The organism is Paenibacillus sp. sgz302190 (assembly GCF_059820445.1).
On the sequence record NZ_JBZYAO010000057.1, the window covers coordinates 1 to 41,872 of the forward strand.

At 52.9% G+C, this 41,872-nt stretch carries 38 protein-coding genes and 1 other RNA gene; 37 read left to right on the forward strand and 2 right to left on the reverse strand.

Annotated features, from left to right (window positions below; genetic code table 11):
- From AC6RNO_RS34335 to AC6RNO_RS34350, 4 genes are all read left to right on the forward strand, one after another.
- Positions 1-644 (forward strand): SbcC/MukB-like Walker B domain-containing protein (locus AC6RNO_RS34335; RefSeq protein ID WP_497108182.1); only part of this gene is annotated, 644 nt, incomplete at its 5' end.
- A 223-nt stretch (positions 645-867) separates the two neighbouring features.
- Complete coding sequence (locus AC6RNO_RS34340) at positions 868-2,823, forward strand: stalk domain-containing protein (protein WP_497108183.1); 1,956 nt, start codon at positions 868-870, stop codon at positions 2,821-2,823.
- 41 nt (positions 2,824-2,864) lie between these two features.
- Positions 2,865-3,041, forward strand: a complete 177-nt coding sequence (locus AC6RNO_RS34345) for an aspartyl-phosphate phosphatase Spo0E family protein (protein WP_474684510.1) — start codon at positions 2,865-2,867, stop codon at positions 3,039-3,041.
- A 98-nt stretch (positions 3,042-3,139) separates the two neighbouring features.
- Positions 3,140-3,664 (forward strand): stalk domain-containing protein, encoded by a 525-nt coding sequence (locus tag AC6RNO_RS34350; protein ID WP_497108184.1) that lies wholly within the window; start codon positions 3,140-3,142, stop codon positions 3,662-3,664.
- A 567-nt stretch (positions 3,665-4,231) separates the two neighbouring features.
- Here AC6RNO_RS34350 and AC6RNO_RS34355 read toward each other — a convergent pair.
- Positions 4,232-6,142 (reverse strand): FAD-dependent oxidoreductase, encoded by a 1,911-nt coding sequence (locus tag AC6RNO_RS34355; protein WP_474684508.1) that lies wholly within the window; start codon positions 6,140-6,142, stop codon positions 4,232-4,234.
- A gap of 289 nt (positions 6,143-6,431) precedes the next feature.
- Between AC6RNO_RS34355 and AC6RNO_RS34360 the strand changes: the two genes are divergently transcribed.
- The 29 genes from AC6RNO_RS34360 (at position 6,432) to AC6RNO_RS34500 (ending at position 36,810) form a co-directional block, all read left to right on the forward strand.
- The gene (locus tag AC6RNO_RS34360; protein ID WP_488435505.1) at positions 6,432-7,895 is read left to right on the forward strand and encodes a methyl-accepting chemotaxis protein; all 1,464 of its coding nucleotides are present in this window, start codon (positions 6,432-6,434) and stop codon (positions 7,893-7,895) included.
- Positions 7,896-7,992: 97 nt separating this feature from the next.
- A complete protein-coding gene (locus AC6RNO_RS34365; protein ID WP_474684506.1) occupies positions 7,993-8,343 on the forward strand; it encodes a histidine triad nucleotide-binding protein in 351 nt (116 codons plus the stop codon).
- Positions 8,344-8,455: 112 nt separating this feature from the next.
- Positions 8,456-8,629, forward strand: a complete 174-nt coding sequence (gene rpsU, locus AC6RNO_RS34370) for a 30S ribosomal protein S21 (protein ID WP_010491812.1) — start codon at positions 8,456-8,458, stop codon at positions 8,627-8,629.
- A gap of 15 nt (positions 8,630-8,644) precedes the next feature.
- A complete protein-coding gene (locus tag AC6RNO_RS34375; RefSeq protein ID WP_497108185.1) occupies positions 8,645-9,088 on the forward strand; it encodes a GatB/YqeY domain-containing protein in 444 nt (147 codons plus the stop codon).
- Between the two features lie 135 nt (positions 9,089-9,223).
- Positions 9,224-9,877: an NfeD family protein gene (locus tag AC6RNO_RS34380; RefSeq protein ID WP_497108186.1), complete on the forward strand. Its 654-nt coding sequence runs from the start codon at positions 9,224-9,226 to the stop codon at positions 9,875-9,877.
- 19 nt (positions 9,878-9,896) lie between these two features.
- Complete coding sequence (gene floA / locus AC6RNO_RS34385) at positions 9,897-10,889, forward strand: flotillin-like protein FloA (protein ID WP_497108187.1); 993 nt, start codon at positions 9,897-9,899, stop codon at positions 10,887-10,889.
- Between the two features lie 394 nt (positions 10,890-11,283).
- The gene (locus AC6RNO_RS34390; RefSeq protein ID WP_497108188.1) at positions 11,284-11,454 is read left to right on the forward strand and encodes a YqfB family membrane protein; all 171 of its coding nucleotides are present in this window, start codon (positions 11,284-11,286) and stop codon (positions 11,452-11,454) included.
- A 1,236-nt stretch (positions 11,455-12,690) separates the two neighbouring features.
- The gene (gene yqfC, locus AC6RNO_RS34395) at positions 12,691-12,969 is read left to right on the forward strand and encodes a sporulation protein YqfC (RefSeq protein ID WP_474684500.1); all 279 of its coding nucleotides are present in this window, start codon (positions 12,691-12,693) and stop codon (positions 12,967-12,969) included.
- A gap of 36 nt (positions 12,970-13,005) precedes the next feature.
- Positions 13,006-14,199, forward strand: a complete 1,194-nt coding sequence (gene yqfD, locus AC6RNO_RS34400) for a sporulation protein YqfD (RefSeq protein WP_474684499.1) — start codon at positions 13,006-13,008, stop codon at positions 14,197-14,199.
- Between the two features lie 6 nt (positions 14,200-14,205).
- A complete protein-coding gene (locus AC6RNO_RS34405; RefSeq protein ID WP_474684498.1) occupies positions 14,206-15,168 on the forward strand; it encodes a PhoH family protein in 963 nt (320 codons plus the stop codon).
- A gap of 41 nt (positions 15,169-15,209) precedes the next feature.
- Positions 15,210-17,438: an HDIG domain-containing metalloprotein gene (locus AC6RNO_RS34410; protein ID WP_497108198.1), complete on the forward strand. Its 2,229-nt coding sequence runs from the start codon at positions 15,210-15,212 to the stop codon at positions 17,436-17,438.
- Positions 17,439-17,485: 47 nt separating this feature from the next.
- Positions 17,486-18,010, forward strand: coding sequence for an rRNA maturation RNase YbeY (gene ybeY / locus AC6RNO_RS34415; protein ID WP_497108199.1), 525 nt, complete (start codon positions 17,486-17,488; stop codon positions 18,008-18,010).
- Entirely contained in the window at positions 18,010-18,714 is a 705-nt protein-coding gene (locus AC6RNO_RS34420; RefSeq protein ID WP_474684497.1) for a diacylglycerol kinase, read from the forward strand. The genes ybeY and AC6RNO_RS34420 overlap by 1 nt, the downstream gene beginning before the upstream one ends.
- 40 nt (positions 18,715-18,754) lie before the next feature.
- Positions 18,755-19,174, forward strand: a complete 420-nt coding sequence (gene cdd / locus AC6RNO_RS34425) for a cytidine deaminase (protein WP_474684496.1) — start codon at positions 18,755-18,757, stop codon at positions 19,172-19,174.
- Positions 19,171-20,070 (forward strand): GTPase Era, encoded by a 900-nt coding sequence (era, locus tag AC6RNO_RS34430; protein ID WP_474684495.1) that lies wholly within the window; start codon positions 19,171-19,173, stop codon positions 20,068-20,070. The genes cdd and era overlap by 4 nt, the downstream gene beginning before the upstream one ends.
- A gap of 82 nt (positions 20,071-20,152) precedes the next feature.
- Entirely contained in the window at positions 20,153-20,311 is a 159-nt protein-coding gene (locus tag AC6RNO_RS34435; RefSeq protein WP_474684494.1) for a YqzL family protein, read from the forward strand.
- A 29-nt stretch (positions 20,312-20,340) separates the two neighbouring features.
- Positions 20,341-21,090, forward strand: a complete 750-nt coding sequence (gene recO / locus AC6RNO_RS34440; RefSeq protein ID WP_474684493.1) for a DNA repair protein RecO — start codon at positions 20,341-20,343, stop codon at positions 21,088-21,090.
- A gap of 174 nt (positions 21,091-21,264) precedes the next feature.
- Positions 21,265-22,080 (forward strand): pyruvate, phosphate dikinase/phosphoenolpyruvate synthase regulator, encoded by an 816-nt coding sequence (locus AC6RNO_RS34445; RefSeq protein ID WP_497108189.1) that lies wholly within the window; start codon positions 21,265-21,267, stop codon positions 22,078-22,080.
- Between the two features lie 74 nt (positions 22,081-22,154).
- A complete protein-coding gene (locus AC6RNO_RS34450) occupies positions 22,155-22,628 on the forward strand; it encodes a YaiI/YqxD family protein (RefSeq protein ID WP_497108190.1) in 474 nt (157 codons plus the stop codon).
- A 59-nt stretch (positions 22,629-22,687) separates the two neighbouring features.
- Entirely contained in the window at positions 22,688-24,532 is a 1,845-nt protein-coding gene (dnaG, locus tag AC6RNO_RS34455; protein WP_497108200.1) for a DNA primase, read from the forward strand.
- A 34-nt stretch (positions 24,533-24,566) separates the two neighbouring features.
- On the forward strand, positions 24,567-25,685 hold the full coding sequence (gene rpoD, locus AC6RNO_RS34460) for an RNA polymerase sigma factor RpoD (protein ID WP_474684490.1): 1,119 nt from the start codon (positions 24,567-24,569) through the stop codon (positions 25,683-25,685).
- Between the two features lie 138 nt (positions 25,686-25,823).
- A complete protein-coding gene (locus tag AC6RNO_RS34465; RefSeq protein WP_497108191.1) occupies positions 25,824-26,654 on the forward strand; it encodes a hypothetical protein in 831 nt (276 codons plus the stop codon).
- 3 nt (positions 26,655-26,657) lie between these two features.
- Positions 26,658-27,419: a tRNA (adenine(22)-N(1))-methyltransferase TrmK gene (locus AC6RNO_RS34470; protein ID WP_497108192.1), complete on the forward strand. Its 762-nt coding sequence runs from the start codon at positions 26,658-26,660 to the stop codon at positions 27,417-27,419.
- Positions 27,395-28,504: a Nif3-like dinuclear metal center hexameric protein gene (locus AC6RNO_RS34475; protein ID WP_497108193.1), complete on the forward strand. Its 1,110-nt coding sequence runs from the start codon at positions 27,395-27,397 to the stop codon at positions 28,502-28,504. The genes AC6RNO_RS34470 and AC6RNO_RS34475 overlap by 25 nt, the downstream gene beginning before the upstream one ends.
- A gap of 103 nt (positions 28,505-28,607) precedes the next feature.
- Positions 28,608-29,036: RNase P RNA component class A (gene rnpB, locus AC6RNO_RS34480), an RNA gene on the forward strand.
- An 867-nt stretch (positions 29,037-29,903) separates the two neighbouring features.
- Positions 29,904-31,247 carry an efflux RND transporter periplasmic adaptor subunit gene (locus tag AC6RNO_RS34485; RefSeq protein WP_497108194.1) on the forward strand — a complete coding sequence of 448 codons (1,344 nt, stop codon included), beginning with the start codon at positions 29,904-29,906 and terminating at the stop codon, positions 31,245-31,247.
- Positions 31,248-31,299: 52 nt separating this feature from the next.
- Positions 31,300-31,896, forward strand: coding sequence for a TetR/AcrR family transcriptional regulator (locus AC6RNO_RS34490; protein ID WP_474684486.1), 597 nt, complete (start codon positions 31,300-31,302; stop codon positions 31,894-31,896).
- 33 nt (positions 31,897-31,929) lie between these two features.
- Positions 31,930-35,043 (forward strand): efflux RND transporter permease subunit, encoded by a 3,114-nt coding sequence (locus tag AC6RNO_RS34495; RefSeq protein WP_497108195.1) that lies wholly within the window; start codon positions 31,930-31,932, stop codon positions 35,041-35,043.
- Between the two features lie 15 nt (positions 35,044-35,058).
- Positions 35,059-36,810, forward strand: coding sequence for a hypothetical protein (locus AC6RNO_RS34500; RefSeq protein WP_497108196.1), 1,752 nt, complete (start codon positions 35,059-35,061; stop codon positions 36,808-36,810).
- A gap of 80 nt (positions 36,811-36,890) precedes the next feature.
- On the opposite strand, the gene AC6RNO_RS34505 is transcribed toward AC6RNO_RS34500, so the two are convergent.
- A complete protein-coding gene (locus tag AC6RNO_RS34505) occupies positions 36,891-38,786 on the reverse strand; it encodes a S8 family peptidase (RefSeq protein ID WP_474684483.1) in 1,896 nt (631 codons plus the stop codon).
- Positions 38,787-38,951: 165 nt separating this feature from the next.
- Here AC6RNO_RS34505 and AC6RNO_RS34510 point away from each other — a divergent pair, with 165 nt between their 5' ends.
- The 4 genes from AC6RNO_RS34510 to AC6RNO_RS34525 all read left to right on the forward strand — a co-directional run bounded on the left by AC6RNO_RS34510 (position 38,952) and on the right by AC6RNO_RS34525 (position 41,367).
- Complete coding sequence (locus AC6RNO_RS34510) at positions 38,952-39,452, forward strand: YpuI family protein (protein ID WP_474684482.1); 501 nt, start codon at positions 38,952-38,954, stop codon at positions 39,450-39,452.
- A gap of 81 nt (positions 39,453-39,533) precedes the next feature.
- Complete coding sequence (locus AC6RNO_RS34515; protein ID WP_497108197.1) at positions 39,534-40,628, forward strand: glycoside hydrolase family 15 protein; 1,095 nt, start codon at positions 39,534-39,536, stop codon at positions 40,626-40,628.
- 48 nt (positions 40,629-40,676) lie between these two features.
- Complete coding sequence (locus tag AC6RNO_RS34520) at positions 40,677-40,892, forward strand: DUF1540 domain-containing protein (protein WP_474684480.1); 216 nt, start codon at positions 40,677-40,679, stop codon at positions 40,890-40,892.
- A 25-nt stretch (positions 40,893-40,917) separates the two neighbouring features.
- Positions 40,918-41,367, forward strand: a complete 450-nt coding sequence (locus tag AC6RNO_RS34525) for a hypothetical protein (RefSeq protein WP_474684479.1) — start codon at positions 40,918-40,920, stop codon at positions 41,365-41,367.
- Positions 41,368-41,872: the final 505 nt, after the last annotated feature.

Consider the following 41,872-nt stretch of genomic DNA (forward strand, 5'->3'; position numbering starts at 1 on the left):
TGAGCGCCGCGAAAGCCGGGGTCGAGGCTGCGCTGACGGCGCTCGCCAAGGCGGCGCAGGGCGCCGAGGAGCTCGCCGCGCGGCATGCGCGGTGGCGCGAGCTCGAAGCGCGCCGCGTGGAGCTGGCCGCGCTGCTGGAGCGGCTTGGCAAGCTGCAAGCCGTGCTGAAGGCGAACGCCTTCGTCGAGTATTTGGCCGAAGAGCAGCTGATGCAGGTCAGCCGCGCGGCTTCGGAGCGGCTGGGGCAGTTGACCCGCAGGCGCTATGCGATCGAGGTCGACTCCGGGGGCGGCTTCGTCATCCGCGACGACGCCAACGGCGGCGTCAAGCGGCCGGTCAGCACTTTGTCCGGCGGAGAAACGTTTTTGACTTCGCTGGCGCTGGCGCTCGCGCTGTCGGCGCAAATCCAGCTCAAGGGGGAATACCCGCTGGAATTTTTCTTCCTCGACGAGGGTTTCGGAACGCTCGACCAGGAGCTGCTCGACATGGTGATCGGAGCGCTCGAGAAGCTGCATATGGACAGCCTGTCTGTCGGGGTCATCAGCCATGTGCCGGAACTGAGAGCCCGGCTGCCGCGGAAGCTGATCGTTCATCCGGCCGAGCCGTCCGGACGCGGCAGCCGCGTCGTAATGGAGGAACTCTAGGCTTAGATGTTCCCAGGTTTTGAAGTGAATCGAAGCCCTCTCCATCTGTGAGGGTCTATATCCGGCAGCCGGACAGCGCAGTGCGCCCCGGCTGCTTTTTGTTGCCTCGCAGTCTGATTGGCTTAGGTGGAATACAAATTGTATCGGCGCAAACATTCATTTTGGTATATAATAGCGACATGGAAATCTTCCATTCTATGGAAGGGAAAGGCGGACATCGACGATGCGAATTCGAAAACGCCGAAAGCATTTGCGGTTGAATGCCTTTATCTGTGCGCTGCTTTTCTTCGGCACTGTCGAAGAAAAGCAGCGGGCGCATGCCGATATCGTCTGGGACCATTGGCAAATGGCGGAAGCTCTCGCCTCGCAAGGAAATAAAGCCGATGCGGTTCCGCATTGGAAATTTTTGGTCGATCACTACGCGGGTAGAGGCGAGTGGGAAAATGCCGCTCTTTTTTGCGGCAAGCTGGACGCTTATTACGATGCGGCCGGAGATTACGAGCAGGCGATTTATTACTACGAATTGGAAAACGATAATTGGGTCAAAGCCGGCAAGGACTGGGGTGCGGTGAAGCTCCAGAGGGCCGAACAGCTGCGAACGACCGTGGAGCTTTACATGAAGGACAACGATCCGCAGGCGCAGCAGCAAGCTGCAGCTCCCCTCAGCGGAAAGCTCGCCAAATTCGAGCCTGCATACGGCGCTTACATCGGCCTGTATTCGGAACAGGATCCGGAGGTCGGGAATTATTTTGCGAAGGCGGAGGACGTGTGCGGCAGGAAGCATGCTATTTTTCTTGCCTATGCCCATTGGGGGCAAAGCTTCCCCGGAATGTACGCCCGAAGGGCCAAAGAAGCCGGAGCGGCTTTGCAAATCGCCTGGGAACCGGACGACGGTCTGGACCCGGTTGCAGATGGGGAATATTTGCGGCAGTGGGCCAGAGCGGCGAAGTCGGCGGGCATACCGATTTTTTTGCGTTTTGCCGGCGAAATGAACGGCGCATGGGTAAAGTGGCACGGCGATCCAGGGCTGTATATCGAGAAATTCCGCATGCTGCACGACGTCTTTGCCGAGGAGGCGCCGAATGTTGCGATGGTCTGGAGCCCCGGAGACGTCCCTGCGAACGATATCGATTCTTATTATCCGGGCGACGATTACGTCGATTGGGTGGGCGTCAGTCTATACATCGAGCCTTATGAAAACGGGAACCCGGCGCTGCCGCCGATGACGGCAACCAGCCAAGTGGAGCGGTTGACGCGGCTGTACGATACCTACTCGGCACGCAAGCCGCTTATGCTGAGCGAGACGGGCGTCCCGCATTACTCGCATTCGGCGCAGGAAGATTTCACCGAGTGGGCGAAGCTGAATTTGCAGCGGCTTTACGAGATTATGCCGTACAAATATCCAAGGCTCAAAGCGATCACTTATTTTAATGTCGACCAGCAAATGAAAAATGCCGCCAACGATTATCTCCTAAGCGATTCGGCGGACATTCGGAGTTATTACAGCAAGCTGATCGAAAATCCTTATCTTTTGTCGAAAGTAGAGGATGGCGCGAAACCGGCTGACGGCGCGGGTTACCGGCAAGCCGGCTCCGAACGTACCGCTTTTGCCAAGCAAACGAGAATCGTTCCTTTTATTAAAATACCCGCGGTCTACATCGGCAAAGTCGAATACGTATTAAACGGCAAAACCGTTGCGGTGCAAACCGGCCTGCCTTTCGAGCTTGAACTGAAAGCAGGGGAAGTGCCGGAGGGGTCCGTTTTGGAACTGAGGGTGTACGATCGGGGAGGAAATTTGGCTGCAGATCGGTCCTTCGCTTTGTCCTCGCGGGTTTCGGTGGACATAGACGGCCGGGAACAGCGGTTTGAGCAGCCTCCTGTCATTTTGAACGGTTCGACCATGGCTCCGCTGCGGGCGATTTTTGAAGCGATGGGGGCGGTTGTCGATTATGACGCCTCCGCACGCACGGTGAAGGCGCGCAAAGGGAATATGGACTTGCGGCTCACTTTGGGCCAAAAGACGGCGTTTGTGGGCGGACAAGCCTATGAGCTCGATGAGCCGGCCCGGTTGGTGAATGGCTATACTCTGGCGCCGGTGAGATTTGTCGGAGAAGTTTTTGGCGGACAAGTTACTTGGGACGGTATCCGAAGAACGGTGACGATAGCAGCAACTCCTTGAAAAAAGCGCTTGTAAAGAAAACATCTAAGGAGGGCTAAGACATGAATACGGCGCCAAACCTGATTGTTTTGGAACAAATAATCGAAGATTTGCGAAGTCGGCTTCATGCTGCTGCTGCGGGCAGCGGTTTTTTAGACTCTGAAGTGTATCAATTGAGCGTCAAACTTGATTTGGCTATCATGCAGTATTACTATATGCAATCGGGGATCTCGAAGTAGCGGGTATTCGATTTTTGGAGTGGATGGAAGGTTTTTCCTTTTGGCGTGTAGAAAACATAAGCAGAACGATTCTATATGCCGAAGGGATGCTGTGAGATATGAAAAAAGTGCTATTGCTGTCGTCGGTTTTGCTTCTCGCTTTTTCGGCCGGCGTATATGCCGCAACCGATATTAAGCTTTATGTGAACGGCAAACTGGCGAATGCGGACCTCCAAATTGTTGACGGATCGAGCTATCTTCCCCTGCGCGCTGTCGCCGAACTGCTGGGCAAGGATGTAACATGGGACGATAAAACGCGTTCTATTTACGTTTCCGACAAGTCTCTCAGCGCGGTTAACGACGGCGAGTACGCGGCCGACCAGCTAAGCTTCTACGAAGTGAGCGTAAAAAAGTCAGCCGACGAATGGGAAGTCCATGCGGAGCTGCGGAACGACCGAGCGGTGCAGGTGAAAAAAGCCGAGTTTACCGCATCTTTCTTCGACGCCAACGGAAAGCGGGTCGGAGTCGCCCGGGGAAAAGCGGAGAACCTCGCGCCGCGTGAAGTCAAAACAGTCACTTTAACCTCGCTGGATACGCTGTCGGGATACTCGACCGTGAAGTTCCAGATCGATACATCCGAATAAAAGCAAAAACCGTCCCGGAAGCAGATGGATCTGCTTAAGAGACGGTTTTCTTCTTGTTTGTCTGCGAAAATATGCCGGAAAAAGCCGGACATGAGACAGTAGGCTGATGTCCTCGCATCAAACGGACGGCATACTCCGCAATAAAGCATTGCTCTGCACTAGTGTAGTGTCAAGTCTTAAATTGTATTGTTCGTTCGATAGCTTGTATGGCTTACTGCTAATCTACCGTTTTGGATCTGGCTGCATACTTAGCTGCACGGAGAAAACCTGCAAAAGTACAGTTTTTGCTCGCCGGATACGCTGGGGACGAAAAATTCCTGCAATTGTGCAGGCTTTTCGCCGCAAACAGGGGCTAAGATTCATTTTCACGGAAAATTCCTGTTCAATCGCAGGCTTTTCGCCAAAATGAGCTACTTTCAGTGAAAAAGCCTGCACTTTTGCAGGCTTTCCCTGCCCAAACTGCCTTGTGCCCTCCATCAAAAAAAGCCTGCACAATTGCAGGCTTTGTGAAAGGCAGGGCCACCGGGAGGTGACCCGCCGGTTTTGCGGGCTGACAAGCGCCCGCCCTTATGCGTTCACAAGCGATTGGTTCACTTCTTCTACAATGGACAAAGAGACGGTGCGTGCGCTGGAAAAAGCGCGTTCGGCAAGCTCGCCTTTGCCCGTGCAGCCGTCTCCGCAAAAATAAAACGGCACATTTTCCACGCGTGTCGGCAAAAGACTGTTCGAGGCGATGTTCTTCACGCTGGATACCATCGCTTTTTTGGAAACGCGCTTGACCGCGGTCGCATCGCGCCATCCGGGATAATGCTTGTCGAACAGGGCTTCCATCTGTTTTGTTTTTTGATCCAGATACGCTTTGCGCTCTTCTTCGGTATCGAATTGATCGCTCAGATAGGCGATGCCTTGCAGCAGTTGGCCGCCTTCCGGAACAAGGGTGTGGTCCGTAGCCGAAACGTCGCTGATGAACAGCTTGTTGTCCATATCGCTGATGTAGCTGAACGGTCTGGCGACGACGTGGGTAAGCCCGATATCGTATACCATAACTTCCGTTGCCGTGTTCGCTTCATAAGGTGCGAGGAACGGTTCCCAGGCGGTGCCTTTAAGCAGCTTGACGACTTGCTGGACAGGCATGGCAAAAATTACTTTGTCGAAAGCTTGCTCGCGGTTTTTCGTCTGCAGCACGAACTTTTTGTCGGCGTACCGGATGCTGTCCACGCCCTCCTGAATCGCGATCTCATAGCGGCCGGAGCTTTGCAGCTTTTGCTTAAGCTGATTGGTGATGACGGCCCAGCTTCCGAGCACGTAGTTCACAGGCTTGCTGGATAAAAACAGATTGTGATAATACTCGCTGATCACCGAGCCGGATACTTTGCGTGCATCTTCCGGGGCGATGAAAAAGTTGGAGCAGACGAGATGCTCCCAAAGCTCTTTCACATCTTCGTCGGCATTGGATTCGGCCAAATAATCGCCTAATGTCTCGTAGTTTTTCAGGTTGTGGATGTTGGCGATGATCGCCGCGATCTCGCCGACGAAGCTCACTTTTTGCATCGTGCTGAGCAGGTCGGTTTTGAGAATGTTCACAAAATCCAGTGGAGCGGGGGTTAGCCGGTCATGCTTGGCGTAGACGACTTTGCGCTTGTCAACCTGCTTGGAGCTGAAGGAAAGCCCCAACTCTCTTTCCATAACGGTCAGCTTGTGACGGTCGATGCCGTAGATGGCATGTGCGCCGTAGTTCAGGGTGAACCCTGCTTTTTCATAAGTAAACGCCCGGCCTCCGAGCTGCGGACTGCGCTCGAACAGGACTCCTTCGATATGCGGGTTTTCGGACAAATAAGCGGCCGCGGTCAAACCCGCCAAGCCTCCGCCGATGATGGCTACTTTCATTTTCGTATCCTCCTTAGAGACTGGTTCCAACCGCAGCGGGGCAAAAGGCGCTTCAGTACGAAGGCCCGCCCACAGCAGGGCCAGGTTGTTTTTCATCATGGATAAAAGGTCCGCGTCATCTTGACTGCACCAGTTCAGCATCGTTCCCGTAAAAGCGCAAATGAGCAATTCCGCTTTTCGCGTTTCGGGCAGCCAATGCTGCAAGCTTTCGGATAGTATGCGCAAGTATTGCTGCTCTTCCGTCTTCATTGCCTCGTTTTGCAGCGATAAAGCTTGCAAGCTGCGGATTAGCCTGGGACTGTGGTTAATATTGGACGCCAAGTCTAAAAATAGCCGGTTGATATGTCCTTCAAGCGATTGCACTTTGGACGGCGGCTGTTTGACCCATTCCCGGATCAGTTCGGTCTGCTTGTTGTAAATCGCGGAAATAATGGCGTCCTTGCTTTTGAAGTAATGGTAAAAAGTACCTTTGGAGGTGCCGGTTGCTTCGATAATATCGTCGACCGACACGTGTTCATAGCCTTTTTCCATAAACATGGACAAGGCGACTTCCATCATCGTATCCCGTTTTTTGCGAGTCGTGGCTCTCATGAACTGACTCAACTGATCACTTCCGTTTCAATGACCTATATGCAGTATTATATGCTTAATTAGACTGTTAGTCTACTACGGATAAAAAAATGGGTTCCCGCCTGCATAAATGTGATGTCCGAGCATACTTTCATTTCTAACGTTACATACATGTTAGATTCAACGGAAACCCTCCCCAAAACAGGACTCTATCTCAAATTTCCATGTCAAATATGTCATATAATATTACATATTTCGAGCTTTTTGTTTATAATGAACATAAATCTAACATAAAAAGGGGCGGGTTCTTATGAAAATTCTTTCTTTTCATTCCTCGAAGCAGCAAACGAAAGATCTGTTGGGCCGTTTGGCCGCCGGTGATTTAACGATTTTGCATACCGAGCCTGCTCCGCGGAAGACGGTTTTTACCGATATGGTGCAGCAAACGGCCCAAGGCTTGAAATCGCTTATCCGCATTGTCGACAGATCTTCGCTGCAGCTTCACGGGCAAGTGGAAGAGATCCGCGTTGCCTCCGATTCCATTGCCGGCCAGGTAGACGGCGTGACGCATACGATTCGCGAAATTACGATGGGCATCCAGGATTCGTCGGAGCATATCCAGGACGCGGCGGCCCGAATGACGGATGTCCAGTCCATGCTGGAGCGGATTCGCAGCGAAAATAACGAAGTGGTCTCATCTTCGGCGCAAATTGCCCAAGAGCTTGTGCTTGGAAAAAGCGAAATTGCCGCGGCGGCGGATCAAATGAGGCGCATGACGGCGGACAGCAAGCAGCTTCACCGGGAAATGGACCGGTTGAGCGCGGCCCTGGCCCAAATTGCCGAAATAACGAAGATGGTCGAGGACATCTCGGGTCAAACCCAGCTTCTGGCGCTTAACGCGAACATCGAAGCGGCCCGGGCGGGCGAGAATGGGCGGGGGTTCGCGGTCGTCGCACAGGAGATATCCAGGCTGGCGGTTCAATCGAAGCAGGCAACGGCCCACATCGGGGAGCATATACAAACCGTATCCGCCTCCGCGCAGGCATTGGCTTCATCCGTGAGCGGGATGGCGGATACGGCCGATTCCGGCGCTGCCGTGATGGAAAGCGGGCTGCAAAGGTACGGCAGCGTGCTGACGTTTTTGGACGGTCTGTGCGGCGGCATTCGATCCGTCGACAGCTCGCTGCTGACCGCGACGAGCAGCACGATTGCGATTTCCGACGCGGTTCATCGCACATCCGCGATGTTCGAGCAAGTTGCGGCGGGCAGCGAGGAGGTGATGGCTTCCGCCGAAGTTCAACAGCGCAGCATCGCGGCGATGAACGAAAATCTCCGCACGGTGAGGCGCAGCAGCTTGTCGCTCCGCTCGGCCGTGTCGCAATTCAAGCTTCCTCACTCGGACTTGGAGATGCCTTTGAGTCGTTCTATCGATGCGTGGATGGACAAAGCGGTCGGCATCCGGGCGATCATGGTTTCCATGATTGAATCGCAGGACCGGGAGCGGATCCGGGAATGGCACGATGAAAAGCAGGTGTTGGAAGCGGAGCTTCGCGCTTGCTGGGCACAGCTGGCCGGTCTGGCAGGCGAACCGGGCGAACGGGATATGCTCCGGCAGTTGGAGGAGGCCTGGGACGCTTTTCACCAAATCAAGGAACAAAACGCCGCCTGGATGCTCGAAGGGGAATATGAGAAAGCGCGGCAGGGCCTGATCAACCACGGCAGAGCCAGGTTTAAAACAGCCGTCGACCTTGCCCAGGCTTGGATCGACCGGTAAATTCGCCGAATCGTCTCCGGGAATTGGATTTTTTTGTTTTTTTTCGTTAAGATTAGAGTAACCGTTATTCAATTGAAAGCAGAGGAGAAGCCGAAGAATGAGCGATTGTATTTTTTGTAAAATTGTCGAAGGCTCCATACCTTCCAAAAAAGTTTACGAAGACGACCGGGTCGTCGCGTTTCATGACATTCAGCCTGCGGCTCCGGTCCATGTGCTGATCATCCCGAAAAAGCATTTTGCTTCGCTGAACGATGCGGGCGAGGAGGATTGGGAAGTGATCGGGCTCGTTCACAAGGCGGCCCAGCACATCGCCAAGCAGCTTGGCGTCGCCGAATCCGGCTATCGCCTCGTGAACAATTGCGGGCCTAACGCAGGACAAGTCGTGTTCCATCTTCATTATCATCTTCTTGCAGGGGCGAAATTGGCTCCGCTGGGCGTGGCGAATTAAGGTCTTGATACCAATGGAAGGATTCCGATTGACACCTAATTCCCGATAACATATAATGTAGTTTGATGAACCGCTTTATCTTGGACGGTCTGTTCGGAGGGAGGGAAAACTGGTGTCAGAAACTCGAGTTCGCAAGAACGAAACTATAGATGCTGCACTTCGTCGCTTTAAGCGTTCCATCGCTAAAGATGGCGTTCTAGCAGAGGTTAAAAAACGCAAACATTATGAAAAGCCTAGCGTCAAGCGCAAGAAGAAGTCAGAGGCTGCTCGTAAGAGAAAGTTCTAGGAGGCAATTCAGTCAATGAGCTTAAGCGAACGATTGAACGAAGATATGAAGTCAGCGATGAAGAGTCAGGACAAGTTCAAACTCTCCGTAATCCGTATGGTTCGTTCTACTATCAAGAATTCCGAGATAGACTTGAAGAGAACCTTAGATGATAATGAAGTGCTTGACGTTCTAGCTCGTGAGATCAAGCAGCGCAGGGATTCCCTCCAAGAATTTGAAAAAGCGGGCAGAGACGATCTGGCCGAAAGCCTGCAAGCAGAACTGGCCATCCTTACCGAGTACATGCCGCAACAGCTTACCGAGGAAGAAGTAAAAGCCATTGTACAGCAGACCATCCAACAAGTTGGTGCTTCTTCCAAAGCGGATATGGGCAAAGTAATGGGGGCATTGATGCCGCAGGTAAAAGGACGCGCTGACGGTAAACTTATCAATCAGCTGGTCCAACAGTTATTAATGTAATTAAAGATGAACAACAAGACCGGAAAGAGGTAAATCTTTCCGGTCTTTTCATTTTTGTGTGAAACAGTTTGTGCGTTCAAACGTACATATGAATGGTGCCATGCAGATAGCTTTCAGGAAAGGGAGTGATTGACGATGCTTGCGGACCATTTGTCTGCCTTTCTGACCCATCCGGTTACGGCTACCGTACTGCTGCTGGTCGGAATAGTAGGTATTGCGCTTGAGCTGCTTTTTTTCAGCAGCGGGCTGTTGGCTGCCGCCGGCGCGGCCGGGTTCGGCTTGTATTTCCTCGGTTATTATTTGGCGGGGGTTGCGGGCTTCGGCGATTTGGCCGTCTTTGGGATCGGGATTTTACTGCTCATCCTTGAGTTGGTAGTCCCCAGTTTTGGAATACTCGGCGTGCTGGGCGCGATATGTTTGTTTGGCGGGGTCATGATGGCTTCATCGGATCCCAAGGAAGCCGCGCTGACGCTCTGCATCGCATTTTTGCTATCTATCGTCGTGATCGCTTTTGCCGTCAAATATTTTAAGTACCGCGGCGTATGGAACCGTTTTATTTTGCGGGAGCAGTTGACCACTGACAAAGGCTTTTCCGCAAGTCCCGACAAGGCGCATCTATTGGGCGCAGTCGGCGAAGCGATAACGCCTCTCAGGCCCGCAGGGACCGCGCTGATCGGGGGCGAACGGATCGATGTTGTGACCGGCGGCAGCTTTATTCAAAGCGGAAAGCAGATTGTCGTCATTCAGGTCGAAGGAACGCGCGTTGTAGTAAAGGAACAATCCACTTAACTTTTGAGGGAGGTACTTCATGACTTTGGAACCGGGTTTGTATTTGCTGCTGGTGGCAGCCATTATCATTATTGCGCTGTCCGTACTGCTGAGCGTTGTGCCGGTGATGCTGTGGATATCCGCGCTGGCCTCGGGCGTCAGAATCAGCATCATCACGTTGATAGCGATGCGCTTGCGGCGCGTCATTCCGAGCCGGATCGTAAATCCGATGATCAAGGCGACTAAAGCCGGGATGAATTTGAGCATTAACCAGTTGGAAAGCCACTTTTTGGCCGGGGGCAACGTCGACCGCGTCGTTAATGCGCTCATTGCCGCGCACCGCGCCAATATTCATCTGGAATTCGAACGCGCGGCGGCGATCGATCTTGCCGGGCGCGACGTTTTGATGGCCGTGCAAATGAGCGTTAACCCGCGCGTTATTGAAACGCCTACCGTTTCGGCCGTCGCTAAAAACGGGATCGAAGTGAAAGTTATCGCACGCGTAACGGTTCGCGCGAATATCGACCGGCTGGTCGGAGGCGCGGGCGAAGAAACGATTATTGCGCGCGTCGGCGAAGGGATCGTTACGACTGTAGGCAGCAGCGATTCCCATAAGGACGTTTTGGAAAACCCCGACATGATTTCCCGGACCGTGCTGGGAAAAGGGCTCGATGCCGGAACGGCGTTCGAAATTCTTTCGATCGACATCGCGGACGTGGATGTGGGCAAAAATATCGGCGCGCATCTGCAAACGGAGCAAGCGGAGGCCGACAAACGCATCGCCCAGGCGAAAGCGGAAGAGCGGCGCGCTATGGCTGTTGCCGCAGAGCAGGAGATGAAAGCGCGGGTGATCGAGATGCGCGCGAAAGTTGTCGAATCGGAGTCCCAGGTGCCGCTTGCCATGGCCGAAGCGCTGCGCAGCGGTCAATTGGGCGTCATGGACTACATGAATTTGAAGAACATCGATGCTGACACGCAGATGCGCTCCTCGCTCGGCAAACTGAACGACGGCGGCAAAAACGAGAGGGAATAGGAGGAACCTTTCCCATGCAGAAGTTGATTACGTTCCTGATTCAAAACTGGTACTTGATCGTCATTGCGCTGACCGTGCTGTATCAGCTTGGCAAAAAACAGCGGCAGGCCGCGAAAGGAAGTGACCGCACACCAAGGATGCCCTCGTTCGGCGGTGCGCAGCCTCCCGCCGCCGCGCGCCCTTCTTCGGCGCCGGCCGAAGAAGGACGGCGCACGGACAGCGGCTCCGCCAGGGCCGCCGCTGCCTCCTCCGTGCCTTCCGCGGAGCGCGGGAAGGCATCTCCCTTCGGTGCCTCTGAGGGCGGCTCAGAGGCTGTACAGGAGCCGGCAGCGGCAGAGCCTGCCGGCCTTCTCACGGAGCAGCCGAACCGGCAGCAGCTGCTCCAAGGCGTGGTGTGGGCCGAAATACTCGGCCNGAGGGCGGCTCAGAGGCTGTACAGGAGCCGGCAGCGGCAGAGCCTGCCGGCCTTCTCACGGAGCAGCCGAACCGGCAGCAGCTGCTCCAAGGCGTGGTGTGGGCCGAAATACTCGGCCCGCCCAGGGCCAAAAAGCCGTATCGCAGATAACGGCTTTGTGCGACCGCCCTTCCCCCGATCCAGGGGAAGGGCGGTTTTTCTGTGCCGCTTTGCCATGTGCAAGCGGCCCGCCAGCCCGTAAAACCTACAAAAATGGTTATTACTTTAGCCCTGTTTAGAAGTGGAGACGTCACTGAGGGTAAAAGGGGGGGCTCAGGGATGGGGTGTTTTTTGTCTGAGAAAGGCGAATGCAGGCAAAATCAGGTTTTGTTGACGGAAGCGGCCGGTTTGAAGGAAAAGCCTGCGATTGTGCAGGAAATCCCGGCCCAACGATTTTGAGCCCCATTTACGCAGTAAATCCCGACTCAAACGATTCTAAGCCCGGTGTGTGGCCGAAAATTGCTTTACACTTCAGACTGATGAGAAAAACGTACATTGGAGGGACGCATTCCTGTTAGCGTGAGGAAACCTGCACAAGTCAGGGTGTTGATAAAGTAGCGGGTTAGAGGTCGAAGGGGCGGCAGCCGTTATTTCCCCAATCTACACCTTTCCTGCATGAGTTTCGGTGTTGGAGTGGGCCGCGCCTTTCCTATACGAGTTGTGGTGTTGAAGTGGAGGCACAAGTCGGCTTGGCTGGGAGAAAGCCTGCAAAAGTGCAGGTTTTTTTCGGAAAAAAGGTTCATTTTGGCGAAAAACCTGCGAAAGTGCAGGAATTTTCCGTGAAAGTGAACCTGAACCCATGTTCGCAGCGAAAAGCCTGCACAATTGCAGGGATTTTTCGTTGTCAACGTACTGACGAACAAAAAACTGTACTTTCGCAGGTTTTTTGCTCAATCAGGCAAATTGTGCGACCAGCTCTGACGTGGGAGTTACTGGGCAGCCATACTTTACAATTGTTGTGCTGCATGCCTCCGCCCGCGCCCATGCGCCTTGCGTCTGCGTTGTCGCCTCTCCCGCCCGTGCCCTTGCGACTGCGCCGTCGCCTCCATCACCCCCGTCCTTGCGCCTTGCGTCTGCGTTGTCGCCTCTCCCGCCCATGCGCCTTGCGTCTGCGCTGTCGCCACCCCCGCCCGCGCCTTGCGTCTGCGCTGCCGCCTCTCCCGCCCGCGCCTTGCAGCGCCTAGCGGCCTGTACCGAACACGCCCGCCATTTTCGAGGCGGGATGTCCTTCTTCCGGTTCCGCGTACGGTTTTTCTCATAAAACGGATGCATTCCGCATACTTTGGTAGAAGTTTACACGCTCCTGACCCGTCATCATCATCCGTACAGAGGGGGTACTGCCAAGCTATGCGTCGCTTGACTCACAAATGGAACCAGTTAACGGCCAAAATCCTCGATCTTCCCCAGGACGTGGTACAGGATTTGCCTCGCATCACGATGATCGGCAACGTACAGCTTTATGTGGAGAATCACCGGGGCGTGCTTCATTTTTCCAGCGAAATATTGAAACTGGAGCTTACCAAAGGAAAGCTTGAAGTATACGGCAAGCAGCTTGTCATCCGCGCGATTTTATCCGAAGAGATGTTTATCGAAGGTCTCATCGACGATGTGAAATATATTCCTTAGTTGTGTTGCAGGCGATTAAATGGGGGGCTGTTCGTTATGAAGCAATCGATGTTCATTGCCCGGGTCCGGGGTTATGTCCGCATAGAGCTGCGAGGCAAGGATTGTGAAAAGCTGATCAATCCCATGATGGAGAAAGGGTTCTCCATATGGGATATTAAGCCCGCAAGCGGGGACAAGCTGGAGATGTGCATCACGATCAAAGATTTTTTCGGCTTGCGGCCGCTTTTAAAGCAGACAGGCTGCCGGGTTCATGTGCTGCAAAGGTTCGGACTTCCTTTTTTTATGGACAAACTGGGGGCGCGGAAGCTGTTTATCGGCGGCATGATCGGCTTTTTCATCGGTTTGTACGCGCTGACCTCTCTCGTCTGGCAGGTGAGCGTGGAGGGCAACGAGCGCATTCCCAAGGCGGATATTTTGCAAGCGGCTTCCAAACAAGGCATTTACCAATTCCAATGGAAGTTCAGATTGAAGGAGTCGGAAGAGCTGGCCCGCGAAATTCAGGGAATGCTGCCGAAAGCCGCCTGGGTCGGTGTCGAAATCCGCGGTATTCACGTTGTGATCAAAGTCGTTGAAGCGACAGTCCCGGATAAGGGGCCGCTTATGAATCCGCGCCATCTGGTAGCGTCCAAGAGCGCTCTGATTACCGAAATTTATACGGAAAAAGGCCGGCCGATGGTGAAGCCGAATACGTACGTGCGCAAAGGGGACGTGCTTATTTCCGGCATCATCGGCGACGATACGAACAGTAAAGTTGTTGTCGCAAGCGGCAAAGTCAAGGGGCTCGTGTGGTACACTTCGCAAATCGAAGCTCCTTTGACGAAAAGCTATAAAGCGTACACGGGCGAGTCGGTCGTCCGCCGTTATCTCGTTTTCGGCACGAGGGCGCTGCAGCTTACGGGCTACGGAAAGCCGCCGTACGGCAGCTTTGAAACGATACCGGAACGCAAGTCGATCCAGCTTGGCAAGTACACGCTGCCCGTCGGCTGGCTTCGCGAGAAGGTGATGGAAGTGCAGAACGTGCAGGAGCCGATTGAAGCGGCGGACGCCAAAAAGAGCGGTTTGGAGCAGGCGAGAGCCAAGCTGCTGGCCTCAGCCGGCAGCGATTCGCGCATTGCGGGCGAAAAAATTTTGCATGAGAAAACAGAGAGTGGTAAAGTTTATATGGAAGTGCATTTTGAAGTAGAAGAAAACATAACCGAAGAGAGTCCAATTGTCACACAAGGAGAATGAGGCCTGTTGGTAGAAAACGCGCAAACGGTGAAAGTATCTTTGAAAAATCCTGCTGAAGGATTAGCTTTATTCGGACCCCAGGACAAGTTCCTGCATCTGATCGAAAGGGAAATCGAAGCGCAAATTTATACGCGCGAAGCGGAAATAACGATTCAAGGGGCTGCTGCCGAAGTGAACTCGCTTCAGCAGCTTTTTGAGGTTTTGATCGAGCTTATCCGCAACAACTACGTTTTGACGGAACGCGATGTGCTGTATGCGGTGGAACTCGCGAAGCAATTGAAAGCGGATCAACTGCTCGATCTGTTCAAAAGAGAAATTACGACGACGCACCGCGGCAAACCGATTCGGGTCAAAACGATCGGACAACGGCAGTATGTCTCGACGATTAAAAAGAAAGACATCGTATTCGGAATCGGACCGGCGGGCACGGGCAAAACGTATTTGGCGGTCGTCCTGGCCGTTAGCGCGCTGAAGGAAGGGCAGGTCAAACGCATCGTGCTGACCCGTCCCGCCGTCGAAGCCGGTGAAAGTCTGGGATTTCTTCCCGGCGACCTTCAGGAAAAAGTTGACCCTTATTTGCGCCCATTGTATGATGCTCTTAACGACGTTTTGGGCGCCGAACAGGTTGCCAAGTCGTTGGAGCGGGGCTTGATTGAAATCGCCCCTCTGGCTTATATGCGCGGCCGTACGCTGGACGATTCGTTCATCATCCTCGACGAAGCGCAAAATACGACTCCGGAGCAAATGAAAATGTTTCTCACGCGTCTCGGTTTCGGCTCGAAGATGGTCATAACCGGCGACGTGACGCAGATTGACCTGCCGCGCGGCAAATCGTCGGGTCTGGTCGAGGCGGAGCGCATTTTGCACGGTATCGAAGAAATCGGCTTTATTCATTTTGATGAACAAGATGTTGTCCGCCATTCTCTCGTGCAAAAAATTATTGTTGCCTATAACGAGGTTAAAGACTAAGCACCAGAACGGTTGTAATGTAGAGAGGAATGACCTCCGTGATGAAGAATGAAGTGCATATCAAGGGCAAATTTCATTACCGGCTGATCGGATGGAAGTACAGCAATTGTGTACGCGTTCTGTTGTTTCTCCTGCTCGCGCTGATCTTTTATATTTCTCTTTATTCAAAGCTTGTTCCGCAAGTGTACGATATACAGCTCGGCGCGGTCAGCGAGAAAACGATCTATGCCCCGCGGCAAATTGAGGACGCCGTAGCTACCGAGCAGGCCAAGGAAGACGCGGCCAAGCGGGTGCAGCCGGTATACCGCATTGTAAGTCTCAAGAATGATGCGCTGATCGATGCGATATTTGACAAGCTGCTCCAGATCAACGGCGACGAGGAAGTCAAATTCGACGACAAAGTCAGCATTTATCGCAGACTCATTCCCGGCATGATCGGCGACCTGGAGAACCAGTCGATCAAGGCGCTGCGGGTAAGCGGCCAGTACAACGAAACTTTGCTTGAGCAGATGCAGAAGGATCTTACCGAGCAGCAATATCAGTTTCCGGAAGAAGCTTACTTCAAGCTTCCCCGGTTAACGAAAGAAGATTTGACGGCGATGCTTCCCGTCGCGAAGGACATCGTGTTCAAACTGATGAACGATCAAATCATGGATGCCCAGACGGTGCGCGCGAAGGTGGCGGAGCAGGTCAACACATCCACTCTGACGAAGAATACGTCCAGAGAAATGGTTACGGAAATCGCCAGGGCCGTCATTACGCCGAATAAATTTTTCGATCAAAAAGGGACGGACGACGCCAGGGCGCAGGCCAGAGAAAGCGTCAAGCCGGTTTTCATCAACAAGAACGACGTTCTCGTCCATGTCGGCGACGTCATTACACCGGAAATTTACGCGAAGCTGGACAAGCTGGAACTGCTGAAGGACAAAGCGAACCATCTTCCGCAGTTGGGCCTCGGCGTGTTGTCCTTATTGCTTTCATTCGTCATGTATATGTTCGTCAAGCAAAGCGCTTTGCCGATTCATTACAACAATTCCCAGCTTGTCATGCTGCTGATGATTTTCACGATCAATACGATCGGCATGAAAATCATTTCGCTGGCGCAAAATCTTGAATACCCGCAAATCGGGTATTTGGCGCCGATGGCGCTCGGCAGCGTGCTGATCGCGATTTTGCTGGACGCCCAGATCGCCTTTATTTCCTCCGTTCTGTTCTCGATCATGGCCAGCATCATTTTCAATATCGAGCACCTGCAGCTTTTCGATTTCCGCTACGGACTTGTCAGCCTGGTGATATGCTTCGCGGCCGTATTTACGATCCAGCGGGCCAGCCAGCGCGCGACGATTTTGAAAGCGGGTCTTATGGTCTCGTTCTTCTCGATGCTGACCATTACGGCCATGCTGCTGATGGAAGACCAGCTTTCGCGCAAGGAAGCCTTGTTCTCGCTTTCTTTTGCGGCTGCCGGCGGCTTGCTGACGGCTGTCTTCGTTATCGGGCTGCTGCCTTTCTTCGAGGCCGCCTTCGGCATTTTGTCGCCGCTCAAGCTGGTGGAGCTGTCGAATCCGAATCATCCGCTGCTTCGCAAGCTGCTTACGGAGACGCCGGGAACGTATCACCACAGCGTCATGGTGGGCAACTTGTCCGAAGCGGCCGCCGAATCGATCGGCGCGGACGGCCTGCTTTGCCGGGTCGGCTCTTATTATCACGACATCGGCAAGACGAAGCGCCCGAGCTATTTTATCGAGAACCAGACGAATATCGAGAACCCGCACGACCGGATCGATCCGAATTTGAGCAAATCGATCATTATCGCGCATCCGCGCGACGGCGTCGAAATGCTCAAAGATTACAAAATTCCGAAGCCGCTCCGCGATATCGCCGAGCAGCATCACGGCACGACGCTGCTGCATTACTTTTTCCATAAAGCGGTAAAGCTGGCGGAGGAAGAGGGCAGCGACAAGGAATACCGCGAGGAAGATTTCCGCTATCCCGGCCCGAAAGCGCAGTCCAAGGAAGCGGCTATCGTCGGCATTGCCGACAGCGTGGAAGCGGCCGTCCGCTCGCTGAGGAATCCGACGCTGGAACAGATCGATTCCCTCGTGCGCAAAATTATTAAATCCCGGCTCGATGACGGGCAGTTCAACGAATGCGACATTACGATCAAAGAGCTGGATACGGTGGCGAAGACGCTGAATGAAACGCTGCTCGGCATCTTTCATTCGAGAATCGAATATCCGAGCGAATTGGCACAGAAGAAACCGGCCCAATAAGGGCCGGCGATACATAGATCTAAGGGAGGCTGCTGCAAATGGCAAGTATGGACCTAACGCTGGAATGGAGCAGCGAACAGGAATTCAAAGAAATATCGACTGAATTTATCGCCAAGCTGGAGGAACTGCTGCAGCTTGCAGGCGAGCAGGAAGGGATCGCCGCAGGCGAGGTGGCGCTGACTTTTGTCGACGATGAAGCGATTCATGAGCTGAACAAGCAGTATCGCGGCATCGATAAGCCGACCGACGTCCTGTCCTTTGCGATGAGCGAATTCGGCGAGGACGAAATCGAAATCAATTACGAGGACGGCAGCGAGCCTGAGGAGGCGGGGGAAGACGAAGGCGCCGTTTCGGAAGCTTTCATCGAGCCGCTCGGCGATATTATTATTTCCGTTCCGAGGGCGATCGAACAGGCTGAAGAATACGGGCACTCCGTAGAACGGGAGCTCGGCTTTTTGTTCGTGCACGGATTTCTTCACCTGATCGGCTACGACCATCAAAGCGAAGAAGAAGAAAAAGCGATGTTTGCCAGGCAGGAGGACATTTTGCAAAAGGCAGGTCTGACCCGCTGATGGGCGAAGGCTTCCGCAAATGGCGCAGGAGCTTCCGGTACGCTTACGAAGGAATCAAATACGCCCTGGATTCGCAGCGCAACATGAAATTCCATTTCTGCGTTGCTTTTCTTGTTTTGCTGGCCGCTTTGTTCTGCCGGCTTCCGAAGACGGATATCCTGTTTATTTTGCTGGCCGTCACCTTGATGATTGTCACCGAGCTTATCAATACCGCGGTGGAAAAAGCGGTCGATCTGGCGATGCCGGACCGCCATCCGCTGGCGAAGATCGCCAAGGACGTAGCCGCGGCGTCCGTCCTGGTGTCGGCAGGCTTTGCCGTCGTCGTGGGCATGATCGTATTTTACGAGCCCCTCGACCGGCTGTTCAGACAGTCGAAGCTGCAGCATATGCCTATATCGGCGGGCCCAGTCTGGGTGCTGATCGCGCTCGTTATTTTGACGGTCATCGTCGTCGAGACCCGGTTTTCCGACAAAGGAAAGCTTGTCAGGCCCAGCTTGCTGACGGCAATCGCGTTCGCCGTATCTACGGTGATCGCCGTTTTCGTCGAAGCGACGGTGGCGGCGCTGCTGGCGTATATGTTGTCGGCCCTAGTTTTCATCATTTTGTACGATAAAACAACAAGGCCTTTTCCGGCGCTGTTTCTCGGAGCGGTCATCGGTACGGCCGTTACGATTCTCGCCTTTGTCTGTTTCAATTTACTGTAAGGTTAACGATGACCTCTTTTTCGTGAAAGGATGATCCGATTTGGAACCTAAAGTATTGCTCCAACTCGCCGCTGAAGCGAGAGAACGGGCTTATGCGCCATATTCGCACTTTCTGGTCGGAGCCGCGCTGCTGGACGCAGACGGACACGTGCACAAAGGCTGCAACGTCGAGAACGCCGCTTACGGGCCGACAAACTGCGCGGAGCGCACGGCTCTGTTCCGGGCGATAGCCGACGGGCACAGCCCGGGGTCGTTCCAGGCTATCGCCGTCATCGGCGATACGGAAGGCCCGATTACCCCTTGCGGAGTGTGCCGGCAAGTGCTGGCTGAGCTGTGCCGTCCCGATATGCCGGTTTACATGGGCAATTTGAAAGGCGCGCTCGTCAAAACGACCGTAGCCGAACTGCTCCCGGGAGCTTTTACAACGAAAGATTTGCAATCAATGGAGGAACAAGAGTGAGCAAAAAGGAATTCAAATCAGGCTTCGTAGCGATTATCGGCCGTCCGAACGTAGGCAAATCGACGCTCATGAACCATATCATCGGCCAAAAAATCGCCATCATGTCGGACAAACCGCAAACGACACGGAACAAAATTCACGGCGTCTACACGTCCGATTCGGGACAAATCGTTTTCCTGGATACGCCCGGCATCCATAAACCGACATCCAAGCTTGGCGATTATATGAGCAAGGTTGCTCACGGCACGCTTGGTGAGGTTGATGCGGTACTCTTTCTGGTAGACGTCGCCGAAGGGATCGGAGGCGGGGACCGCTACATCATCGAGCAGCTGAAAAACGTGGAAACGCCCGTCATTCTCGTCTTGAACAAAATCGACAAAGTGCACCCGGACGAGCTGCTGCCGATTATTGTCAGCTACAAGGACCTTTACAATTTCGCCGAAATTGTGCCGATTTCCGCGCTTCAGGGCAACAATGTGACGACGCTGCTGGAGCAGATCGTCCGGTATTTGCCTGAAGGCCCGCAATATTATCCGGCCGATCAAATTACCGATCATCCGGAGCAATTCGTCTGCGCCGAGCTGGTGCGCGAAAAAATACTGCATCTGACCCGCGAAGAGATACCTCATTCGATCGCCGTTCAGATTGAGGATATGCGCGTGGAAGAGAACGGACTCGTGCGGATTTCCGCCGTCATTTTCGTCGAAAGGGATTCGCAGAAGGGCATTATCATCGGCAAGCAGGGAAGCCTTCTGAAGGAAATCGGCAAGCAGGCCAGACAAGATATCGAGGCGCTGCTCGGTTCGAAAACGTTTTTGGAGCTTTGGGTCAAGGTGAAAAAAGATTGGCGCAACCAGGAGCGGGTACTCCGCGATCTCGGATTCCGCAACGAATAATCGTACCAGTTATTGTTTCGAATAGAGAACCCTTTTACGTACCATCCTAAGAACATCACGTTCGATGGGGAGGATGCTGTACATGAAAGATTTTTCGTGGAAGTATTTTTCAATGACCGGTGATGTGGATGCTTACCTGCTGTATCGAAAGGCTGCCGGAGAGCCGGGAGCGGACTGGGGATTGCAGGAGGAAGAGCCAAGTAACGAAGAACCGTCCGACTGGTCCGAACTGATCGACTGAGTCCTTGCGGTTTGTATGGGGGAAGTCAATTGCTGCGCAGTTTACAGGGTATCGTGCTTCGTAGCACCGACTACGGAGAGGGAGATAAGATCATCAGCCTGTTTACTCCCGAATTGGGCAAAGTAAGCCTGATGGCCAGGGGAGCGAAAAAAGTCAAGAGCAGACACGCCGCCGTCACGCAGCTGTTCACGTACGGCGATTTTGTGTTTTTTAAAGCCGGCAGTCATATGGGCTCGCTGAGCAACGGAGAAATTATCGAGGCGCATCATGCGCTGCGCGAGGATTTGCACAAATCGGCCTACGCCGCTTATTTGGCGGAGATGACCGATCGCATGATGGGCGACGAAGAGGGCAGCGTTTTTTTGTTCGAGCAGTTGAAAGCGGGGCTTGCCGCCATCGAGGCCGACAAAGATATGCAGATCGTCGTTCATCTATATGAAATGAAAATGTTCGAGCTGGCCGGTTACCTGCCCGTCACGAATTGCTGCGTCTCGTGCGGCGCGGAGACTGAGTTGTACTCTTTCAGCCCGATGCTTGGCGGATGCCTGTGTTCCCGCTGCCGCTTCAAAGATACGACCGCAATTGCGATCGGGGAAGGCGCGCTGAAGCTGCTGAAACTTTTTCCGCGCATGGACATGCGCAGGCTCGGAGCCGTTCAGGTCAAAGAGGAAACCAAAACGCAGCTCAAGCAGTGCATGCGCGCTTATATGGACACCCATATCGGCGTCAAGTGGAAATCGAGAAGCTTTATCGAGCAGATGGAGAAATATGAAATATGAATGTCACATGTTTGACATACGCCTTTTGCTCTGTTATGATGTTTTGAAAAAAGGTCTCGCCGATGTGCCGCCATGCATATCGGTGAGTTTTTTTGTGCTTTCGTTCTGTTCTTCCCGGACATACATACTAATGACTAATGAGGGGGTAACCCCGCTGAAAGGAGTAACAGATACATGGATGATCAAGCGCCAACCCGCGTATATGTCGTCTCGGATTCTGTCGGTGAGACGGGGGAGTCCGTCGTGCGCGCAGCGGCCATGCAGTTTTACCCGGCACAGGTGGAAATTATCCGCGCCCCTTTTATCCATGATTGCGAGGGCATCGACAAAGTTCTGAACACGGTGAAAACGAACGGCGGCATCGTCGTATTTACCCTCGTCATTCCCGAGCTGCGGGACGACCTGATCAGCAAAGCTATAGCGCACGACATCACGTATATCGATCTGCTGGGCCCTATTATGTCGTCGCTCGGTCAAGTATTGAGGCAGGAGCCGCGCAGGCAGCCCGGAATGATTCATCCGCTGGACGAGGACTATTTCAAAAAAGTCGAAGCTGTCGAATTTGCAGTCAAATATGACGACGGCCGCGACTTTAGCGGGATTCGCAAAGCCGACATCGTGCTGCTCGGCGTCTCGCGCACGTCCAAGACTCCGCTGTCCATGTATTTGGCCCACAAAAAATTCAAAGTCGCGAACGTTCCGCTTGTGCCGGAAATGCAGCCGCCCGAGCCGCTGTATTCGGTGCCCAAACATAAAGTGATCGGGCTTCGCATCGATCCGGACAAACTGAACATTATTAGGCAGGAACGGCTCCGAACATTGGGGTTGGCGGAAAATGCAACCTATGCGAATGTGGAACGTATTAAATTGGAACTGGAGTTTGCAGACAAAATTATGAGCAAAATCGGCTGCGTCGTATTCGACGTTTCAAACCGCGCCGTTGAGGAAACGGCCAGCCTGATACTCGATTATATCGAGCGAACCGTATAAGGTTTTATGCTAAAGCTAGCAGGATTTTTTACAAGTTCATCGTATATAATATTACGGTAGGAATCCGGCCGAAGATGCGGAGGCTGAGGAAATTGCGAACGAGGACGATTATCGTCGATGCCGACGCGTGCCCTGTGAAAGCCGAAATCGAGCAGGCCGCCAAGCTATTTGGCGTACAGGTCTTATTGGTAGCTTCGTACGATCACCGGATGCAGGAAAGCGCACATTCCAAAATCGTACAGGTTGACCGTTCGGATCAATCCGTCGATTTGTATATTGCCAATCATATTCATGAAGGCGATATTCTGGTCACACAGGATTTTGGACTTGCTGCTCTTGGACTGGCCAAAGGAGCGGTCGCTCTGGGCAACCGGGGGCAGGAATATACGAATGCGACAATCGACTTTTTGCTGGACCGCCGTCACGAATCGGCCAAATTGCGCAGAGGCGGCAAGTACGGCAAAGGCCCCAAACCGTTTACCGATGCGGATCGACGACAATTTCTACAGCGTTTGACAAAAGTTTTGTCTTCCGATGCAGGAAATTGAATTTTAGTAGCGAATAGTAATGAGTCGGAACCGGATACCTGAATTGTAGGTGGAAGATGATGAGGAACGGACGCATACCTGACGAGGTTATTGAGGCTGTCCTCAAGCGCCACGACATCGTGGATGTCATTGGCAGACATGTGCATTTAACCAAGCAGGGGCATTACATGAAAGGGCTGTGCCCTTTTCATTCGGAGAAAAGCCCATCCTTTACCGTAACGCCGGAAAAGCAAATTTACCGCTGTTTCGGATGCGGAGCGGGCGGGAATATGATTCGTTTTCTGATGGAGATCGAAGGTCTGAGCTTTTCCGAAGTGGTGACCAAACTGGCGGAAGAAGCGGACATTCCTGTTACGTGGGAGGAAGCGACCGAGCAGCAGACGGAGCAGCAGCTGGAGAAATCCGGATTGCTCAAAGCTTACGATTTCGCTGCCAAGTTGTATCATTATATATTAATCAATACCGATCAGGGCAAAGCCGCAAAAAGTTACCTCACCTCACGCGGCATCACGGACAAACTGATCGAAACTTTTCAAATCGGCTACGCGCCGGCGATGTGGGATACGCTCGTCCAGCAGCTGGACAAACGGGGCTTTTCATTGCCCCTGATGGAAAAAGGCGGGCTGATTTCAGCAAGAAACGAAGGCGACGGCTACGTGGATAAGTTTCGCGATCGGGTCATGTTTCCGATTTGCGACGCCACCGGCAAAGTAATTGCCTTCGGCGGCAGGGCGATGGGCGATGTGCAGCCCAAATATTTGAACAGTCCGGAATCGATGCTGTTCAACAAGAGCCGGACGATGTACAACATGCATCAGGCAAGACCCCATATGCGCAAGCTGCAGCAGGCCGTGCTTTTCGAAGGATACGTTGATGTGATCAAAGCCTGGGAGGCCGGCGTTTATAACGGCGTCGCGACGATGGGCACAGCGTTAACGAAAGATCATGCGGCGGTATTGAACCGCAATGCGGACAAAGTCGTCGTATGTTATGACGGTGACAATGCAGGACAGTCCGCGGCATTCAAAAGCATACCGATCCTGGAAGAAGCCAAATGCAGAGTATCGGTAGCGATGCTGCCTGACGGCAAAGACCCGGACGAGTATGTCAGCATCTACGGTTTTGACCGATTCGTACGGGAGATTATCGAACCTGCCGTACCGTCGATGAAATACAAGCTTTTATACATTCGTAAAAATTTCAGGCTGCACGAGGACGGTGACCGAGTTCGTTATGTGCAAACCGCAGTTAAAATGATTGCCGATCTTCCATCCCAGGTGGAACGCGAACATTATTTGAAACAACTGGCTTCCGAGTTTCCCGATTCTTCTTACGAATCCATGAAGCTGGATCTGCACGAAATCTTGCTGCAGTCGGAAAAAAACAGAACAGATGGGGATAATAAACCATTTCTGTGGAATAATGTTATGAATAATGGAAGAACAGCGGAACGAACACGACAAACGCCGGCGCTTTTGCCTGCTTATCACAATGCCGAACGCTTGCTGCTTGCGGTCATGATGCATGACCGGGAAGTGTGCGCGCATGTGGAATCGCAATTAGGCGATCAATTCAATGTGGAAGCTCATGCAGTATTAGCTGCTTATTTATATGCTTACTACGCTCAGAACGCTGAGCCCGATGCAAGCCGATACATTGCCATGCTGCAGGATGAACAGCTGGAGAGCTTAGCCAGCTCCATCGTCATGATGGGAGCGGGTCACGGAATGAATGAACAAGTGATTGACGACTATATTCGCCAAATCCGCAAAGTTCCGATGCAAGAGGAAGTTGAACGCAAGAAAGAGGAAAGTCTCCTTGCCGTACGCGCGGGAGAGCATCTTAAAGCCGCACAAATTGCTATTGAGATTATTGCCCTAGAACAGCGATTGAAGTCAACATGAGACACTTAAAACTAGGGAGGAGGGAGTCCGTACTATGGCGAATGATCAACGTACCGAATTAGAGACAGAACTGACCTTGGACCAGGTGAAGGATCAGCTTATCGAGCAAGGGAAAAAACGCTCTTCATTGACTTACAAGGATATTATGGAAAAGCTTGCTCCTTTCGATCAGGACCCCGAGCAAATCGATGAATTTTTTGAACAGCTTTCGGAGCTGGGCATCGATGTGGGCAACGAGTCCGACGATGAGATGTCAATGAATCCGGACGACCAGGAGCATGACGAGTTTAATTTTGACGATGATTTGGCGCTCCCGCCGGGTATTAAAATTAACGATCCTGTTCGGATGTATTTGAAGGAAATCGGCCGTGTACCGCTTCTTTCCGCGGAAGATGAAGTGGATCTGGCCAAACGGATCGAGAACGGCGACGAAGAGGCAAAAAGACGTTTGGCGGAAGCGAACCTTAGGCTCGTAGTCAGCATCGCAAAACGTTATGTAGGCAGAGGCATGCTGTTCCTCGATCTCATTCAGGAAGGCAACATGGGGCTCATCAAGGCTGTAGAAAAATTCGATCATACCAAAGGCTACAAGTTCAGTACCTATGCAACCTGGTGGATTCGTCAAGCCATTACCCGCGCTATTGCCGACCAGGCAAGAACGATTCGGATTCCTGTACATATGGTAGAGACCATCAACAAGCTGATACGTGTTTCCCGTCAGCTGCTGCAGGAATTAGGGCGCGAACCGACCCCTGAAGAAATCGCCAAAGAGATGGACCTCAGTACGGATAAAGTACGGGAAATTATGAAAATCGCACAAGAGCCCGTTTCGTTGGAAACGCCGATCGGCGAAGAAGACGACTCGCATCTGGGTGATTTTATCGAGGATCAGGAAGCGCTGGCTCCTGCCGATGCTGCGGCCTACGAACTTCTTAAGGAACAGCTCGAAGATGTGCTCGATACGCTGACAGAAAGAGAAGAGAACGTGTTGAGGCTTCGTTTTGGATTGGATGACGGACGTACGCGGACCTTGGAGGAAGTAGGCAAAGTATTTGGAGTCACTCGCGAACGGATTCGTCAAATCGAAGCCAAAGCGCTGCGCAAGCTGAGACATCCTAGCCGAAGCAAACGGTTGAAAGATTTCCTGGAATAAAATTCGCTGTATGAAGGCCCTGCCACGAAAGCGGCGGGGTTTTTTCGTTGCCGGACTGATGAACAGTTTGGGAAAACATGCTCTAATGCGTTCCGCTTGTTTTGCCGATAAAGAAGCTAGGGAAGGTGGAACGAATACATGGATGCCGAAAAAAGAAAACTGATCGTGAAAGAAATCGAGCATTGGCGGAGAAGTAAGCTGCTTCCCGAGCATTATTGCGATTTTTTACTGAATTTATATTTGGAAGAAGGAGCTTCGAAACCGAAATCGCTGATGGGGGTATCTGCTTCTTCCGTGGTAAACAGTAATTGGAAAATCTGGTTGTTTGTTTTTGCGGTCATTGCGGCAATTGCCTTATCTGCTCTTAATTTTAACTCTTTTGGAATGCCAATGCAAATTGGAATTTCCACTGTTTTTGTCGCAATTTGTTACATCTTTGCATTTCGTCAGCTTGCCAAAGCGCCTGCCGTAAGTTATTTGCTGTGCGGCGTCGCTTCGGTGATGCTTTTGCTTCTCGGCGTTTATTTGCTGCATTTGTACAGTGTGGAATCGCCTTATGCATTTGTCGGTTATGTTGCTTTTTGCAGCATCGTTTGGTTGATCTGCGGATTGGCCGGACGGATGGGCATTTTCCAGTTTTGCGGCTGGATAGGGCTGATCGGCGCGTACGGATGGTTTTTGCTCAGAAAACTGGACAATCCCGGATGGCTTGCGCTTGAAATTAGCTGGATTCCGGTTAGTATATTACTTATATGGATCGCATGGCTGGCGCATCATACGAATAAACAATCCGCAGGAGTGATGATGCTTGTAGGAACAATGGTCTGGTTTGCGCCCGAGGCGTTTACTTTTCTTACCGATACGGACATCAGCTCGCGGGTCGTTCAATTATCGCTCACAGGCAAGCTGGTTTCGGCGGGAATGGTGTTATTTTGGCTCCGCAAAAAATGGGTAGAGTGGGTAATGTAAACAATGGTTAAGTTATCGAAAAGGCTTCAAATGATTGCAGACCGGGTGCCCCAAGGCTCCCGGCTTGCGGACATCGGCTCCGATCATGCGCTGCTTCCGACGTATTTGGCGCAGAACGGGGTTGTTTCTTTTGCCGTCGCCGGCGAAGTGAATCCCGGCCCTTATGAAGCGGCGGCCCGGCAGGTGAAAGAAAGCGGGCTGACCGGCACCATCAGTGTGCGGTCGGGCGACGGGCTCGCCGTAATAGAGCCTGGAGAAGTGGATGTCATCACGATAGCGGGTATGGGCGGAAGCTTGATCGCATCTATTCTGGAAGCGGGCAAAGCGAAGCTCGCAGGCGTCGGCAAGCTTATCCTGCAGCCGAATGTAGGCGAAGATCAAGTAAGGCGCTGGCTGGACGGCAGCGGCTGGCTGCTTATAGCGGAAGCTATACTTGAAGAAGACGGGAAAATTTATGAGATTTTGACGGCCGAGCCACTGAACGGCCGCGCGCAGGACGGCGAAGCGCTGTACAAGGAACGGACGCTGCAGGGAACGCTGACGATTCGCAAAGAACGTCTGCTGCAGATGGGGCCGATGCTGCTTGAAGAAGCGGCCGGCGTATGGTTTCGCAAATGGGAAAGCGAGCTCGCGAAACTGGCGATGATTCAAGGGCAGCTTGCCCGGTCAACCGCGGACGCTTCGAAAGAAAAAGCGGAAGCGATCGGACAGGAAATAGCGGAAATCAAGGAGGTGCTCGCTTGTTTGCAAAAGGTCAAACCGTAATTCAGCTTTTTGAGCAGCTTGCTCCCAAACATTATGCGATGCCCGACGACAAGATCGGGCTTCAGCTCGGCACCCTGCAAAAGGACATTCGCAAGGTGCTTGTCGCATTGGACGTCACGGACGAAGTCGTGGACGAAGCGATCCGGCTCGGGGCCGATCTGATCATCGCGCACCATGCGATTATTTTTCGCCCGCTGGCGAATATTCAGACAGATACGCCGGCAGGTCGGCTGTATGAAAAGCTGATCAAGCACGATATCGCGGTCTATATCGCACATACGAACCTGGATGTCGCCGATGGCGGCGTCAACGACATGATGGCGGCTGCGCTCGGATTAAGCGATCTGACGCATCTGGAGGACGTTCATACGGAAAAGCTGCATAAGCTCGTCGTCTTCGTCCCCGAGTCGCACCACGGGCAGGTGCTGGATGCCCTTTTCGCCGCGGGTGCGGGGGGAATCGGGCAGTACAGTCACTGCAGCTTCAACATCCCCGGAACGGGAACGTTCCTGCCACAGGAAGGAACGCACCCGTTCATCGGGGAAGCGGGCAAGCTGGAACGCGTACAGGAAGTACGCGTGGAAACGATCGTAACCGCTAGCGTGCAGCGCAAAGCGGTTCAGGCGATGCTGAAGGCCCACCCCTACGAGGAGGTGGCCTATGATCTCTACCCGATGGACCTCAAGGGTAGAGTGTTTGGCCTCGGCCGCGCAGGCAAGCTGCCCGCGGCCATGACGCTCCGCGAGCTGGCCGCGCTCGCGAAGCAGGCGTTCGACGTGCCCACGGTGCGCGTCGTCGGCGATTTGGCCCGGCCGATCCGCAAGGTGGCCGTGCTGGGAGGCTCCGGCGCGCGCTACATGCGGCACGCCCTCTTTGCCGGCGCCGACGTGCTTATCACCGGCGACGTAGACTACCACACCGCGCACGATGCGCTCGCGGCGGGGCTGGCGATGATCGACGTCGGACACAACGTCGAGAAGATTATGAAGCGCGGCGTCGCCGACTACCTCGCCGCGCAGCTGGAGAAGACGGACACGCAGGTACTGGCGTCCGAAGTGAACACCGAGCCGTTCCAATTCGTATAGGCCTATACGGCGGAGGATGTTGATATCCGGCCGCTGCCTATTTTGGAATTGAGATTAAGGTTGTATTTCGGAAGCATTCCTTGTATACTAGCAAATGCACCGGAAAGTTTGACAGACAATCGCTGGCGGCGGGGTGACCCGCCGCGAGAGGAAAGTCCGGGCTCCACAGGGCAGGGTGCTGGATAACGTCCAGTCAACGCGAGTTGAAGGATAGTGCCACAGAAACGGACCGCCGATGGCCTCGCCGTCCTATGACGGCAACGGCACAGGCAAGGGTGGAACCGTGGTGTAAGAGACCACGAGGATCTATGGTGACATAGATCCTGGTAAACCCCACTTGGAGCAAGACCTAGAGGGACGCAGGCCGCTCTTGCAGCGGCAGCCTTAGCCCGAGGCGCGTCCGGGTTGGTCGCTTGAGCCGCGCAGCAATGTGCGGCCTAGATAGATGATTGTCGCTTCAATGGTGGCAGGGGAACAGACGCCCGTTACGACCACCGGAAGTACAGAACCCGGCTTACGGCAAACTTTCCAATACTGTCGGTTACCCGCAAGGCTTTGCGCCTTGCGGGTTTTTACTATATGCGTGCCTCTCCCTGCGTAGGTCGTGAAACTTCTGCGTAATTGGGCAGGAGCAACTTGGCAGGGAGAAAACCTGCGAATGTGCAGGCTGCCCGAGCAAGTCGCGACACTCTGTGAGGGCTAGGGGAACGAGTGTGACTAACTTGGGGGACAGCCGCTCTAGGCGCGCCACTCCCGGTGTAGGTTGTGGAGCTGTACGACTGGGCAGAAATCAGCTTGCTAGAGAGAAAACCTGCAAAAGTGCAGGTTTTTCTTCTGAAATCAGCTCATTTTGCCCAAAAACCTGCAAAAGTGCAGGAATTTTCGCTGAAAGTGAGCATGGGTCTATGTGTTTGGTGAAAAACCTGCACTTTTGCAGGAATTGTTCGCGGCCAGCGATTAAGGACACAAATTCATGTATTTTTGCAGGTTTTCTTCGTTCAGGCCGGCAGATTATGGTTACCTCCTAGGGGGTTTCAACAGCCTGGAATGTGCAGGTTTTCTTCGTGCGGCCAGGCAAATTGTGAGCTATCGCCTCTGATGCAGGGGGGTTCAACAGCCTGACTTTGCAGGCTTTTTCCGCCTCAATAGAGGTTATTTCATTTCGCCGATATCACCAATTGGTTGAACTCTGGAAGTCTGTCCGACGGAGTTACTTTTATGCATACCGGGTGTGAATCATGACTGCATATATTGCCGCTTACGCTGCATAATTGCTGTCATTTTGCATGTATATACCTTCTACGTGGTTCATCGGACAGACTCCTAGGGCTTAATAAAAAATTTATACGTGCAGGGGGTGTTATTTTTTGAACCTGTATGGTACTATTAGGAAGTCATTATGACTGACATGACAGTCAGTGACTTGGAAGTCATCAAAGAAACGGAGTGTGACGGACATATGCCTTACACAAAAAAAGGGGTTCTCCAGCATCTTCGCGGAAAAGGCGGAGCGATAAAATTGCCGGCCATGCTTGTGGCGGCGGCTTTGGTGCTTTCCGCTTGTTCAAGCGGTTCCGCCCCGTCTGCACCTGCCGCGGCGCAGGCTGCCGAGCAGCTTGTAAAGACGGTCAAAACGATGAAGGCGGCGAAGCAGCCATGGGCCAATCATGTCGAGCAAGTCGCCGACGTGATCCCGTCCTTGCAGTTGGACGTCGTCTTGAAAGTCGACGGGGACGTTATGCAGGTGCTGAAGAAGCGCGGCGAATGGGTGAATAAAGACGATGTCATCCTGGAGCTGGACAAGAAAGACGTTTTGAGGCAAAAGCAAAAGCTTGTCTACAGTAAAAACAGTCTGGAAAGCCAGCTTTCCAAAGCGAAAAAAGATGTGGAAGACAGCAAATTCGAGCTGACGAACAATATTGCTTCCACCAAGGACGCCTTGAACAACTTGGAAAAGGATTACAACACGATCCGCAACAACTATGACACCGGTCAGGCGACCAAAAAAGATAAGGAGCAAATCGAAACCCAGGTCAACAAGCTGCAGCGGGATCTTGAAGTTTTGCAGCGCAAGCTTGATACGCTGGAATCCAGTGATTCTCTGGCGACGATCCAATTCCAGCTTCAGGCCAATGAGGTGGATATGGAGGATGTCGAGCGGAATTTATCTTATTTTGACGTGAAAGCTCCGGCGAGCGGTCTGCTTACCGAAATGCCGATAGAGGAAGGGATGACCTTGCCGCGGGGGCAAAAAGTCGGCGTCATTCAGCAGCAGAAACCGGTCAAGGTGCGTGCGGAGCTGACAGAGGCCAATTTGCAATATGTCCGCGGCAAGCAGGAGCTGACTCTATACATACCTGACGCGCCTTCGAACAAACTGCAAGGAAAAGTCAGCTATCTGGCCAGCACCGCTAACAGCCAGACCAAGACCTACACACTGGAAGTGGAGGTTGCCAACCAGGACGGATTATTAAAGCCCGGCATGCGCGTGCAGCTGATCGTCGAGGATGGCGCGCAACAGGAGAGCATTACGGTGCCGGCGTCAAGCGTTTTGCAGCAGGATGGGGAAGCGTACGTATTTGTCGTTGCCGCCACAGGACAAGCGGAAAAACGCAAAGTAAAACTCGGCAGAGTCAAGGATTCCGACCAGGAGATTGTTTCCGGGCTCAATGCCGGCGAGCAGGTGATCGTAACCGGCCAGCATCAGGTGCAGGATAAGGAGCAGGTAAAAGCGACAGAATAATGGCTGATATCGGGTGCGGCATCGTATTTTACGCGAGGAGGAACAGATCTATATGAAGGAAAACGAACAGACCAGGCAAAAAATCGTGCAAGCGGCGATTAACATTTTTTTGAAGCTCGGGTACAGCAATACGAAAGTTTCCGATATCGTGAAAGAAGCCGGCGTGGCACAAGGCACTTTTTATTTGTACTTCAAAACGAAAGAGGAGCTTTTCATCATGCTCGTCAAAACGTATACGAAACAGTTGGAGGACGTCCTCGTTCAATTCCAAAGCACGCAAATCGATAAGGAGTATACAGCCGAAGAAGTTCATCAACTTTTTTATCAGCTTTTTTACGATCTTCTGATGATTTATTTCGAGAACAAGCTGATCCTCGGGATCGGATGTCACGAAGGCATGAATTTTCCCGAATTGAAAGAAATTATTTTGGGATTCAAGGCGAGTCTGGCGAAAATCATCGTCATGGATTTTTCTCCCGGATCCGAAAATAGCGACCCGGAAATAGAAGAAATGATGGCTTATGCCAGCATCGGGATGTCGATGGAGTTGGCTTATACCTGGTTCAATATACGGAATAGCGGGATCGAGTCCGTCTCCAAGCTGGCCGGTGTTCTTGCCGATATCAGTATGAAAATGTATGAATGCTAACATGCGGGAGCAACCGGAGAAGAGGGTGAGTCTTTGATTACCAAGCTGCTGCAATATCAAAAAATTACGATGCTGTTTTTTATTATGCTTATTTTTGTGGGGGTTGTTAGTTTTTCCACTTTAAACCAGAGAGAGAATCCCGAAATTACCGTTTCGATAGCGACGGTCCAAACGATTTATCCGGGTGCGTCGCCGGAAAAAGTGGAGCAGCTTGTCACAAAGCCGCTTGAAGAAAAAATAAAAGAAATGGAAAACATTCTGAAGCTGAATTCCACTTCGGCGCCCAATGTGTCGCTGATTACCGTAGAATTGAAGCCGGGTGTGAATAACAAGCAAGCCTGGGATACGTTAAGGCAAAAGGTGCAGTCCGCGCAAAGCAAGCTGCCTGCCGAGGCGCACCAGCCCGAGATCGATGACGATTTGGCTAAAACAGCCGCCCAGATCGTTCATCTGGTCGTGGAGCGGCCGGAGGAACTCGAATCACTTCGTTCTATTACGAAAAACTGGAAGGATCAGCTGCGCACCGTGCAGGGGGTCAGCGACGTTGAGATCGTCGGAATTCCCGACAAAGAAGTGAAAGTCATTCTTGACAGCAAAAAGCTTGAAGGCTTTCAGCTTCCTTGGGCGCTTGTCATGCAAGCTTTGCAAAATGCCCATGACCGGACGCCGATCGGCAACGTCAATCAGGATGACCGCCGCGTCTATCTTCAGTTGACCGGGGAGTCGGCTTCGGCAAGCGATATCGGGAATACGATCGTATACCGTTCGGCCGACCAAGGAAACTCCGTTCGAATCAAGGATGTAGCCGAGGTCAAGATGGGAACGAAAAAAGTGGAGGAGCAAGTGTTCCATAATGGTAAGCCTGCGGCCGATATCGTGATTTATGCCGAGAAGGGAATCGATATTCCGACTCTGCAGGACCGCATTGACGCCAAGCTGTCCGACCTGCAGCCCGCACTGCCTTCGCAGGTGAAGATGGAGTCGATGTTTACGCAGAAGGCGAGCGTTACGAAGCTGTTTGCCGATTTGAAGAAAGAGCTGCTGATCGGGATGGCGGCCGTTCTCCTGGTGTGCTCGCTCGGGTTAACCGTAGGCACGGCTCTACTCGTTGCGCTGGCCATACCGATTTCCATCGCGATCGGCTTTATTCCGCTGGGCATGACGTCGATCGACTTGAATCAAATTACGGTCGTATCGCTTGTCATCGTGCTGGGAATTCTCGTCGACGACGCGATCGTCGTCAACGACAATATCGAGCGCAGGCAGATGCTCGGCGATTCGCCGCACACAGCGGCGCTGGAAGGCAGCAAGGACGTTGCGATATCGATTCTTACGGCTACGCTCGCGACGGCGGCCGCGTTCTTCCCGCTGTTTTTCCTGAAAGGCAACATCGGGGATTTCATTCGTCCGATCCCGGTCGTCATCAGCTTGACATTGGCCGCTTCCATGGCGATGTCGCTGACGATCATTCCGATTTTTCGCAAATGGATCGGGCTGCGGCGCCTTCGTACAAAAGGCGCAGCCACTGCGGCCAAGCATCCGGGACTCTTGGGCGGCACTTTGCAGCGCTTAAGCGAATTGTATGAAAAGCAAATTCGCCGCCTGCTGAAAAAGCCGGTGCTGACAGCGTCTGTAGCGCTTGTCATCGGCACGGCAAGCTACGGCCTGCTGCCGCTGCTCGGCGTTCAGTATTTTCCGAGTGCGGAGCGGGAAGAGTTTTTGCTCGATGTCAAGATGCCGGTGAGCAGCACTTATGAGCAGACCGCCGACATGATGAAAAATTTGTCCGACTGGGTTCAGCAGCAGGACGGCGTCAGCCTTGTGTCCGCTTATGCCGGACGGACCTCGCCCAAGTTCTATTACTCGGAAACCGTCTCCACAGGCACGAGAACCGGCCAATTGTTCATCAAAATTGACGAAAAACGTGTACATACGAGCGAGCTCGTTAAGAAATGGCGTCAACAGCTCAAGCAGTTGTACCCGGACATCGAGATTTTGCCGAGGGAGCTGGAGCAAGGCCCGCCTGTGGGTGCGCCGATCGCGCTGCGCATCAGCGGCCCGGATTTGGCTCAGCTTTCTTCTCTCTCCAAAGATATTCAGACTATTCTGAAGGGAATACCGGGTACGACGAACGTTTCCGATGATGTCGGCGCCGATACGAATACGATCGATTTGCAGCTTGATAAGGATAAGGCGCTGTTCTACGGCGTAACCGAGAAAGATTTGACGGCTACCTCGCGTCTGGCGTCCGAAGGCATTGAGACGACGAAGCTGCAGGTGGACAATGAACAAATCGACGTTACGTTATACAGCGGTTCCGATCAGGCAAGCAGCTTGAAACAGGTTGAGGCGCTGATGATACCGTCGCAAACGGGGCAGCTTTACCCGATCAAAACATTTGTCGGCTTCGAGCCTGATCATATGATTTCTTCGATTCAACATCACAACATGGTAAGAACGATTACGGTGAGATCCTATACGGAAGGGCGTTTGCCGGCCGAAATCCTTACCGATCTGCAGGGGAAAATCAACCAGCTTCAAATGCCGAGTAATTATACGATCGAGTACGGCGGCGAAAACGAGGAGCGCAACGATGCGTTCATTTCCATCGGCAAGCTGTCGATTGTCGTTCTGCTGCTAATTTACATTATCATTGCCATGCAGTTCTATTCTTTATCCATTCCGGTTTTGATCCTGTCAACCGTCTATTTGGCCATGGGCGGCGCATTGATCGGCTTGTTCGTGACCGGCGCGCCGATCGGATTTATGGCACTCATGGGATTCGTCAGCTTGGCGGGCATCGTTGTCCGCAACGGAATCGTGCTTATCGAATTCATTGAGCATGCGCGGCACGAAGGCGTGGAGCTGTACGATGCGATCGCGGAGTCCGGCCGGGCGAGACTGCGGCCCATTCTGCTTACGTCCGCTACCGCTATCGGCGGTTTGCTGCCGATGGCGATCATGGGCGGCAGCTTATGGCGGCCTATGGCCGTGGCGATCATATCGGGACTCATCTTTTCCACGCTGCTTACACTGATTATCGTTCCGACGATGTATTTGAAGCTGGCCCAGTGGAGAGACAAAAGGAAAAACCGGACTGCCCGCAGCGCCAATCTGTCAGATAAAAGCCCTACCATTCAAATGTAAGGAGGCGTTCCAGCCATGATGAAGCATATTAAAAAAATGACCGCGATACTGGCGCTATCCGTTTCGCTGGCTCTGCTCGGAACGGCCGGCTTGCCCGCCAAAGCCGAGGAAAGGGGGCCGGCTGCCGAGGAGACAGAGGTATCCTACTCGCTAACCGATTCTCTGCGGATGGAAATCAAGGGAGTATTGAACGAAAAAATCACGGGAGGCGTTCAATTGGGCGCCGTCATCCGCATCATCAATGACAGCGGCGAGATTGTCCGTATTCCCGATCACGAGCTGCGCATACTGGCGACCGAAGGCACGGAATACACGCTTGCTCCGAGCAGCACGAACGCCGGTGCCGTACAGCCGCAATCGAAGGAAGAGCTCACATATATGAAAACGATCGACCGCAAAACGGAGATTCAACCGGACCGCATTTTGCTCGTCGACGTCGACCGGGAAGTGTACCCGAAAAAGGAGACGGTGCTGGCTGAGGCTCCGATCGCTTCGATCAGTTGGAACGGGCGTCTGGCAGAGGTCAAAGACCCTTCCGCGATCAAGAAGTGGGGCGAAGCTTTTCGGATTCCGACACTGGATTCCCCCTTGCTGTATACACCTGTAAACTATACGCGGAGCTATACCGAACTAGGGACGGAGAATGTCATCAAGCTGTTGGTCGATAATCCTTCGGATCGAACGGAAACGATACCTTCCTTCGAGCTGGACGGTAGAAATGCGCAGCAAGTTTATCCGGGCAAAAGAGTGGACGAAGCCGTTCTGACCGTCGGACCGAAGAAAAAACGGTTTATCTACTACGCCATCCCTACGGATATGAGCATGGACACTACCCTCAGCAGCATCAATGTGCTTGCCGTGGAGCAGTTCAACCGGACGGGGCCGCAGGGGCAGTCCGCCGCCGTTCCTTTTTCCATCGGCAAACTGAATATTGCGCTGGGGGATGGCAAGGCAAGCGCGGCACCGGCGCAGACCGCAGCATATAAGCTGAATACGCCGATCGTGTTTGAAAGCTGGAACGAGTATATACAGCCCAATTTGGACGTAACGGCAGTGGATTTTCACATAAGCGAGAACACGGGCGATCCGTATAAGACGGCCATGATCAAATTCAAATTGTTCAACCGGGGAGATCGTCCGCTGCCCATACCGGCTTTCCAGACCGAGCTTGAGACGAAGGCGAACAAACAGTATTCGGGTGTGAGGCAAAATTCGGATATGAAGCAATTGCCGCCGGGAACCGCGACCGTGTTCAGCTATGCGTTTGTCATGCCGACAACGGAGAAGAGCGAAGCGTTCACGTTAAAGCTGCTTGACGACAAATCGGCCGCTCCGTACAAAACCGCAATCGCAGCGCTTCATGTGCAGGCGTCCGGTGGGGAAGACCGCAGCCAAATGTCTTTTTATCCGTATTCGGTCAAAGTGAACACCTGGTCGCTCATTCCGACTTTATCGCCGACCCCAACGCAATCCATAGCTTACAGCTACAAGCTTGATCTGGATTTGGACGTAAAGCTGGATGAGCAGATTATAGTGGACAACAGCTTTTCCAAAATGAAGGTGGAGCTTGTCGATGCGCTGGGCAGAACATTGGGGCAAAAGTATTTTGCCTTTACCGGCAAAGAACGGCTGGTGTCAGGGCTGCAAAGGCTCTCTTTCAACGATTTGACGACGGATCAGGTCGAAAATAAATTGACTATCCGCATATATGAAGCTATTGAAACTCCTACCGGAGAAGCCAAAAGGTTCATTATCGAATTGAAATAACGGCAGGGCGCCGGTATAGGCAAAACGCCATCTTCCGGGGATTGCGAAAAGGCACCCCGCGAACATGGCGTTTTGATTATTCATTTCACGTATTTTTGGCGGATCGATTCCATTGCCCGCCAAAAGTTGTTATGCGGCCAGTCACTTTGGGCGGTTTTGGTCGTTTGGGCGGTGGCGGCTTTTACCGCTCGAACGACGTCGATCAGCCCGAAGCCGAAATATTTATCCCTGCCCGGAGTACCGAGGTCGCGGGCCGTTTTTCTCATCAAATCGTACACTTCCGTATTTTTCAGTGCCGGATTGGCCGACCGGATCAGCGCCGCCAATGCTGTGACGTGAGGGCTGGCCATCGACGTTCCGGACAAGGCGGCATACTGATTGCCCGGGTACGTGCTGGCGATGTTGACGCCGGGCGCCGCGACATCGATATAATCGCCGTAGTTGGAGAAAGGCGCTTTTCTGTTTTTCGAATCGGTCGCGGCTACGGCGAATACTTCCTGATAAGCGGCTGGATACCCGGGCTTTTCAGTATTGTCGTTGCCGCTCGCGGCGATCATAACGACATCTTTATCGAACGCGTACTTGATCGCATCGTGCAGAAATTGCGAATCCGCGTAGTTGCCCAGGCTCAAATTCATTACTTTCGCGCCGTGATCGGCCGCCCAAATAATGCCCTGCGCGACGGAGTAGGTGCTGCCGGCTCCTGACTGATCCAATACTTTTACCGGCATTACGTTGTTGTACCAGGTCATTCCCGCTACACCCATATTGTTGTTGACCAAAGCGGAGATGACGCCCGCCACATGGGTGCCGTGGCCGACATCGTCCTGCGGCGAATCGCTGCCGCTGATGACGTTATAGCCCGGCAGCAGCCGGCCCTTGAGATCGGGATGCTTCAAATCGACGCCCGTGTCCACGACAGCGACAACGATATCTTTGGCGCCGCGGCTGAGCTGCCAGCCCTGCACGGTTTCAACGGACGGCAGATTCCATTGATATTCCCTGTACAAATCGTCGTTAGGCACAAAATCGGCTTTGATCGCCGCCGGTTTGTTCGCGCTCGTTTGCTCCGGATTTTGGAACGGGCCGTATAGTTCATTGGTTAAATATAAAAAATGCGGCTCAGCATAAGCGACATCCCACTTTTGAAAATAACCCATCAACTGCTTCGCTTCCATGCCGCCGGCGTTGAAAATGTACGTATAGCCGACTTTTCGCACGCTATCGGTTCCGATTTCCGCTTTGATTTGAGCAATCTGAGCATCTGTCGGTTCTTTTTTAAAACGGACGACGACCTCATTTTGATGGTAATGGCTCGTGCCCTGGTTGTCTTCCGGATGATTGACGACTTTGTCACGCAGCGTGTCCGTATCGACAGATTCGACTTTCCACCGGTTTTCCGCGGGATACGGCACCAGACGCAAATTTTTCCGCTGATGGTCGGCGACTTGATGGAGGATGTCCTGGTGAATGACGCCGACGACCGAACCGGTGCCGCTCTTGGCTGGAACGCCCAGTACAAAAAACGACTGATGGCCTTGGCCGAACTGCGGCGATTGGTATCGATTGCCTGCGTCGGCAGCAGCTTTGGCCGCTTTCAAATAGGCTCCGGCCTGATCCCGGTAATCCGCTTGAAGATCGCCGATCTTAACGCCGCGCTCCAGCGGCTCGTTTTTCCTTGACCAATACAGCACGTCCATTTTTTCATGGTCCATTTTCATTTGCCGGAACACTTGTTCCGCAGGCTGGCCGCTTTCAATTTGCTGCGCCATCCGGTCGTAATCAAGCGAGCACTGGCTTCGGCACAAATCATCGGTCAGCTTGACGTCCTGCGCCAAAAGCGTTTGCTTGCTGTTCGTTTCATATTTGACGCTGTTTACCTCCGGCCCCGGCTTGGTGCCCTTGTTCGGCCTGTCCGCGAGTATGAAAATGCCTACCCCCAGCACAACAAGAAACGCGCATACATAACGCCACATGAAGGCTTTCCTCCTTAATAATCGTTTGAGTCCGCTTCTTAGGATAGGGTTGTGCTGAGAGGAATGTTTTATGCATCCCTGTCCCATCGAGGTTTTTACATATACCTTTTCGTGCAAGTTTATGGTAGGATAGGAGTAATGCAATTAGAGGAGGTCAAACACGTAATGGCTGTTTTTAATGTGAAAAATGTTTGCGATTCAACCCGTACGAAATTAAAAGAAGCGACTGCCAAAATGGAACTGTTCCTGAATAATCACTCCCTTCAGCAGCTAAATGTGGAAAACGATCCGGCCATGGATGAATTTTACCGCGGTTATTTGCAGGACACCCGCCACCTGCTTGTATTTTGCGAAGTCGCTTACGAAAAGCTGGGCGTATGCTTGCGCCGTCCGACATTCAATGTTGATTTTTCGGAGAAAGTACTCTACGAAGTGTATCATACATGCGTAAATACATTTTTCTATCCCAAAAACGAGTGCTATTCCGAAGATGGCCGTTACGCTTATACGGGCCAGGATGCAATTCGTTTCCGCAAAAAGCCTGCCCGCGAAGTGCGCGATCTGACGATCGAGCTGTCCAAGGTGTTCGAGGAGCTTCGGGAAGATTTGTCCTATTATGAAACGGACTACATCACCCAGCGCCGCATGCAAGGCGAAAAAGTATAATCGTTTGCAGTTGGAAAATACTAACCGGAGATGCGACTTTCGTGCGCATCTTTTTTCGTTTAAAAGAGGGAGCGTATGCCTATGAATCGCGAGCAACTTATCCAGTCCAGCATCACGGTCATCAAGCTGAATCAGCATCCCCGCGGAGGCTACGCGGCATCGCCGCTTTTTTCGCATTATGCGTACAGTTGGCTCCGGGACGGTTCTTTTATCGCCTATTCGATGGATCTCAGGGGCGAGAGCGAAAGCGCGGAGCAGTTCTACAGGTGGGTGCACGCCGTTCTGAAGGATAAACGGGACAAAGTGGATCAATTGATTCGCAAGCACGAGCAAAAAATTTGGATCGACCGCAGCGAGTTTTTGGGCACCCGGTATCATTTGGACGGCAGAGACGACGATTCGGAGTGGGGACATTTTCAACTGGACGGCTACGGCACCTGGCTTTGGGGGCTTGCGGAACATGTGCGTATAAGCGGAAACCGCCGATTGCTTGAGGAGCTTCGGGCGAGCATAGAAATTACCGTCGATTACTTAATGACGTTTTGGCATTATCCCAACTTCGATTGCTGGGAGGAGTTCCCGGATTACGTGCATCCGTCGACGTTGGCTTGCGTCTATGGCGGACTGCGGGCTTTAGGGGAGCTCGAGGACAGGCCTGCGCTGATCGAGAAAGCGGCGTTCATCCGCCAATTTCTGGTTGAGCATGCGGTTATGGACGGCCGATTTGTTAAATCTATTCAATGCATAGACGAAGTTTGGCAGCCCGTTCAGCCGGAGGTCGATGCCAGTCTGCTGTGGCTGGCCGTGCCTTTCGGCGTCTTCGCCCCGGAAGATCCCCGCATGGCGAACACCGTTCAGACGATTGAACGCCAGCTCAAGCACGGAGGCATCCAGCGGTATGAGGCGGATACGTACTATGGGGGCGGGGAATGGATTTTGCTGACAGCTTGGTACGGTTTGGTTAAAGCCGAGCTTGGCGACCGGGACGAGGCGCAGCGCTGCCTGGATTGGATCGCAGCGAAGGCGGATGCGCTCGGCAGGCTTCCCGAACAGGTGCCGGATGCGCTGCGCGGCCCGGACAAGTATGAGGAATGGCTCCAAAAATGGGGAGAGCCGGCTCTGCCGCTGCTGTGGTCGCACGCGATGTTTCTGGTGCTATCTGACAAGCTCCCGTAAGCATAGATCCCCCTTGCAGCGGGCAAATTGTTACTGGGGGTGATCATAATGCCGGATGTAAAATGTTCAGTTGCCAATTGCGAATATTGGGCGCAAGGAAACAACTGCAATGCTAACACGATTATGATTGATGTGGATCAGCATGCGAAGGCTGATTACAACGCCGAGTTTGCCGGGGAAGCCTTTGGCCAAGGCCACAAGGACACTGCGGCGAATGTGGCCAACACATGCTGCCATACGTTTACAGCGAAGAAAAGCCGTTGATGCTCTAAAATAAGCGGAGGCTGACATGACAACTGAAGATAACCGTTATCCGGATCCGGCAGCCAAGGCGCGCTTTCAGCAGGAACAGCTGAGAATGGAGGGCGGACTGGACAGCGGCAATGAGGAATACGCCGCTGAGATCGCACCGCATCCGCAGGCGAGAAGCATTCCGTATGCCGGTCCTTCCGGCAAGCCGGAGGATCAGGTGCAGCAGCCCGTTCAATCCGAGGCCGGAGAAGATGAGGAAGTCCAAGAAATGGTCGAAGCGGTTACCCGCAGCAAGGCTCTAGGCTATACCGCACTTTTGATTTCCATCGTTTCCTTATTTCTATGGCCTGTCGTGCTCGGCTTTGTCGGAGCCGCTTTGGGTGTTTTCGCCTTTTTCCGCGGCACGAAAGCGCTCGGTACTTGGTCGATTGTTTTAGGATTGGTTGCTATTGCCGCCTATTTTTTGCTGGTTCCTTTTTATTCGTAAAACGCGACAGAGTGCCGAGATGTTCTCGGCACTCTGTCGCGTTTGTGGGCGATTAGGTTTTCGTAGCGCAAGTGAAAGACTATCGCAGCCGTTCTCCCTCAACCCGTGCCTCTTGCACGCCACCGCGCGCAGCTCCTGGCGCGCGCGGTGTTGCGCTGCATTGACGGCGGTCGGTCGACCAACATGTTGCAGTGCTGATGTGGGGGCCCGAAAGGCAGCTTGGCAGGGAGAAAGCCTGCGAAAGTGCAGGTTTTTTTGAGGAAATGGTTCATTTGAGGGAAAAGCCTGCGATTATGCAGGAATTTTCCGTGAAAATGAATCTGAGCCTATGTTCGCAGCGAAAAGCCTGCACAATTGCAGGAATATTCGTTTTCAGCGTATTAGCCATGCAAAAAACTGTATTTTTCAGGCTGTTGAGAAAGTCTTATGAATCCACCAATTCACCGCGTTAATATGGTATAATATTCTTGTGAGTATTCCATGGAAAGCGCGGTGTGTCTATGCT

Bases quoted from the DNA above. Each gene is read 5' to 3' on its own strand.
- AC6RNO_RS34520 (WP_474684480.1), top strand. From the start codon at position 40,677: ATGCCGGATGTAAAATGTTCAGTTGCCAATTGCGAATATTGGGCGCAA.
- AC6RNO_RS34510 (WP_474684482.1), top strand. From the start codon at position 38,952: ATGGCTGTTTTTAATGTGAAAAATGTTTGCGATTCAACCCGTACGAAA.
- AC6RNO_RS34375 (WP_497108185.1), top strand. From the start codon at position 8,645: ATGAGCTTAAGCGAACGATTGAACGAAGATATGAAGTCAGCGATGAAG.
- AC6RNO_RS34485 (WP_497108194.1), top strand. From the start codon at position 29,904: ATGACTGACATGACAGTCAGTGACTTGGAAGTCATCAAAGAAACGGAG.
- AC6RNO_RS34340 (WP_497108183.1), top strand. From the start codon at position 868: ATGCGAATTCGAAAACGCCGAAAGCATTTGCGGTTGAATGCCTTTATC.
- AC6RNO_RS34435 (WP_474684494.1), top strand. From the start codon at position 20,153: ATGAAAGATTTTTCGTGGAAGTATTTTTCAATGACCGGTGATGTGGAT.
- AC6RNO_RS34350 (WP_497108184.1), top strand. From the start codon at position 3,140: ATGAAAAAAGTGCTATTGCTGTCGTCGGTTTTGCTTCTCGCTTTTTCG.
- AC6RNO_RS34505 (WP_474684483.1), bottom strand. From the start codon at position 38,786: ATGTGGCGTTATGTATGCGCGTTTCTTGTTGTGCTGGGGGTAGGCATT.
- AC6RNO_RS34420 (WP_474684497.1), top strand. From the start codon at position 18,010: ATGGGCGAAGGCTTCCGCAAATGGCGCAGGAGCTTCCGGTACGCTTAC.
- AC6RNO_RS34465 (WP_497108191.1), top strand. From the start codon at position 25,824: ATGGATGCCGAAAAAAGAAAACTGATCGTGAAAGAAATCGAGCATTGG.
- yqfC (WP_474684500.1), top strand. From the start codon at position 12,691: ATGCGTCGCTTGACTCACAAATGGAACCAGTTAACGGCCAAAATCCTC.
- AC6RNO_RS34380 (WP_497108186.1), top strand. From the start codon at position 9,224: ATGCTTGCGGACCATTTGTCTGCCTTTCTGACCCATCCGGTTACGGCT.
- floA (WP_497108187.1), top strand. From the start codon at position 9,897: ATGACTTTGGAACCGGGTTTGTATTTGCTGCTGGTGGCAGCCATTATC.
- AC6RNO_RS34360 (WP_488435505.1), top strand. From the start codon at position 6,432: ATGAAAATTCTTTCTTTTCATTCCTCGAAGCAGCAAACGAAAGATCTG.
- yqfD (WP_474684499.1), top strand. From the start codon at position 13,006: ATGAAGCAATCGATGTTCATTGCCCGGGTCCGGGGTTATGTCCGCATA.
- AC6RNO_RS34450 (WP_497108190.1), top strand. From the start codon at position 22,155: ATGCGGAGGCTGAGGAAATTGCGAACGAGGACGATTATCGTCGATGCC.
- rpoD (WP_474684490.1), top strand. From the start codon at position 24,567: ATGGCGAATGATCAACGTACCGAATTAGAGACAGAACTGACCTTGGAC.
- AC6RNO_RS34365 (WP_474684506.1), top strand. From the start codon at position 7,993: ATGAGCGATTGTATTTTTTGTAAAATTGTCGAAGGCTCCATACCTTCC.
- AC6RNO_RS34490 (WP_474684486.1), top strand. From the start codon at position 31,300: ATGAAGGAAAACGAACAGACCAGGCAAAAAATCGTGCAAGCGGCGATT.
- dnaG (WP_497108200.1), top strand. From the start codon at position 22,688: ATGAGGAACGGACGCATACCTGACGAGGTTATTGAGGCTGTCCTCAAG.
- AC6RNO_RS34525 (WP_474684479.1), top strand. From the start codon at position 40,918: ATGACAACTGAAGATAACCGTTATCCGGATCCGGCAGCCAAGGCGCGC.
- AC6RNO_RS34470 (WP_497108192.1), top strand. From the start codon at position 26,658: ATGGTTAAGTTATCGAAAAGGCTTCAAATGATTGCAGACCGGGTGCCC.
- AC6RNO_RS34500 (WP_497108196.1), top strand. From the start codon at position 35,059: ATGATGAAGCATATTAAAAAAATGACCGCGATACTGGCGCTATCCGTT.
- AC6RNO_RS34345 (WP_474684510.1), top strand. From the start codon at position 2,865: ATGAATACGGCGCCAAACCTGATTGTTTTGGAACAAATAATCGAAGAT.
- AC6RNO_RS34445 (WP_497108189.1), top strand. From the start codon at position 21,265: ATGGATGATCAAGCGCCAACCCGCGTATATGTCGTCTCGGATTCTGTC.
- AC6RNO_RS34515 (WP_497108197.1), top strand. From the start codon at position 39,534: ATGAATCGCGAGCAACTTATCCAGTCCAGCATCACGGTCATCAAGCTG.
- AC6RNO_RS34355 (WP_474684508.1), bottom strand. From the start codon at position 6,142: ATGAGAGCCACGACTCGCAAAAAACGGGATACGATGATGGAAGTCGCC.
- ybeY (WP_497108199.1), top strand. From the start codon at position 17,486: ATGGACCTAACGCTGGAATGGAGCAGCGAACAGGAATTCAAAGAAATA.
- AC6RNO_RS34410 (WP_497108198.1), top strand. From the start codon at position 15,210: ATGAAGAATGAAGTGCATATCAAGGGCAAATTTCATTACCGGCTGATC.